The organism is Nocardia sp. NPDC049526 (genome assembly GCF_044465765.1).
Classification (GTDB): Bacteria; Actinomycetota; Actinomycetes; order Mycobacteriales; family Mycobacteriaceae; genus Nocardia.
On sequence record NZ_JBITMA010000005.1, the window covers coordinates 1 to 56,649 of the forward strand.

The window sequence follows — 56,649 nt, forward strand, 5'->3', positions numbered from 1 at the left end:
CGCTCGTACAGATCGATGCTCACCTCGGCATCGGACTTCATCAACGCGTCGGCGGCGTAGATACCGGCCGGTCCCGCGCCCACGATCGCGATGCGCATTGCGTATTTCGGCACACTCATGGCTGATATGCCTCTACGAATGCCGTATCCACCTCGACCGCACCCAATTTCGCCGCACTGCCCGGCGATCCGAGTGCGATATCGCGCCCTGGCAGCGGTTCGGTGAAAAATCGCTCGTTCTCGGCCACGAACTGTTCTTGCCCGGCGGGGATATCGACATCGAGGTAGATAGCCTCGACCGGGCATACCGGTTCGCAGGCACCGCAATCCACACATTCGGTCGGATGGATGTAGGCCATCCGAGCGCCGATGTAGATGCAGTCGACCGGGCACTCCTCCACACAGGCCCGATCCATGACGTCGACGCAGGCGGCGCCGATTACGAAGGTCATGATTTCTCCTCGGCCGATGCGGTCGCGAGTTCGGCGCCTTCGCCGAGTGCGGCCAGGATTTCGTAGCGGCGCCGGGCGAATTCGGGTTCGAATCGAGCGCCGGGCGCGCGGGGATTGTCGATCGTGATGATGCGCTGGATCCGGGCGGGACGTGTGGTCAGCAGGACGATCCGATCCGCGAGCAGCAATGCCTCGTCGACGTCGTGGGTGACGAACAGGACAGTCGTTTTGTGCCGCTGCCACACCGAGATCAGCAACCGTTGCATATCGGCACGGGTCTGCGCATCCAACGCACCGAACGGTTCATCCATGAGCAGTACGCGCGGTTGCGCGGCCAGGGTGCGGGCCAGCTGCACGCGCTGGCGCATACCACCGGACAGGGCGCCCGGCAGATGGTCACCGAAGTCGTTGAGCCCCACCTGATTCAACAATTCCAACGCCTCTGGTCGACGCCGACCGCGCGGCACCCCACGCAGCCGCAACGCGAATTCCACATTCTTACGAGCGGTGCGCCAGGGCAACAGCGCATCTTCCTGAAAAACCATCGCGCATTGTGCACCGGTGCCGACCGCACCGCCGTCCACTTCGGCGGTGCCGCCGACCGGTGTCAGCAATCCGGCCATGGCGCGCAGGATGGTCGATTTACCGCATCCCGACGGACCGAGCAGCACCACGATCTCGCCCGGGTCGACATCGAGATCTACTTCGGCAGCGAGGCTTTCACCGTATGCGATGCGCAGCTGGCGCATCCGCACGGCCGCTCCCGCGCTCATCGCACTGCCCTCGGCAACCAACGGTTGACCCGCCGACCGACCACTTCGACGAGCCAGGCCGTGGCCCAGCCAAGCACTCCGATCGACAGCATTCCGACCACGACACCCGGATAGTCGAGCAGGCCGTAGGACTGCCAGGTGAAATAACCGATACCGAACTGTCCGGAAATCATTTCGGCACTGATCACGCAGATCCATGCGACGCCCATCGCCACCGAAAGCCCGGAGAAGATGCCGGGCAGCGCACCGGGCAAGGCGATCTGGAACAGGATCTCCCACCGTCGCGCGCCGAGTGTGCGGGCGGCTTCTTCCCACACCTTCGGCAGGGCGTGCATGGCATGGATGGTGCTGACCGCCACCGGGAAGAATGCCGCGAAGAAGGTGATGAAGACGATGCCCTGCTCCCCCGTCGGGAACAGCAGAATAGCCAAGGGCACCAACGCGATTGCCGGGATCGGCCGGAATACCTCCAGTATCGGTCGCACCAGCGCGCTGACCAGGTGTGAGCGACCGATCGCCATACCGATGAGCACACCGCCCACCGTCGCCAGTCCGAAGCCGATCAGAATTCGGCGGATGCTGGAGACGATATTGCTGTAGTAGGAATGGGTGCCCAGTTGAGTTCGGAACGAGTCCAGAACCTCCGCGGGCGTGGGGATCTTGTCGAAACGCAGCCAGAACACCACCTGGTTCGCGGTGAGCAGGTACCACAGCAAAACGAGCCCGCCCAGCGGTACCGCGGTGAGCAGTGCCGTGCGCAGTCGGCTCGGCAGCACTATCCGGACGGGCCGTCCGGTCGATCGATGGGTGGTCGCCTCCGTTTCGGCAGACGTTGCCGGGATTGCGGCAACCGGTTCGGCGGATATCGTCATATCGAACCTCCTGATCTCGTGTCGGATATCTAGCGGGCCAGCAACGCCGCTGCGTAGTCGAGTACGGCGGCGCCCGGATGGCCGCCCGCATAGGCCTGGGCGTCGGCCTTGACCGCGAACGGTTTCAGCCGCTCGTCGGGTGCGGCGGCGGGATCACTCACCCACGTGGCGGTGGCCGCGAAGATCCGCATGCCGGACGCGGTATCCGGGACATAGCCGACACGGGCCGCGCCGCCGTGCTGGGCGATCAGGCGAAGCATGCAGGTCGGGGTCTTGGCCACCGAGGTGGTGTCCTCGTCTTTGAACCACACCTCAGAAGCGGTTACCGCGTTGTCGACAGCGCCCCCACAGACCGAGTCGGTACCGGTCGATCTGCTCGGTGGGCTGGTCGAGGCGCGCTGGGTCTCGTAGTCGGATCCGTACAGCGCCCGAACGTATTTGTCGTTGACGAACTCGCCGAGATCCAGATCGGCCAGCGCGCCGAGCCCCTTCAGGAAGGGCAGCAATTTGCCGAGCGCATCGACTTGCTGGGGCTTGATGGTCGGATCGAAACTCACCAGGCCATTGGGGCCGTTGTACAAATACACGACTTCCGCCGGTATTCCGGTGATCTCGGCGACCCGCTTCGCCGCGGCCAGCGGATTCTGGTTCAGATAATCGGTGGTCTCGCGTTGCGCGGCGAGGAATGCCGCGACGATGTCCGGGTTCGCCTCATCGAATCGCTTATTCGCCACGACCGCGTGAAAGGTCGGAATGTTCGCGCTACCACCGTCATAGAGCAGTCTGGCCTTGCCGTCGAAGACGAGCTTCTGTGGCCACGGTACGAACTGTGCCAGCGCCGACACCTGATCGCCCTGCAGTGCCGAGGCCCCGACGGCCGGGTCCTGGCCGAGCAGTTTCACATCCCCCAGGGTGAGTCCGATGCCGGACAGGCCGGTGGCGAGCATGCCGTGTGCGGCGGAGCCGACGCTGGTCGAAACGACCTTGCCGCGCAGATCCGCCAGGGTCGCCGCGGGTGAATCCAACGGAACCACCACCTGATTCAGTGATCCACGCAGGTTGTAGCCGGTGACCGCGATCAGTTCGGACTTCACGTCGGCGTGATCGCGCGTCTTCGACCCGTTGACCAGGATCGGGGCATCGCCCATCGAACCGATATCGACCTGGCCCGCCAGCATCTGCGCGGTCAGCGGTGGCCCGGCGGCGAAGTCCTTCCATTCGACCTTGTACGTCACACCCTTCGACTTGCCGAGTTCGGCCAGCTCGGCCTCGAACGTGCCGCGATCGCGCAGCAGCGTGCCCGCGGTGACGGTATTGATGGTCTTGGACTGATAGCCGATATTCACCGTGATCGTTTTGCCGTCGCCGCCGGAGCCGCAGCCGGCGACTACGGTGGCCGCGGTCGCGATGCCGAGCAGCAGCGCGAGCCTGCGCCGAATGGTCGTGCGTGGTGTCCTCATCGTGGTGTTCCTTCGCCCGTGATCAGCGCAGCAAGTAGGGGATGTTGACGGTCACGGCGCCGACCGGGCAGCGGGCCGCGCACGGGCCGCAGTACCAGCACTCGTCGACGTGCATATAGGCCTTGCCGGAGTCCGGGTGGATCGCGAGCGAATCCAGTGGGCACATATCGACGCACAGGGTGCAGCCGTCGATGCATTTCTGTTCGTCGACGGTGACCGGAACGTCGATTCGGGAGTTGACCAGGGCCATCAGATTTCCTTCCGAGAGTTGGCGATGCCGATGCGAGCGAAGGCGCGGACATCGGCGTCCGGGTCCTCCAGTGCGGATTGCAGGGCGGCGGTGACCTCGGGACGTTCGGCGATCCTTTCGGCGAGTGCACGCACGGCCGCTTTGCGGACATCGAGGTTGTCGTCGGCGACCGCCGAAATCAGGTGGGGTGCGGCGTAATCGGCGTCGGCAACCGCCAGTGCGTTCGCCGCCCCCTGGCGGACCTGCCAGGCCGGATCGATGATCGCGGTGGCGGCGACCGCTGCCGCCTGCGCACTGCATCCGGTTTCGGCCAGCCCGGACAGTGCGGCGGCCCGCACGAGCGGATCGGGGTCAGCGGCCAGTCCGATGAGTGTCCTCGATCCCCGTGGATCGCCCACCGCGGCAATGCCTTTGGCGACCGCGATACGCACGAGCGGATCGGGGTCGGCGGCCGCTGCGTCGAGTTCGGCCAGTGCGTCCACCGAGGTGAGCCCGCTGACCACCGTGCGACGCACCTCGGCATTCGGATCGGCGAGCAAGCCGAACAGTTCGGCAGCGTCGACCCGGCGGTGTCGCCACAGTGCGCCGATCGCCGCGGAGCGTACGGCGGGTTCGGCCGCCGATACGCAACTTCGCAGTGTCGCATCGAATTCCGCGCCGGGAACCAGCACCTCGAGCAGTTCGGTGAGCAGACCGATGGCGGCGTGCCGCACGCTGACATCGACATCGGCCAGACCTGCCGCGATCATCGGTGTGGCCGCCGCCCACTCCTCGGTGGTCTCGCTGAGCACCGACAGCGCCGTGCGGCGGACCTCCGGATCCGGGTCGACCAGAAATGGTCGAAGTTCGGTGAGCTCGGGACATTCATCGGCCAGATCCATCAACTGGAGCAGGCGGGCACTCATCGGGCACCCCATGCGCCGACCAGCTCCGGTGCTGCCGCATCGGGCACGCCGTCGGGCCGGACGAATCCGGGTACCGGCACGATGTAGGGGGCGACCGGCCGTGTGGTGAACTCCATCGCCCCTGATTCGCCTCGGAACAAATTGAGGTGACAGAACCATTCGGCATCATCGCGCTCCGGCCGATCGGAGCGCTGATGGTAGAGCCCCCAGCGGCTCTCGGTGCGCCGCAGTGACGCACGCGCGGCCATCTCGGCGCAATCCCGGATGAATGTCACCTCCGCACAGCGCATCAGCTCGTGCGGGGTGTGCGCGCCCATCCCTTCGATATCGGCGTGCATCCGCTCGAATGCCTCCAGCCCGAGCGTCAGGTAGCGCTGCGTTTTCGGTGGTTGCAGATAGTCGTTCACGAAGCGGCGCAGTTTGTATTCCACCTGCTGCTGCGGCGGACCGTCCGGGTTGGTCAGCGGCCGATAGATCAGTGCGTGCGCCGCCGAGATCTGATCCTCGGGCAGTTCGGGATGTGCCGCGCCGCCGGCGTATTCACTCGCACTGCGACCGGCGATATCGCCGTAGACGAACGCGCCGATCATGTAGTTGTGCGGGACCAGCGCCATATCGCCTGCCGCGTACAGTCCTGGCACGGTGGTCGCTGCATATTCGTCGACCCAGACCCCGGATGCGGAATGCCCACTGCACAAGCCGATTTCGGAGATGTGCATTTCGATATCCCGCGTCCGATAGTCGGTCCCGCGTCCGGCGTGGAAGGTGCCGCGGGTCGGCCGCTCGGTGGTGTGCAGGATCCCCTCGATCTGCTCGATCGTCGCATCCGGCAGATGGCTGAGCTTCAGATAGATCGGCCCTCGGGCGCTGTCGAGTTCCCGCTTGACCTCCGCCATCATCTGCCCGGACCAGTAGTCGCAGTCGACGAACCGGTTGCCCTCGGCGTTGACCTGGTAGCCGCCGAACGGATTGGCGACATAGGCGCAGGCCGGACCGTTGTAATCCTTGATCAGCGGGTTGATCTGGAAACATTCGATGCCCGACAGTTCTGCGCCCGCGTGATAGGCCATCGCATAGCCGTCACCGGCGTTCGTCGGATTTTCGTAGGTGCCGTACAGATAGCCGCTGGCGGGCAGTCCGAGCCGTCCGCACGCCCCGGTGGCCAGGATGACCGCGCCCGCCGAGATCGTCACGAATTCACCGGTGCGCGTATCGAATCCGACCGCGCCGACCGCCCGTCCACCGACGGTCAGCACCCGCACCGGCATGACCCGGTTGTTGATCGTCACTTTGGCTCGGACATCGCGGGCGCGCAGTGTGCGATAGAGCACCTTCTTCACATCTCGCCCCTCCGGCATCGGCAGCACATAACTGCCGGACCGGTGCACCTTGCGCACCGCGTATTCGCCGTGCTCGTCCTTCTCGAACTTGACCCCGTAGCTCTCCAGCCGCCGCACCATGTCGAAGCCGCGCGTCGCGGTCTGATAGACGGTGCGCTGGTTGACAATTCCGTCATTGGCCACCGTGATATCGGCGACGTAGTCCTCGGGGCTCGCCTTGCCGGGAACGACGGCGTTGTTCACCCCGTCCATACCCATGGCGAGCGCGCCGGAATGCCGCACATGCGCCTTCTCCAGCAGCAGGACATTCGCGCCGTGCTCGGCCGCGGTGAGCGCGGCCATCGTTCCCGCGGTGCCACCGCCGACGACGAGTACATCGCAGCTCAGCTCCCTGCGCTGCGCAACCGGTGGGATATCCATTGGCATCGGAGATCAGCCCCTTTCGTTCGGTTCGGCCACACCGCGATTCGGCGTGACCGGTATGCGATGCAGTCGGCCCGACAGCGAGAACCGGTCCCCGCGATAGCGGACGTACTCCAGGTCGATGGGCCGACCGGAGTCGGTGTAGGTGAGCCGTTCCAAGAACAGCAGCGGCGAACCCGCACGGACCTCGAGGAGACCGGCGACCGTCGGATCCGCGGCTACCGCCTCGATCGACACCGCCGCCGAACCCAGCGGTAGGCCGAGTTCGGCCTCCACCAGACCGAATACGTCGGAGCCGGTCAGATCCATCGCCAGCAGCGGCGCGCCGACATCGGCGGTGAGATAGCTGGCATCCAACGACAGCGGTGTGCCGTCGAGGTAGCGGATCCGCTCCAGCGCGACCACCGGTGTCGCCGGTTCGAGCTCGAGCCGCTCGGCCACGATGGGTGTCGCGGGGACAACCTCGGCCAGCAGCACTCGATTGACGACCCGATCCGTGCCGGTCTCGAAGGTCTCGGCCAGACCGCGCAGCCGGTCCAGACCCTGAACCGCCTTATCGGATACGACGAAGGTGCCCGCACCGGGAACCCGGTCGACCAGCCCCTCGTCGCGCAGCAATGCGAGCGCATCACGCACGATATTGCGGCTGGTATCGAAGTCGGCGGCCAATTGCGCCTCCGACGGCAGCGGCGCATTGCCGTAGATACCACTGCGGATACGTGCCCGAAGGATGTCACGGATCCGGCGAGCCGGCGCCGAGCGCCTTCCGGTGCTCGGATCCGGGGCACCCGCCCTTGCCGGATTTCCCGAATGCGTTCTTCCTGTCATGCGGCAAATGCTGCGAACGGTTCGTTACGTGCGACGTTTCGCGCAATTACCGAATGGTTACGCCAGTTATCGGCACCGGCGCAGGGCCGCTACCTGGGCAAATGCCTGCAACGATGGAAGTATCACCAGTTGGCTGCGCGATGCGCTTCGAGCTCGGCCGCATATTTCACCAGAATCTCGGCGGGGCCCGACGGCGGCAGTTGGTGGCGCCAGATGGCCCGAAACTTTCTGGTCAAGGCCACCGGGGTCGACAAACGCACCTCGATGAGGGCGCCAGCCGCCAGGGCCGATGCGGCGATCAGTTTGCTCACCACCGCGGGCGCCACACCGCTGCACGCGGCGGCGATGATCGCCACCGCGGAACCGAGTTCGGCAGCGGGAAGCGCTGGCTGGCATTCGGCGCTCAGGATTTCCCAGACGGCTTCCCTGGTGCCCGATCCCGATTCACGCCACAGCAAGGCAGTTGTCGCGAGTTCCCGTAAGGCGACCGGTTTGCGACGGGTCGCCCACGGATGCGTCGGACCGACGACCACCGCTAATTCATCCGCGCCGAGCACCCGGCTGCCGAGGTCACGCGGTTGGTGCGGACCCTCGACAAACCCCAGATCGGCCTCGGCGCTACGGACCATCGCCTCCACCTGCCGGGTGTTGTCCACCGCGAGGGAGACCGCCACATCCGGGCAGGTAGCCCGTAAGGCGTCGAGCCACTGCGGCATCCGATGGTCGGCAATGGTTTTCGACGCGGCGACACGCAGCCGGGACACGTCGGCGGCATGCAATGCGGTCACACCATCGACGAAAGAACGCGCGGCCTCGAGCACCGGCAGCGCATGTCCGACCACGACCCGCCCCGCATCGGTCAGTTCCGAACCGGTCGGGCCGCGCTCCAGCAGACACAACCGCAGCCTGCGCTCGAGCGCGCTGATCCGCATACTCGCGGCGGGTTGGGTAATGCCGTGCCGGCGTGCGGCCGCGCCGAGGCTGCCGAGTTCCGCGACGGAAACCAGCAGATCGAGTACGTCCAGATCGGGCGTACCGGGCGGCAGGGTCATGAGGACCGATTATGGGCGGGCCGGCCGCATGCGGCACCCGGAGAGATTCGGGGCCGCCAGCACATCCGGCCGCTCATCAGCGCCGCTTATGAGGTTCACCCGCCCCGGCGGCTACCGGCCGAGCAGCCCGCTCACGATCGTGAAAACGTGACGTCGATACGCCGAAATCTTCCCGGGATCCTGCTCGCGGCCGTTGTCGCCACCGCGGCGACCATCCTGGGCAACGCGCTTCCGATGGCGGGCGCGCCAGTCATCGCACTACTCGGTGGCGCGACGATCGGCGTGCTCGCGCGCCGATCGGTCGAGGAGGCAGGGATATTCGCGCCCGGCCTGGAACTCACCCGCAAACGCCTGCTCGGCGCCGCAATCGTGTTGCTCGGTCTCGGGCTGCCCTTCGGCTCGGTGCTGACAGTCGGACGGCAGACGGCGCTGGTGCTGATCGGAACCATCGTCGTCGGCGCGGTGGCCGCGGTCATCATCGGCAGAATGCTTGCGCTGGAACAGGAATCGGCGATCCTGGTCGCGGTCGGGACGACGATCTGCGGTGCTTCCGCCATCGCGGCGGCCACCGCGGTCATCAAGCCGGACAAGGACCGGGTCGCCTACGCCCTCGGCACGATTTTCGTCTTCAATGTCGTTGCCGTACTGGTGTATCCACCACTGGGACACCTGCTCGGTCTATCCCAGGAGGCATTCGGACTCTGGGCCGGTACCGCCATCAACGACACCTCCTCGGTGCTCGCGGCGGGCGTGATATTCGGCCCTGCGGCAGCGCATTTCGCGGTGATCGTCAAACTCGTCCGCAGTCTGATGATCGTTCCGATGTGCCTCGGTCTACAGCTGGCTCGCAGAAAGGCGGGCGAGACCAGGAAAACCCCACTGTGGCGGACCTTCCCGCTGTTCGTCGCCTTGTTCCTGATCGCATCCCTGATTGCCGGGCTCGGTGCGTTGCCCGCTTCCTGGTCGGCACCGCTCGGACACCTCAGCGCCTGGCTCATCGCCGCCGTACTGGCCGCCATCGGAACTGCCCTTACCTGGCAGCAGATCCGCATCGCCGGAGCGCGCCCGCTCCTTTTCGGCGGAGCCCTCGCCCTCATCCTGGCCCTGACCAGCCTGGCACTTCAGACCGCTACCGGCTGGCGCTGATATTCGCCACAATTTCCGAATCAACCGGTCGCGGAACGGAATGCGCCAGTGCGGTCGATACGGTCCCCGGGTCCGGCAGGGATTCGAGACTTCGTCGCCCATCAGGGCGGGCATTTAAGATGCATCGATGACTGATCGGGAGCCGAGCCAAGTCGACGTCCCCGGGAACTCTCCTGCGGGAAATCCGGTCGACATGCCTGTCACTCTGTCGTGGCCACGCGATGTCGCATACGTCGATCCAGGCGTGAACCTGGTGGTGCGGGCTGTCGGGTCGGACGTGGGGCATGCGCTGCTGATAGAAGTCGACTTCGGCGAGTTTCCAGATCTGCGAGAAGTGTCAGAGACACAACATGCGGTCCGGGCGCTACTGCTCGCGCTCGTCGACTTCGAGGTATCGAAACTTCCTGAGCGACGCCCAGATCCGGACTCGGAGACCGCGGAAAAGCTGAGGCAGATCATCAACGAGGCCGCCGAGGATCACAGTGCAGTCGGCGGCTTGGTCCGGGAAATCCTGAAGACTCAAGATGCCGATGCATTGGCCACGGTCGTCTCCGGTCTCGCGGGGCGGCTTCCCGCCCGGATCGAAGCATCGTTGTCGATCTCCAGCAGTGTGACGGTGAACCCGTGGCAAGAGGTCGTTCAAGTTACGGTTCCGGCTGTCACAACAGGTGGATTGATGGCCGCTGCGGCACGCGCGGGGTGGGTCGCACTACGCAACGTACCGGCGATTCTCGATGTCATCGTGCGGGCAACCACAATCAAGGCGGAGCGAGCGGCCCGGATCGCGGCTTTGGAAGCGGAAGCGTCTATCCACCAGAACGACGCTCTGCTGGAGATAATCCGAACCTCGGCAGAGGCCGCAGCTGCGCGCCGCTCGCTCGATGCGATCTTGGATGTATCACCTGATATCGCAAGACGTATTCACGTTCAGTCGATTTCCGATGAAGAGGCGAACGAACGACGGCATCGCCTGCTACGAGCTGTTAGACACGACGCGGAGCCGTCCGACAGTCCATCTTGAGCACCATGGCTGCTAGCGGGCATGTGATCTCGTTCGGTGGGACGCCGACTTGTTGAGCGCCGACCTAGCTGGCATCCAGTACACGCCAGAGGCAAAGTGGCAGAAGGACTCCGACCACTCCCCTGGGTACCTCCAGGCGTCAACAATGCCGGACATCCGCCACTCCGGGTGTCGCCGAGGTGACCGTGCTTCCGACAATCGGGGATCCGGCGGCAGGTGAGGCGTTGGCGGATCGGGAGTCGGTTACTTGTAGCATCAACTGGTGAAAACTGGAATGTGCTCTGTCGCAGGCGCTCTCGTCATCACTGCAGTGTCCGTCGCAGCTCCCACTGTCTCAGCCTTCCCCACCGGCTCAGCCGGGGTTGGGGACGGCCGGGAAGTGGTGATCATCGACGGCCAACTGGAGTTGAGCGACCTGGACTCGTGCTGGGCTAGCGGTTTCGCGCGTGACATCCGCTTCGAGAACCGCAGTAAGCGAAATTTCCTGGTGTACGCATCCAACGATTGCAGCGGTGAACCCACCGCGACCGTGGCTCCAGGTGGATCCGCGACGCATTACGGGTGGTCGGCCGTAGCGGCCGAATAAGAAGCGGTCGGGCGCGCAAGGAGCAAGCTCGGAGCGAAACTGGTTTCGTTCCGAGCTTGCGTTTCGATAAACCGCGCCGCTGAGTCTGGTATGCCGCAACCAGTGCCGGTGGAGCGGACAAGTCGAGACCGGTCGGCCTGGTCGCGAATCCTACGGCCCTGCAGCAGATTGCCGAGCGCGCGGACAGGGTCGGATCGACGAGGCAACCCCGCCGGCGCGTATGCCGGTGAACAGGATGTTCGGAAGATTTCCTTCCGCAATTGCTGAGATGATCGACCGATGTTGGAGACTTCGGCGCGGTTACTGCGATTGTTGTCGCTGCTGCAGATGCATCGGGATTGGTCCGGGCCGGCCTTGGCCGAGCGGCTCGGGGTTTCGACGCGGACCATTCGTACGGATATCGAGCGATTGCGCAGGCTCGGGTATCCGGTGGATGCGACGCCGGGTGTTGCGGGAGGGTATCGGCTGGGGGCCGGATCTTCGCTGCCGCCATTACTTTTGGATGATGAGGAGGCCGTGGCGGTGGCCGTGGGGTTGGCGACGGCCGCGAATGGGGCGGTGACCGGGATCGAGGAGACTTCGGTGCGGGCGCTGGCCAAGTTGGAGCAGGTGCTGCCGTCGCGCCTGCGGCATCGGGTGCGTGCCCTGACCGCCGCCACCGTGCATGTGCCGCATCCGGGTCAGTCGAATGTGGACGCCGGAGTGCTCACCGCCGTCGCGGCGGCGATCCGGGCGAGCGAGCGGCTGCGGTTCGATTACGAAACCCATTCGGACGCAATCGAACAACGACCGCCGCAACGGCGCGAGGTGGAACCGCATCGGCTCGCGCATTGGAACGGCCGCTGGTATCTGGTGGCGTGGGATGTCGGGCGCTCGGACTGGCGCACGTTCCGGGTCGACCGGATGACGCCGCGGACACCGAACGGTGCGCGCTTCACCCCGCGCAGCGTTCCAGAAACCGAAGTGGCCGAACGGATCCAGCGCGGCGTCGGCGCCGCGACGTGGCGCTACCGGGCAAGAGTGCGGGTTGCGGCTCCGGCTAACGCCGTGCGGATGCGGTTGCCCGCCGCTGTGACTATCGAATCCGATGGTCCGAACTACTGTGTGATCCAGGTCGGTTCGGACACGCCACATTCGTTGACGTTGTATCTCGGACTGCTCGATGTAGATTTCGAAGTCCTGGACGCACCGGAGCTCGGCGAGCACCTCCGAGCAACTGCCGAACGGTTTCTGAAAGCGGCGGGCGAGAATTGAAATGCGATGTGTCCTGAATTTCGGTGAGCGGCAACCCCGGTCGGGCGAATTCCACGGAATGCCCGGCCGGGAGTACCCGTTCGAGACTTACGCAAACAGCTCGAATTACCTCATTACTGATTGGCGCCTGCGATACCGCCGATGATTCCGCCGATGACACATCCGGGCAGGAATCCGACGACAAAGAACAGCAGCCCGATCAGCGCGCCGACGGCGCATCCGATCAACACACCCGCGACCGTGGTGCCCGCATCACCGATGAACTGCAGCGGGGCCGATTGCGGTGCCGGCGCGTTGACCGGCGTCAGCGTCAATGTCGTTGCCGTGGCATCGACTTCGGGCGTGACCTGCACCTGCTGGCCCGCCACCGTCTGCAGTGCGGTTGGTACGGTGGCGACCACGGCCCCGTCGGGTGCGAGCACCGTGATGCCCGCATCGGGCGTCAGGACGAACTTACCCGAGGTCAGCGTGATGGTGGCATCGGAGCGGTCCGTCGCCACCGCCGCGGTGTATCGGACGCCGTGATCCACGCCGTTGAGAACTGTTTCCGACGATACTTCGGGTGAGCCGTAGGCGGTGGCCGCGGTGATGCCTGTCGCGGCAACGGTCAAAACTGTTGTCGCTACCAACTTTTTGATCTTCATTATGATTTCCAATCATCCAGCCGATTCGATCGATGTTCCCGAGAAACGGACATCGGACATCAATCATCATGCGCCCTCAACACACTCGGCGTCGCGAAAATCATGAAATCGAATTACGTTGCAAGATCAAATAATTGGAAATACCCAAGGAACTGGGGTATTGCTTTTCCGGCTATTCCAGTTCGCCCTCGGTCTCCAGGTAGATCTGGCGCAATCGGTCCAGTGTTGCCTGCTCCGGATGCTCCCACAACTCCCGTTGCGCCGCCTCCAGCAGACGCTCGGCAATGCCGTGCAGCGCCCACGGGTTGGACTGTTCCATGAACTTGCGGTTCACGTCATCGAAAACGTAACTCTCCGCGAGCTTTTCGTACATCCAGTCGGCCACGACATTGGTGGTGGCGTCGTAGCCGAACAGGTAGTCGACGGTGGCCGCCATTTCGAATGCACCCTTGTAGCCGTGGCGGCGCATCGCCTCGAGCCAGCGCGGATTCACCACTCGGGCACGGAAGACGCGCGAGGTCTCCTCCGAGAGCGTGCGGGTGCGCACAGCGTCGGGGCGGGTGCTGTCGCCGATGTAGGCCTCGGGATTCTTGCCGGTCAGCGCGCGCACGGTGGCGACCATGCCGCCGTGGTACTGGAAGTAGTCGTCGGAGTCGGCGATATCGTGTTCGCGGGTGTCGGTGTTCTTGGCGGCCACCGTGATCCGCCGGTACGCGGTGCGCATATCGTCGGCTGCGGGTGCGCCGTCGAGGTCGCGGCCATAGGCGAAGCCGCCCCATGCGGTGTACACCTGCGCGAGGTCGTCGTCGGTGCGCCAACTCTTCGAGTCGATCAGCTGCAGCAGGCCTGCGCCGTAGGTGCCCGGTTTGGAGCCGAAGATGCGCGTGGTGGCGCGGCGCTTGTCGCCGTGTTCGGCGAGGTCGTTCTGAGCGTGGGTGCGAACGTAATTCGACTCGGCGGGTTCGTCGAGGTCGGCTACCAGACGGACCGCATCATCGAGCAGCGCGAGCACATGCGGGAACGCATCACGGAAGAAGCCGCTGATACGGACCGTGACGTCGATGCGTGGACGGCCCAGTTCCGCGAGCGGTATCACCTCCAAGGTGGTGACCCGGCGGCTCGCCTCGTCCCAGACCGGGCGGACGCCCAGCAGCGCAAGGACTTCCGCGATGTCGTCGCCGGAGGTGCGCATGGCGGAGGTGCCCCACACCGACAGCCCGACCGAGCGCGGGTACTCACCGTGATCGGCCTTGTATCGATCGAGCAGGGAATCCGCCATGGCCTGCCCGGTCTCCCAGGCCAGTCGGGACGGAACCGCCTTCGGGTCGACCGAGTAGAAGTTCCGACCGGTCGGCAGGACATTGATCAGGCCGCGCAATGGGGATCCACTGGGCCCCGCAGGGATGAAACCGCCGTTGAGCGCGTGCAGGATTCGGTCGATTTCGATGCCGGTCTGGCGCAGGCGGGGCACGACCTCGGTCGCAGCGAAGCGCAGCACGGTTCGCACCGCGGCAAACGTCGGGGCGGGTAAGTCCAGTGAGTCGACAATTCGGTCGACGGCGTCGACGGACCACTCGGCAGCTTGCAGTGCGGCGAGCAGCCGACGCGCTCGAGCCTCGACCTCGTCGACGCGTTCGCGCACCTCGGTACCGGATTCGTTCAGCCCCAAGGCTTCCCGCAGACCCGGCACATTCCGTTCGCCACCCCACAGCTGCCGCGCGCGCAGCATGGCGAGGACCAGGTCGAGTTCGGTCTCCCCCGCCGGCGCCTGCCCGAGGACGTGCAGACCGTCACGGATCTGCACATCCTTGATCTCGCACAGCCAGCCGTCGACGTGCAGCAGCATATCGTCGAAGACATCCTCGTCCGGGCGCTCGGCAAGGCCGAGGTCATGGTCCATTTTGGCCGCGCGCATGAGCGTCCATATCTGCTGGCGGATCGCGGGCAGTTTGGCCGGATCGAGGGTGGAGATATTGGCGTGTTCGTCGAGCAGCTGCTCCAAACGCGAGATATCGCCATAGCTTTCGGCGCGGGCCATGGGCGGGATGAGGTGGTCTACGAGGGTGGCGTGGGCACGGCGCTTGGCCTGAGTGCCCTCGCCCGGGTCGTTGACCAGGAACGGGTAGATCAGCGGCAGCTCACCGAGCGCGGCGTCGGTGCCGCAGGAGGCGGACATGCCGAGGGTCTTGCCGGGCAGCCATTCCAGATTGCCGTGCTTGCCGAGGTGCACCATGGCGTCGGCGGCGAAACCTTCCGGCGCGGCGATCCATCGATACGCGGCGAGATAGTGATGACTAGGCGGCAGGTCCGGGTCGTGGTAGATCGCGACCGGGTTCTCGCCGAAGCCGCGCGGCGGCTGCACCATCAATACGATATTGCCGAAACGCAATGCGGCGATGACGATTTCGCCCTTGGGATCGGCGGAGCGGTCGACGTAGAGTCCGCCGGGCGGTGGTCCCCACGCCTCGACCACGGCTTCGCGCAGATCCTCGGGCAGGGTGTCGAACCAACTGGTGTACTGGTCGGCGCTGATGCGGATCGGGTTGCCTTCGAGCTGTTCGGCGGTGAGCCAGTCCGGATCCTGACCGCCCGCAGCGATCAGCGCGTGGATCAGCGCGTCTCCGTCGCGTTCCGCGAGCCCTGGCACCTCGCTCTCGTCGCCGAGATCGTAACCGGCCGCGCGCATCTCGGTGAGGAGCCGGATCGCGCTGGCCGGCGTGTCCAGGCCGACGGCGTTGCCGATGCGCGCATGCTTGGTCGGGTAGGCCGACATCATGATGGCGATGCGTCGCCGTTCGGCCGGGATGTGGCGCAGCCGTGCGTGCCGGACCGCGATACCGGCGACCCGGGCCGCGCGTTCGGGATCCGGCACGTAGGCGGACAGTCCGTCGGCGTCGAATTCCTTGAAGGAGAACGGAACCGTGATGATGCGGCCGTCGAATTCCGGGACGGCCACCTGGGTGGCGACGTCCAGCGGGGAGAGCCCGTCGTCGTTGGCCGCCCATTGGGCTCGGCCGCTGGTGAGACACAGGCCCTGCAGGATGGGCACATCGAGCTCGGCGAGGGCGGCGACATCCCAGGCCTCGTCGTCGCCACCGGCCGATGCGTTGGCGGGCTTGGTGCCGCCCGCCGCGAGCACGGTTACCACCAGTGCGTCTGCGGTGCGCAAGGTGTCGAGGAGTTCCGGCTCGGCGGTGCGCAGGGATGCGCAGTACAGCGGCAGGGCCTTCGCACCCGCGTTTTCGATTGCCGTGCAGAGGGCATCGATGTAGGCGGTGTTTCCGGCGAGATGCTGTGCGCGGTAATAGATTACGGCCACTGTCGGCGAGTGCTCGGCGGTTGCGCCCGGATCAGTGCCCGGCGTGCGATCCAACTCACCCCAACTCGGCAGATGCACCGGCGGTTCGAAGCCGTGGCCGGTGAGCAGCACCGTATCCGACAGGAAGTTGTGCAGCTGACGGAGATTTTCCGCACCGCCGGCGGCAAGGTAGTTGTGCGCGTCGGCGGCCACGCCACCGGGCACCGTCGAGCATTCCATCAGCTCGGCGTCGGGTGCGATCTCACCGCCGAGCGCCACCATCGGCAGCCCACTCGCGCGCACGGCCGCGAGCCCGTCCTCCCAGGCGCGCTTGCCGCCGAGGATCCGCACGATCACCAGATCGACGCCGTCGAGCAGCGCGGGCAGGTCGTCGACCAACAGCCGAGCCGGATTCCCCCAGCGATATTCCGCACCGCTCGCACGCGCGCTCAACAGATCGGTGTCGGACGTCGACAGCAGCAAAATCACAGGTGGCAGCCTTCCTCGGGTGACGCGCCCATCGGTTACGGTGCTCGCCGGAGAGGGTCTGGCTTTCGACAGTGGCGCGACCGCACCGGAGTTCCACCGGTTTCCTCATCGCCCGCCGAGCACCCAGATGCTAGCCCGCCGCCTCGCACCGCTCGCCGACAGGTGAGTGCCCGTGCTCAGGTCAGGTCGGTGTTTCCGTCGATCACCTTCAGGTGGTAGTGGAATTTGTCGACACGCCAGCCCGCGGCGGTGCGTTCGGCGCCGATGCTGTAGCTGCCGACAAAGGTGCGCGTCTTGCCATGGGACGCATCGTTCTTCACGTGCACCGCGATTGCGTCGGCGTGAATTTCGGCGTGGTCACCCTGCAGGGCGACCAGGTAGTTGCCCGCCTGGTGATGGATGCCGTCGAGGTCGGCGAGGCCCGTGCGCCAATCGCCGACGATATCGGCCGCGGGCCGCACCGCCACCTCGCCGCCGAAGCCACCATCGAAGTCGACCTTCGGCGTGAATACCTCCGCGAGAAGGTCATCCCAGCGCTTCTGATCGGTGTAGACGAACATCCTGGTGACAACGTCGATGATTGCGAGTCGGTCGGCAACAGTGGAGATTTCACTCATTCCGCCAACCTTAATGGCGGGCCGGGATCGACGCCGACTGGTCGGTCGCTATTGTCCGGCTGCGTCCGGCCTGCGCGATGCCGTCATGGCTTTCCGGCGAGCGAGAGCAATTGCGCACACTCGGATTCGCGGCTGGGCGGTCACGCGTCGCTCCCGCCCTTGCCCGTCGGCCCATCGACGACATCGTGGTCATGCTCTCGCGGGTTGCGCAGCGATGCAGTCGTAGGCTGGTTGGGTCATGACGCGTACGAATCCCGATTCCTGCCCCGGTGTGCTGCGGCTGCATCAGGCGGCCGATGGGCCGTTGGCTCGGATTCGGCTGCCCGGTGGGCGGCTGGAGCCGGGCCAGTTGCAGGTGCTGGCCGAGGCGGCCGCCCAACTCGGCGATGGGAATATCGAGCTGACCTCGCGGGGCAACGTGCAGTTGCGGCAGGTGCGTGATGCGGCCGCGCTGAGCGAGCGGTTGGCGGGTGCCGGGCTGTTGCCGAGCGATACGCATGAGCGGGTGCGCAATATTGTCTCCTCGCCGCTGTCGGGTCGGATCGGTGGCTGCGCGGATGTACATGCGCTGGTTCCGGCGCTCGACACAGGTTTGCGCGCCGCACCGCGGTTGGCCGAACTGCCCGGCCGCGTGCTGTTCACCCTCGACGACGGTCGCGGCGATATCAGCGGCCTCGGTGGCGATATCGGCGTACACGCAACGGGCACAGCAGAATTCGCGCTCGTCCTGGCCGGTGGTGACTCCGGCATCCGAGTATCGGCGGCCGACGCGGTCCACGTGATGCTCGCCGCCGCGCACGCCTTCCTCGATCTCGGCTCGGGCCAATGGCGGCTGCACGAAGTCGATGACGGTGTGCGGCGAGTGATCGATGTCCTCGGCCTGTCCCCCGGCCCCGAACGCCTGGAATTCGGTGCCGCCCATGACATTCCGATCGGCTGGCTCGACCAGGACAACGGCCTGGTCAGCCTCGGGGCGGCCGTTCGCCTCGGCTCCCTGCCCGCCCGCATCGCCGAATTCATGGCCGCCATCGAACGCCCCATCTTCATCACCCCCTGGCGCAGCCTGGTAATCACCGATCTCGCGGAATGGCCCGCCGAACAGGTCGTCCGCGTACTAGCCCCCATGGGCCTGATCTTCGACGCCAACTCCCCCTGGCTCCAGGTCAGCGCCTGCGCAGGCCAACCCGGCTGCGCAAAGGCGCTCACCGACGTCCGCGCAGACGCCACGGCCGCCGTCGAATCCGGTCGCGTACTCCCCACCAACCGGTCCGCCGCAGAGAGCGATGCCGGCGGCCACACAGCAGAACCCGACCCGACCACCGAAATCCGCAACTCCGAGGACGTCACAGTCGCCGGCCGCCAACACTGGTCCGGCTGCGACCGCCGCTGCGGCCGACCCCGCGGCCAGGTCACCGATATCGTCGCCACCGAACTCGGTTACCGCATCGGCTGACATCCGCCGGGCAAACAACCACAACGAGGGAACCCGATGATCTGGTTCTCGGGTGCGGCGCGTGGCACGGTGAAGGCAGCGGTTGACTCGTGGGAGGAGTGTTCCGATGACGGTCGGGCGGCTCGGTGACGCGGAGATCGATGCGATGTCGGCGCAGGAGCGGCGGGAATTGATTCGGCGGTTGCAGTTACCGCCGGAGCGGGTGTTGCCGCGGCCGGAGGTGGTGCGGATTCATCGGCGGGTGCGGTTGACGCTGATGGTGGGCGGGTCGATCGCGTTGATTCCGTGGATCGTGTATCTCGCGGTGTCGCTGCCGCCCGATTATCAGGCCCGTAATTGGACGCTGGCCTGGGTCGGGTTCGACATACTGCTGGTCATCATGATGGCGACGACCGCCTATCTGGGCTGGCAGCGCAAACAACTGCTCGTGCTGCCCGCATTCGGCACCGGCCTGCTGCTGCTCGTGGACGCCTGGTTCGACATCACGACCGCAAACGCTCGCGACGTCTGGTTCTCCATCGCCGTCGCCTGCGTCGCCGAAATCCCCCTCGCCCTGCTACAGATCAGCGGCGCGCTCCTGCTGTTCAAATTCGTTGCCGAAGTCCATCCGTTGGCCGAACCGGGCGTCAGCGGTTGGCGCACCGAACTCCCGTTCTGACAGCGGTGCTCGCGCCTTACGAAGCAACCGCGGTCGGTGCACTCCGCGGATCCTCGTGAATCTCCAAGGTGCAGCACTTCACGCCACCACCGGCCTTCAACAACTCCGACAGATCGACGCCCACCGGGTTGTACCCCTGCGCACGCAGCTCCGAAGCCAGGTTGTCGGCGCGACTGCTGATGAAGACATTCAGCCCATCGGAGACACCGTTCAGCCCCAGAACCACCGCATCGGCATCGGTGGCGAGGATGGCGTTCGGATAGAGCCCGGCAAGTATCGCCTGACTCGCCGCACTGAAGGCGGGCGCGAAATACGCGACGTTCGTGTCATCGAGGGCCATCAGCGCCGTATCCAGGTGATAGAAACGCGGATCGACCAGTTCGAGCGAAACCACCGGCAGATCGAAATACCGCTCGACCTCACGGTGCGCGGCAATCGAACTCCGGAATCCGGTCGCAGCCAGCATGCGCTCACCGACCAGCAGGAAATCGCCCTCGCCCTCATTGATTTCCTGCGCCGCGATCAACTGCGTCAAGCCCAACTGCGCGAACCATCGGTGATACGCCGGACCTTCATCGGCCCGCTCGGCATGGGTGAACCGCGCCGACATCGCCCGATCACCCATGATCAGCCCACTGTTCGCGGCGAAAACCATATCGGGCAGACCGGGCTCCCCCGGCACCACATCGATGCGATGGCCGTAGTGCTCGAATGTCGCGCGCAGCGTCTCCCATTGCGATAGCGCCAGCGCCCGATCGACGGGTTCGCGCGGATTCATCCACGGATTGATCGAGTAGCAGACGTCGAAGTGATCCGGACGGCACATCACGAACTGACGTGGGGATGGCTGCCGCGCGGGCTCGATACGGAGGGTGGCTACAGAGGTCAACGTGTCTCCCGGAGGTAGGCGCGGTTCATTCCACTGCCACGAAGGTAATTCGCCTAGTATTGCGTCAGAAACAATGATTCATTGCGCATGATCGACCGAATTCGGCGAATCATTGCGCTGATCGGGAATGAGTGTGGCGTGGACGACATCGACCGGCAGATTCTGGCGCATCTGCTCAAATCGGCGCGCGCTTCGTTCCAGGAGATCGGCGCGAAGGTCGGACTGTCCGCACCTGCGGTCAAGCGCCGCGTCGACAAGATGGTCGCCAGCCGCCAGATCACCGGCTTCACCGCACTCGTCAACCCCGCCGCACTCGGCTGGACCACCGAGGCCTACGTCGAGGTCTACTACCGCGACAACATCACCCCCGCCGAACTCCGCCGCAGCCTCGAACCGATCCCCCAGGTAGTCGGAGTCTGGACCATCGCAGGAGAAGCCGACGCTCTGGTCCACGTCATGGCAACCGACATGGCCGAAATCGAGTCCACCGTAGAGCGCATCCGCGAAAACACCCGAGTAGGCCGCACCCGCAGCTCCATAGTCATGTCCCGAATCCTCGAACGCCCCAGAACGTGATCCGCCGAGAACGCATTCATGCGGGCGGCCGCTGAGTTTGCCGCCACCACCGCATTCTCGACCCGCGGCGGGCGTGGGGAGGCAGGGCTCATATGGTGGTGCGCATGTCCGATGTTCGTGCTGGTTACGTCACTGATGGAGCCGAGATTTATCGGCGGTCGTTCGCGATGATTCGGGCGGAGGCGGATCTGAGTGAGTTTCCGCCAGATGTGGCGCAGGTTGTGGTGCGGATGATCCATGGTTGCGGGCAGGTGGATCTGGCCGGGGACGTGGCGTTTTCACCCGGTGTGGTTGCGGCGGCGCGAGGCGCGCTGCGGGCGGGGGCACCTATTCTCTGCGATGCGCAGATGGTTGCGTCCGGCGTGACGCGCAAGCGGTTGCCCGCCGACAATGAGGTGATCTGCACCCTCGCCGATCCACGGGTGCCGGAACTGGCTGCGGCGATGGGCAATACGCGGTCGGCTGCGGCGCTGGAGTTGTGGCGCGATCGTCTCGACGGCGCGGTGGTCGCCATCGGCAACGCTCCGACCGCGCTGTTCCATCTGCTCGACATGATCGAAGCGGGTGCGCCGCGGCCCGCCGCCATCCTCGGCATTCCGGTCGGCTTCATCGGCGCTGCCGAATCCAAGGACGCGCTGATCGAATACAGCGGGGTCGAATATCTGACGGTGCGTGGGCGGCGCGGTGGCAGCGCCATTACCGCGTCGGCACTGAATGCGATTGCGAGCGAGCAGGAATGAGCAACGGCAAGTTGTGGGGCGTCGGACTCGGCCCCGGTGATCCGGAGCTGGTGACGGTGAAGGCGGCGCGGGTGATCGCCGAGGCCGATGTCATCGCCTTCCACAGCGCGCGCCACGGTCGCAGCATCTCGCGTGGCATCGCCGCGCCGTATATGCGCGCGGGCCAACTCGAGGAACACCTGATCTACCCGGTGACCACCGAGACGACCGACCACCCCGGCAGCTATCAGGGCGCCATCGACGAGTTCTACGAACAGGCCGCCGAACGCCTGGCAACCCATCTGGCGGCCGGCCGGTCCGTCGCGCTGCTCGCCGCGGGCGATCCGCTGTTCTACAGCTCGTATATGCATATGCACCGCCGGTTGGCCGACCGGTTCGAGGCCGAGATCATCCCCGGCATCACCTCCGTGAGCGCGGCCTCGGCTGCCCTCGGCACCCCGCTCGTCGAGGGTGAGCAGGTACTGACCGTCCTGCCCGGCACCATGCCCACCGACGAGCTCACCCGCCGCCTCCGCGATACCGACGCCGCCGCCATCATGAAACTCGGCCGCACGTATCCCGGTGTGCGCCAAGCCCTCTCGGACTCCGGCCGCCTCGCCGACGCCTACTACATCGAACGCGCGAGCAGCACCCGCCAACGCGTACTCGCCGCCGACGACGTCGACGATGCGGATGTACCGTACTTCGCCATCACCCTCGTTCCCGGCCCGCAGCCGACAACCTCACTGCCCCTTACGAATTCGGGGCAGGGGCAGTCACAGACGATCGGCGCACATGGCGCTACCGAGCTCTCCCGGACCACGGCTGTCTCACCCGAGGCTGCGGGCGGCGAATCCCGCACTGCGCAGACAGTTCCTTTCGACAGCTCTCGAGTCGAGGCGACCTCGAGCCATTTCAACGGCACCATCGGTGAAGTCGTGGTGGTCGGGCTCGGGCCGGGCGCACCCGACTGGACCACACCCGAAGTCGAACATGCACTCGCCGAGGCCACCGATCTGGTCGGCTACACGACCTACATCAATCGGGTGCCGTCGCGTCCCGGGCAGCGCAGGCATGCCAGCGATAACCGGGTGGAATCCGAACGTGCCACCATGGCATTGGATCTCGCGAAACACGGGGCCAAGGTAGTGGTCGTGTCCTCGGGCGATCCCGGGGTTTTCGCGATGGCGGCTGCGGTACTCGAGGAGTCCGCTGATCCGCAGTGGCAAGGCGTGCCGGTGCGCGTGCTGCCCGGGCTCACGGCGGCCAATGCGGTCGCCAGCCGGGTCGGCGCCCCGCTCGGCCACGACTACGCGATGATTTCGCTCTCGGATCGACTCAAACCGTGGGAGGTTGTCGCGCAACGACTTTCGGCGGTCGCCGCGGCCGATATGGCGATCGCGATCTACAACCCCGCGTCCAGTCAGCGCACCTGGCAGGTGTCGGCGATGCGTGACGTACTGCTCGAGCATCGCAAGCCAGATACCCCGGTGGTGCTCGGTCGCGATGTCGGCGGGCCCACCGAATCCGTCCGGGTGGTCACCCTCGCCGAGCTGGATCCGGCCGAGGTCGATATGCGCACGCTGCTGATCATCGGTGCCTCCACTACGGCGGTAATCGAGTCCGAGCAGGGCACCAAGGTCTACACTTCGCGCCGCTACCAGCGTTGATTTTGGAAAGGCAACCCGATGCGCAAGCTCAAACTGCAGATGCAGACCACCATCGACGGCTACATGTCCGGCCCGAACGGTGAGATGGACTGGATGACATTCCAGTGGTCCGATGACCTCGCCGCCCGCGTCACCGCCATTACCGCCGAATTCGGCACCATCGTGCTCGGCCGCAAACTCGCCGAAGGCTTCATTCCGCACTGGGCCTCGAAGCCGGAACACGAGCCCCAGGCGGCCATCGACAAGATGAACAACACGCCCAAGGTCGTGATCTCCAACAGCCTGGCCGAATCGCCCTGGGAGAACACCGTCGTCGCGGGCGGCGACCTCGCCGAGACCATCAACAACCTCAAGGCCCAGCCAGGGAGTGACATCATCGTCTACGGCGGCGGCACTCTCGTCGCGAATCTGATCGCCGCGGGCCTCATCGACGACCTGCACCTGTTCGTCAACCCGACCGCGATCGGCGCGGGCCTGCCGGTCTTCCGTGGCACCACCCGGCTCGACCTCGTCACCGCCACCGGATTCGAATGCGGGGTGACCGAGTTGCACTACCGGCCGAAGAGCGCCTGACCGCAGCCTCGTCGGGGATGCCGATCGGCATCCCCGACGGCTTTCAGGCGCGGTAATTCCCAACGATGAGCGCCGAGCATCCGGCCGCCCCCACAGCGGCGGCCGCGAACATTTGCGGATATCCCAGGCCGAAAGACTGGTGCAGGAATGCCAGCAGCGCCGGGATACCGAAGCCGAGGTAGCTCACCGAGTAGAACACCGCAGTCAGTCCCGCGAGATCGTCGGGACGAGCAATACGCTCGATCTCCTGTAGTCCGGCGACCAGCCCGATCCCGTATCCGGCACCCAGCACCACGGCCGTGATGACAGTGAGCGCCAAGGCCAATGCGCCGGAAGCCCATGCGGCCGAGGCCATTCCGCACACGACCAGAGCCAGGGCGACAACAGCAGCGCGAGCGGTACCCGGTCGATCGATCCTGCGCGCCAGCGACTGGATCGCGAAACCACAGCCCAGCGTGATCACCGTGATCGACGCCGAGAACGCGATCGGTGCACCGTGCACCTTCGGCGCCATCAGGGTGGGCAGCACCGCATAAGCCGTTGCGGCAGAGGTGAACAACCACAGCGCGATCGGCAGCGCAACACACCGGAACCTGCGATGCGCGGCCGCCGGAACCCTGAGATCATCGATAAACCGCCCCGAATTCCGCTGCGACGACAACGTTTCCGGCGCCCGAGCCACCCACATCGCCGCGATCAGACACAGCATCACATTGATGAGATACGCCAATGTATTCGGCAGCGGAGCCCACTGCGCGAGCGCACCCGCCACACCGGCGCCGACGGCGAACCCACCGGTCAGGCTCATCGCCGAGCGGCGCGCCCCGGTCCCCGCGGTCAGCTCCGGTCCGAACGGCGGCTGCGAAAGTTCCTTCAGCCAACTGCTTCCCACCGCCATCGCCAGCCCGAGCGCGACCCCGCACAGCACCCGTCCTGCCGATAACAACGGCACCGATGCCGACCCGAAGGCAAGCAGCAGCGAACCGGCTGCGCCGATCAACGGCGCCGGTCGCAGCAGCGCGCGACGGCCGTAGCGGTCCGAGAGCGGTCCGCCGATCAGCAATGCGGGCACGATGCCGAGCACATAGTCGAACAGCAACAGGTCCACCGTGGTGACCGGCAGCCCGTTGCCCTTGTACATCACCAGCAGCGGCGTGAATTCGTTTCCGCCCCAGGCGATCGCGAACATCACGGCCGCGACACCCCACCAGTGCCGCGAATGCTGCCGTGGTCGCGCCGACCGGGTGTCGACGGCGAGCAGCGTTGCCATTACAGGCCCCTCATTTCCAACTGGTGCACGCCGGACATGTGGTCCACGAGCGCGGTGGCGAATCCGGCCGAGTCGCCGATTTCGATCAGACGGACCAGTTGCGCGTGCTGCTCGATGATGCGGGCGGTATCGGTCGAACCCCGGTGCAGGGCAGCGCTGTTCATGCGACGCTGCCGCTCCCGCAGCGAGTCGTAGAACCCGGTGAGCAGCGGATTGCCCGCAGCGACCACATAGGTGCGGTGAAAGTCGGTGTCCGCCACCGCGAATCGCTCGAAGTCCGCGGCAGCGGCCAGTTCGCGCTGCCGGTTCAGCGAGGCATGAAGTTCGGCGATCAGCGCGGACCGCTCCTGAGCGACCACCGCGCGCACGGCTCCGGTCTCCACGACATAGCGGGCATGGACGACGTGTTCGCCCTCGGCGGGCGGAATCGGCACCACCAGCGCGCCGCGCTTGGGGTACAGCCGCATCCACCCCTCCACCTCGAGCCGCAGGAATGCCTCCCGCACCGGGGTCCGCGACATACCGAGGTCGGTAGCGATCTCGCCCTCGCTGATCAGCTCGCCACCTGGCAACGCGCCGGTCAGGATGCGTTCCTTGACCTCACGATAGGCGAGTTCGGCTGATGTATACGTCTTAGACACAAGTTGAATCTTAGCGACACGTCCTGGAGCCCGACAGTGGCCGCGGGCGAGAGTCGTATAACATTCCACTATGGAACGTTGAGAGCGAAAGGAGCAGTACATTGGCGAACACCTCGACACAACGCAAATCGCTGAATTCCACGGCGGCGTCGCTGCTCGGATTTCTGCACGACGGTCCGATGTCGGGCTGGGATCTGGTGACCGAGGCCCAGGACCGGATCGGTGATTTCTGGACCATTACCCAAAGCCAGGTCTACCGGGAACTGGCCGCCATGGACGCGGCCGGACTCGTCGAAAAAGGTGAGATCGGGGCGCGCGAGCGCACGCCGTATCAGATCACCGAAGCCGGTCACGAAGCATTCCTCGAATGGATCGCCCGTGACCCCGGCGCGGAGACCATTCGCGTGCCGCTACTACTGACCCTGTCCTTCGGCAGGCACGTCGATTCCGATCGTCTCGATCGAATCATCGCCGCCAACAAGGAAATTCACCAGCAACGCCTGGACCGCTACCTCGCCGACGACCACACCGACATGTCCCCATATCAACGCGCTACCCTCGAATTCGGCATCGGCTACGAGCGTACGGTACTCGCCTGGTTCGACCGCCTGCCGGAAGTGCTCAGCCGCTGAATCAGCGGGATGCGATCTCCCGCAACCATTTCCACGCCGCATCGACCGATTCCACGACCACCGCTCCGGGCGGCAGCTCGGGGCGGTCTACGACGACCACGGGAAGGCCCGCCGAGCGAGCGGCGTCGAGTTTGGCGGCGGTCTGATCGCCGCCACTGTCCTTGGTGACCAGCACGTCGATCCGGTGTTGCGTCAGCAGACGCTGCTCATCCGCGGGCGAGAAGGGCCCACGCGCGAGGAGCAATTCGTGGTGCGGCGGCAGCGCGCCGGTGGGCGGGTCGATGGCACGGATCAGAAACCACTGTTCCGTCAGGCCCGCGAAGGCGGCGACACCTTGTCGGCCGATCGTCAGGAAGACGCGCTCCCCCAGCTCGCAAACCTCGTGCGCGGCCGCGTCGAGATCGGGCACCCGGATCCACCGATCACCGGGCTGTTCGGACCAACCCGGCCGCCGCACATGCAGTAGTGGTAAACCGAGATCCGTTGCGGCACCGGCCGCATTCGCGCTGATCATGCCCGCAAACGGATGTGTGGCATCGATGACGACCGCGATCTCGTTGTCCGCCAACCACTTCCGCAGACCATTCACACCACCGAAGCCGCCGATCCGCACCGGCCCCTCCGGCAGCAGCGGGTCGCGAACACGACCGGCGAGCGAGGAGACGATATCGAATCCTCGCTCGCCGGAAGCGATGTGGGCAATTTCCCTGGCTTCCCGGGTACCGCCCAGAATCAGAATTTTCAGGGCTGCCCGCTGAAGTAGGCGATGCCCGCATTGATCAGGTTCGGACCACCCGCGATGAGCAGACCGATCAACGCACCCACCGGCAGACCGATGCCGAAGAAGAAGAATCCGATGATGCCGCCGATCACCGCACCGAGCGAGGCGCGCTGCAGCTCGCTGAAGAACCACTCCTGCGAGGAGATCGCCTCGGCGCTGACCGCGGCGGTCGGCTTGACCTCGGGAGTCAGCGTCAGCTTCTGGCCCGCGGGGTCGATGGTGGCCGCGATCGGGATCAGCTGGTCGCCGACCTGCGCCTTCAGCGGAATCGAGGTGACGACCGCGCCCTCGGTGTTCTTCACCGTGACGTACTTCTGGTCGGCATCGAGACTGAACGCGCCGCCGGTAACCGCCGCGACAATCGACTTGTCGACCAGCTGCACCGCGTAGTTCACACCGTGGTCCTCGCCCTGTGCGGCGGGCGCGGCCTGGTTCTGGACGGCCGGAGCGGGCACCGCTGGAGCGGCGCCGGACGTACCCGCCGCAATACCGGTGGCCGCAACGGCCATCATTGCGGTGGCGGCAAACTTTTTGTACTTCATAAATCTCCCGATACAGCTGATACGCAGACCCTTTGCGCTGCGGTCGTGGGCCCCGACCATACCTTTTACTCACGGATGTTTCACTACAGGCGGCGCAGTCCGAGCCGGATTCCGGTCCTGGTCCAGCTTTCGTCGGCCTCGGGTCCCGCCCTGTCCGCGACCACATGCACCGCAACCGTCAGGAAGTTGGCGACTCGCTTCGAGCTCCGATGACCCCATACAACAGCAGATCCTCGAGTGAGGCGGCGAAGCTGTCGACATCATCGATGTCACGGATGCACATGGCGAACAATGCCGCGCCCGCAATGGCATCGAGCAGAGTGTTCGCGTCGAGGCCCGGGCGCGCCGACTCACTCTCGACGGACAGGTAGTCGCCGAGTTCGACGCGGGTGGGGGTGTCCAGGCGGGCGGCAAGTTTCTCGTAGAGTCCGGAATCCTCGCGCATCTCGGCCATAAGCCCTGGCATGGCGACGCGGGTTTCGGCTGAGCCGAACAGTTGGACGGTCCCGCGGATGACCTTGCGGATCTCGCTGATCAGGTCCGGCGCCACCTGGTCGGAGCCGACGTCGGGAAAGACCGCCTTGGCGATGAGGTGGGCCTTGGACGGCCAGCGCCGGTAGATGGCCGGGCGGCTGACCCCGGCCCGGGCCGCGACGGCATCGATGGACGTTGCGGCATAACCCTTTTCGACCAGCAGGGCGCGTGCGGCGTCGAGCACCGCGCGGTCGACCGCGGGATCGCGGCGTGGGCCCAGCCGGTGGCGTTCGGTCATGAAATTCGTCCTTGTCCGCGCGAGGTGGAGTCGTTACAGTCTGTCACATCAATAGTCGTTACATTATGTAACCGCTGGGGACTCGAGGAGTAGACCGTGTCAGCTGCCCCGCACATCACCGCACCCGCCGAAACATATCGACCGGTACCGCTGCTCCAGGACAAAGTCCTCGTAATAGCGGGCGTCGGCCCAGGGCTCGGACACTCGCTGAGCATCGAAGCCGCCCGCATGGGCGCGAACCTGGTCCTGGTGAGCCGCACGGAACACAAGCTCGACAAGATCGCCGAACAAGTGCGAGAACAGGGCGGCACGGCCCTGGTCGCACCGGCCGACATCACCGTCGAAGAGCAGCGACAGTCCCTGGCGGATCGCGCACTAGCCGAGTACGGCCGCATCGACTGCCTGATCAACAATGCCTTCGCGATTCCTCCGATGAACCCGATCACCCAGATCGAGATCGACCACCTGCGCACCGTGAACGAGACCAATGTGTTCGCGCCACTGCGCCTTTCGGCCTTGTTCGCCGACGCGCTGGCGGCCTCGCGCGGCTCGATCATCATGCTCAACTCGTGCGTGTCCTACAGCTCGCAACCGGAGTACTCCGGATACAAGCTGTCCAAAGGCGCACTGCAGCATCTGGCATCGTCGCTGGCCACCGAGCTCGGCCCGCGCGGCATCCGCGTGAACAGTGTCGCGCCGTCCTACGTCTACGAGGACATCAACAAGGCCTACTTCGACTGGCTGGCCGGCCAAGCCGGAGTCACACACGCCGACATATACCGCGAGAAGGCCGCACCGACCGATCTACAGCGACTGGCCGGACCCGAAGAAGTCGCCCGCGCCGCGCTGTTCCTGGCCAGCGATCTGGCCACTGCCGTCACCGGGCAGATGCTGACCGTCGACTGCGGCGAGTTCCACCGATGAGCACAGGAGCAACCATCAAGAAGCGAATCGTCCTGTGGGGTACCGGCGTCGTCGGCTCGATGGTGCTGGCGGAAATCCTGCGCCACCCACGTTTCGAACTGGTCGGCGTCGGTGTCAACAACCCCGACAAGGTCGGCAAGGATGCCGGGGATCTCTGCGGAGCGCAGCAAACCGGCGTCCTGGCCACGGATTCGGTCGACGACCTGATCGCATTGCGCCCCGACGCGGTCGTGCACTACGGCCCCACCGCCCAGTTCGCCGACGAGAACATCAAGGTCATCGGCGCATTCCTGCGCGCAGGCGTCGACGTGTGCTCGACGGCCATGACACCGTGGGTGTGGCCCGCCATGGACAAGACCCCTGACCTATGGCGTGATCCCATCACCGACGCGTGCGCCGAGGGCGGGGCATCCTGCTTCACCACCGGCATCGACCCCGGCTTCGCCAATGACCTGTTCCCCATGACCCTCATGGGTCTGTGCGGTGCGGTGGAGTCGGTACGGGCCTCGGAACTGCTCGACTACACCGACTACGAAGGCGACTACGAATTCGAGATGGGCATCGGCCATCCGCCGGAATTCCAAGCGCTGCTGGAATATCCGGACCTGCTGATCATGGCTTGGGGCCCGACGGTGCCCATGATCGCCAGCGCCGCGGGCATAGAACTCGACGCCATCACCACCACCTGGGACAAATGGGTGACCCCCGAGGATCGGCCGTCGGCCAAGGGCATCGTGAAAGCGGGCACGGTCGCCGCCATCCGATTCACCATCAACGGCGTCTACCAGGGCCGCGAGGTCATCACCCTCGAACACGTCAACCGCATCGGCCGAGACGCCGCACCGCACTGGCCCGTCGGCACCCGCGACGACGTCTACCGTGTCGATATCGTCGGCTCGCCCTCCATATCCCAAGAGACCCAATTCCGGTTCACCGACGGTTCCGGCCGCACACCGGCGGTGGCGGGCTGTCTTGCGACGGGCATGCGCGCGCTGAACGCCGTACCCGCGGTCAACGAGCTGCCGCCCGGCTGGGTAACCGCACTCGACCTGCCACTGATTCCGGGGGCGGGCACGATCCGCTGAGGGCAGCGCTCTCGCCGCCGAAACCCCAACCCGCCACGGTGGCAGGAGAATTCATCCGCCCCTCCCCGATGGGACACGAATCCGGCGATAACGTCCAGATCGTGGGCACCGAGCCCACCGCCGGATCGAGTCCGTTTCACCCCGCATCGAGGTCTTCAGACCGAGTCACCTTTCACAACCGTCCACTGGGTGACCGGCAATTGCGGCCGCCAAGTCGTAAAGTTGCCGAGGGCTTCGGCCCGGTAGATTTGAAACTTCCGCAGTTCACCGCCGTGCGCGGCGGCCCAATTCAGTAGCAGTGCTTCGGATTCCGCCGTCACCGCATTCGCCACCAAGCGGCCGCCCTGGCGTAGATGCGACCAGCATGTCTCGAGTACGCCATCCTGAGTGAGCCCGCCACCGATAAATATTGCGTCCGGAGGCACTAATTCGGTAGATTTTCCGATGTCGGTGAGTATCTCTCCACGCACACCGACGTGTGGAACACCAAGGGCGGCGGCGTTGTCGGCGATCTGCCGCCGCCGGTGTTCGACTCGCTCGAAGCTGACCGCCCGACAGCTCGAATGCGTGCGACACCATTCGATCGCGATACTGCCCGAACCCCCGCCGACATCCCACAGCAATTCCCCGGGCGCGGGCGCCAGCGCGGCCAGTGTCATTGCCCTGACTTCGGATTTGGTGAGTTGACCGTCACCGCCGAAGAGCTCATCCACCAGTCCGGGCACCCGCGTCGCCCGCAGGTGCTTCGGGTCGGCGACGCAGTCGATCGCGACGATATTGAGCGGGTCCCCCGCCGCGAGTTCCCACCCCGCCGCACAATCGCGCACGACCCGTTCGCGCGGGCCGCCCAACTGCTCGAGCACGGTCAGTGTCGACTCACCGAAACCATTGTCCCGCAACAGCTCCGCGAGCTGCCCCGGCGTGTGCTCGTCCGCGCTCAGCACCAGCACCCGCCGCCGGTCCGCCAACTCGGGCAACACCGTCTGCACCGGCCGCCCCACCGCGCTCACCACCGGAGTTTCCGCCAACGCCCAACCCAACCGTGCGCATGCCAGCGATGCCGATGATGCCTGCGGAATTACCCGCAGGCGATCCGCACCGAACAGCCGTGCCAACGTCACCCCGATGCCGTAGAACATCGGATCCCCACTGGCCAGCACGCATATCTGCCGACCGGTGTGGTCGGCGAACAAACCGGGCAGTGCAGGGACCAACGGCGAAGGCCACTCCCGCTGCGCCACCGCAATGTCCTGCGGAATCAGCTCGAGTTGCCGCGCCGATCCGAATACCACTTCGGCATCCGAGACTGCTTCGCGCGCAGCCTCGCCGAGCCCGCTCCACCCGTCGGCACCGATACCGACGACAGCGATCGGCGGCCCACTCCACCCCGCACCGCCGTTCACCATGGCATCCGACGCCAGATGGGTTGGGGCAGTAGGCGAATCGTGAAGATGACCGGACGCAGAATGCCGGGGACCCACACCCGACCGGCACGACGACGCAGGCCGCGCACGACCGCATCCGCTACCTGGTCGGGGGTGCTGGACATCGGTGCCGGGTCCATGCCCTCGGTCATCCGGCCGATGACGAACCCGCAACGCAGCAGCAGCAGATGAACACCGCTGCCGTGCAACGCATCCGTGAGACCGCTGGCGAATCCGTCGAGACCCGCCTTCGCCGAGCCGTAGACGTAGTTGGCTCGCCGCACCCGCGCGCCCGCGAACGAGCTGAAGACGACGAGATGCCCACTGCCCTGCGCACGCAGCATATTCGCGAGGATGGTGAGCACGCTGATCTGCGCGACGTAATCGGTGTGCACGACCGCGATCGCATGTGCCGGATCACGTTCGGCCCGCGCCTGATCCCCGAGCACTCCGAATGCCACCACCGCGACCCCTATCCCCCCGTACTCGGCCGCGATCTTCTCCAGCAGCGCGGGATGACTCGCCGTATCATCCGCATCGAATTCGACGGTATGCACTGCCGTCGCCCCGGCTGCCGCAACCGCCGCACTCTCCTGCGTCAACTCTGCACTGCGCCGCGCCGCGAGTATCACCACACGCCCCGGCGCCAGCCGCCGCGCCACCTCGAGCCCGATCTCACTGCGGCCCCCGAGCACCAGCACCGGCCCCTCGGCAATTCCACGCGATCCCATGCCGCCAGTCTTTCACCCCACCCCGCTATGCCGATCCGCCAGGTCAGACGATCTCGAGCTGATAGGAGGCCTCGACCCAGAAGCCTCCCGGCTCGTACTCACCGCCGAAGGTGAGGATGTAGTCGCCGCGGAGCAGGTCGTCCAGCCTGCACCAGAGCCCCCAGGCCGTCGCCTTGAAACGGCCGGCCACCTGGAACGGGCCGCCGGCTGCCGCGTTGATGGGAAATGCCGCGCGGTTGGTCACTTCCAGCAGCGGTAACGCGATGCCGTTCAGCTCGGCGTGGCCGCTCGCCGTCGGTACCACCGGAGGTCGGCTGCCGAATTGGAAAAACGACCTTTCGACCTTCTGGAAGATATTGAAGGTGGGAAAGAAAATCGGGCGACCGTAGGGCACGGTGCAGCTTCGGCTGACCTTGCCGCCGAACGTTCCGGCGAGGAACCACACATCGTCGGGCTGGGCTTCGGCTGCGCAGGCTCCGGTCTCGTCGCAAACCGGATTCTTGGCGATCGGAATCGACAGGGCCCACTGCCACCATCGGGCGGCCAACTGGACATCCGTGCTCTGCATCCCTGACCCCCTCGATTGTCGATCTCGGCGCTCAGAATATCCGAGCATGCACAGAACACCGAACTGACCAGTCCGTACCGGAAGTGTGGACTGGGTATGTGTCGGTGCCGGGCGGCCCGCATACCGCTACGGTCAGGGGATGCCGACCAGCACAGCACAGCTGTCCACCGCCGCACTCGAATTCGTCGCCGAACGACACCTCGCGACCCTGACCACCCTGCGCGCCGACGGCACGCCGCATGTGGTCGCGGTGGGTTTCACCTGGGATCCGGAAGCCGGGATCGCGCGAGTGATCACCAACGACGGCTCGGTGAAGGTGCGCAATGTGCGGCGATCCGGCTACGCGGCAGTGAGCCAGGTGGACGGAATCCGCTGGATCACTCTGGAAGGCCCGGCCACGGTGCTCGACGATCCGGACAATGTCGCGGAAGCGGTCGACCGATACGCGGGCCGCTACCGAGTCCCCCGCGAGAACCCGACCCGCGTGGTCATCGCCATCCGAGTCCAGCGCGTACTCTCCAGCAGCACCCTCGCACACACCCCAGCCTGAACCGCACGCCGACCTCGGAAGTCATTGCACTCCAGGGCATTTCGCCGGGTCTCAGAGCACCGTCAACCCGTGCGGACGCTGGTTCATCGACTCGCAGCCGTCCTCGGTGACCACGACGATGTCCTCGATGCGTGCGCCCCAATCGCCCCGGAAGTAGATGCCGGGTTCGATGCTGAAGGCCATGCCGGGTTCCAGGACCAGGCTGTTGCCTTCGACGATGTAGGGCTCCTCGTGGACCGAGAGGCCGATGCCGTGGCCGGTGCGGTGGACGAAGGCGGGGCCGAAACCGGCTTCGGTCAACAGGTTTCGCGCTGCGGCGTCGACCGATTCGGCGGTGACACCGGGGCGGACGGCGGCGACGGCGGCAGCTTGGGCGCGCTCGAGTTCCCCGAATTGTGTGGCCACGGTGGACTTGGGCGCACCGAGGACGTAGGTGCGGGTCGAATCCGAGTAGTAGCCGGGGTCGACCGGGCCGCCGATATCGATCACCACCACATCGCCGGCTTCGATGCGACGATCGGAGACGCCGTGGTGCGGGTCGGCGCCGTGCGGTCCGCTGCCGACGATGACGAATGCCGCGTCGGTGTGCCCCTCCTCGACGATCGCCGCCGAAATATCAGCGCCGACCTCGGCCTCGGTGCGCCCGACGCGCAGGAATTCACCCATCCGCGCATGTACCCGGTCGATGGCTGCGCCCGCACGCCGCAGCGCCTCGATTTCGGCCTGGTCCTTGATCATTCGCAGTTCCCGCAGCACCGGCGTGGCCGAAGTGGGCAGTCCACTGACGGATTCGGCCAGCGGCAGCAGATGCAATGCGGGCATGACATCGGTGACCGCGACCCGGGAGCCCACGTGCAGCGACGACTTCACGAGCTGATACGGATCCACGCCGTCGACCCAATCCAGCACCTGCAGACCGAGTTCACCCGCAGCCGAACCCTCCAGCGAGGCCAGTTCGAGCTTCGGGATCACCACCGAGGGGGTGGCGCCATCGGCCGTGATCACCAGACAAGTCAGTCGCTCGAAGGACTCCGCCGCCGAGCCGATGAGATAGCGCAGATCTGGCCCCGGCGTGATCAATAGTGCGTCCAGATGAGCGGCGCGCATCAACTGCACCGCCCGCTCGAGTCGATCACCGTAGACATCCGCCGCGAATCGGGACTCCGTGTGCGAGCTCATACCGTGCGACGTTACCCGCCCCCGACATCAACCAGAATACGAATACCGATCACCCGAGGTTGTCGTTGCGGACAGGTAGCCTCAGCGGCGTGAACACTGCGACTTCCGGTGGGCCCCTGCTGTTGCTCGATGGCGCGAGCCTGTGGTTCCGCGCGTTCCACGCGATTCCGGAGAAGATCACCGCACCCGACGGCCGATCGGTGAACGCCCTGCGCGGCTTCACCGATATGGTCGCCTCGCTCATCACCAAACACAAGCCGAGCCGGTTGGTTGTCTGCCTGGACCTGGATTGGCGCCCCGCATTCCGGGTGGCGCTGGTGCCGACCTACAAGACCCACCGTCTCGACACCACCGCCGATTCGGCACCCGGCGCCGAGGACGTGCCGGACACCTTGACTCCACAGGTCGAGATGATCCTCGAGGTGCTCGCTGCGGCGGGCATCGCCACCGGCGGCGCGATCGGACTCGAGGCCGACGACGTGCTCGGCACCCTGGCCACCCGCGAGCACACCGATCCGGTGGTGGTCGTCAGCGGCGACCGCGACCTGCTCCAACTCGTCCGCGACGATCCGGCACCGCCGGTGCGCGTGCTCTACGCCGGTCGCGGATTGGCCAAGGCCGAATTGTTCGGCCCCGCCGAGGTATCCGCGAAATACGGTGTGCCACTGGAGAATGCGGGCCCGGCCTATGCGGATATGGCGACCCTGCGCGGCGACTCCTCCGACGGCTTGCCCGGCGTCGCAGGTATCGGCGAGAAATCCGCCGCGATGCTCATCTCCCGCTTCAGCTCCCTCGACGCGCTCACCGCGGCCGTGGACGACCCCGCAGCCGATATGGCCCAGGGCATCCGCGCCAAACTCCGCGCCGCCGAGACCTACCTGAAGGCCGCCGCCCCGGTCACCCGCGTGGTCTGTGACGCCGATGTGGAGCTGTCCTGCCCCGACACCCTGCCGACAACCCCCGCCGACCCGGACCACCTCCGCGAACTGGCCACCGCCTACAACGCGGAAAGCCCCATCACCCGCCTGATCGCGGCACTGACCGCAGCACACTCGGCGTGACCGCACCGATCGTCACGCACAAGCACGAGGCCTCGCATACCCAGTAGCGACCTCGCATTCGCATAGGTTGCTGCAGGTTGTGCGAGGCCGTCAATACCTCTGCGCCACCACGCGAACAGCTCGGCGGCGCGCCGCCACGAATCCTGAGCGGCGGCTTCGTCGTACGGCTCCCGGCCGGGGAAGTAGAAAGCGTGCTTCGCGCCCACCCGACCGCTCGATCGACAAGAGCCGGGAACAAGGGCCCGGCACCGCCGTATTCGACTCAGCAGTTGGACCTACCCGGGCAGAAGCTGATCGCCGCGCAACGTACCCCCGCTCGCCCGCAATGCCCGCGCAGCGGGGCCGCCCCACCGACGCCCGCTCGCCGACCTGCCGACCGAAGAACCCGTCAGTTCGGGCGGCCGACCTCGTAGGTTCCGTCGTCCTTGGTGATCTTGACGGTGACCTTCTTCTGCTCACCGCTGACCTTCAGATCACAGGTGAAGGTCGCGTCGACCTTGACCTGCTGGCCCGAGGGGCAGGAGACATCGGCGACGTCCTGGATTCCGTAGGAATCCGAGAGCACCTTCTTGACGCCGTCCTGAACGGCGGCCTGATCGAGCTCGTCCTTGCTGGTCAGCACGAGCACCAGCGCCACGATGGCACCGACGACGGCGAGCGCGAGCACACCTAGGCCGATGAACAGGCCCTTGCTCTTGCCGCCGCTGCTCGGCTGCGGGGTCTGCTGCTGCCACGGCTGCTGCTGGCCCTGCTGCCAGGGCTGTTGTCCCTGCTGCGCCGACCAGTCCTGCTGGGTCGGCTGCTGCCCCCACTGCGGCTGACTCGGCTGGCTGGGCTGGGGCTGGCCCCACTGCGGCTGGCTGGGCTGGCTCTGCGGATTCGGCTGACCCCACTGCGGCTGACTGGGCTGGCTCTGCGGATTCGGCTGACCCCACTGCGGCTGCTGCTGCGCGCTCGGATCGCCCCACTGCTGGGTCGGCTGCGCCTGCGGGGTGCCACCCCACTGCTGGGTCGGCCCGGCTGCACCGGGTGCCTGCTGTCCGCCCCACTGCTGGGTGGGATCATTGCGTCCCTCCCCGGGACCAGGGGCGTCGTTCGGTCCGTACGGGCCGCTCATCTGGTTGCCTCCACTCGCATCGTTATACACACGGTAGCCCCCCGCGTGAGACTCGTCGCACAACAGGACCGATCCGGTATGAGGTGCGATCCTGTCCGACTCCTCCGCCACGGTCGGTACGCGAAAGAAATCAAATCACAATCGAATCGGCTACGCGGCGTCCACGGCTACGACACCCCGTCGGATCGCGCGTACGGCCTTGGCCGCGGTCCCGGCGACCTCCACATCGTCGGCGGTTCCGTGGATCTGGTCGAGCAGATCGATCACCTGTCGGCACCACCGCACGAAATCGCCCGCGGACAGCGGCGCGTTCTGATCACCGCTGGCCAGCAACGACTCGGCCAACCCATCGCCGCGCGCCCATTTGTAAACACCTGTCACGAAACCGAGATCCGGTTCACGGGTGGGCGGCAGCTTGTGCCGTGCCTCATCGGAGCGCAACTCACCCCACACCCCGACGGTCGTGCCGACGGCACGGCGAATCGGTTCGGTCGGCCCGCTGGCGCCGAGATAGCCGCCCTCCTGGCGGGATTCGTACACCAGAATCGAAACCACCGCCGCCAATTCGGCCGGACCGAGCCCGCGCCACAGTCCCTGCCGCAGACATTCGGCGACCAGCAGATCACTTTCGGCGTAGATCCTGGCCAGCCGCCGTCCATCGGCGGTCACTTCGCCCGCGTCCACGAACCCGCGCTCCTCGAGCAGGCCGAGGATCCGGTCGAAGGTGCGCGCCAGCGAATTGGTGGTCGCGGCAACCTTCTGGCGCATCGTTTCGGTCTCGCGAAGCAGCCGGTTATAGCGCTCGCCCACCCGGCTCATCTGCTCGCGATCGGGCCGGGTGTGCGCCGGATGCGAACGCAGACTGCGCCGCAATGTCGACAGCTCGCGGTCCTCGCCCCCCTGCGAACGGTCACCGCGCCGCGGCCGGCCCGGCGCCGAGATCCCGGTGCTGCGCAACGCCGACGCCAGATCGCGCCGAGTCCGTGCTGTGCGGTGATCGATCTTGCGTGGCAGCCGCATATGCCCCAGCGTCTTGGCAGGGACCGGGAAATCGGCGACCGATACCCGACCCGCCCACTTGTCCTCGGTCAGTACCAGCGGACGCGGATCCCCCGGCGTGGCATCCGGCTCCAGAATCACCGCGAGCCCGGCCCGCCGCCCGGATGGAATGGCCACCACGTCGCCGCGCCGCAGGGAGACCAGCGCGTCGACCGCGGCACCGCGCCGATCGGCCCGACCCTGCTGCGCGATCTGACGTTCCCGCTGCTTGATCCGCTCGCGCAGGGAGATATATTCCAGGAACCCGCCGTCCTCGCCACCGAGTTGATCGCGCAACTTACGCAACTGCCCCTCGTTGCGCTCGATCCCGCGCACCAGCCCCACCACCGATCGGTCGGCCTGGAACTGCGCGAAAGACCGCTCCAGTAGTGCCCGCGACTCGTCCGCGCCCATCCGATCGATCAGATTGATCGACATGTTGTACCCCGGCCGGAACGAACTGCGCAGCGGATAGGTACGGGTGGATGCAAGACCGGCGACCGCACTGGTGTCGACCTCGGGCTGCCACAGCACCACCGCATGGCCCTCGACATCGATCCCGCGCCGCCCGGCCCGACCCGTGAGCTGCGTGTACTCCCCAGGCGTCAGCTCGGCGTGCGACTCGCCGTTGTACTTGACAAGCCGCTCGAGCACCACCGTCCGCGCGGGCATATTGATGCCCAAAGCCAGTGTCTCCGTGGCGAATACGGCCCGCACCAGACCGCGCACGAACAATTCCTCGACGGTATGCCGGAAGGCGGGCAGCATGCCCGCGTGATGTGCAGCCAGGCCGCGATGCAGCGCCTCGCGCCACTCCCAGTAGCCGAGCACCTCCAGATCGCCCTTGGGCAGATCCCCGGTGTGCTTCTCGATGATCGCGTCGATCTCTTCGGTCTCGTCGTCCCGGCGGTATTTACCGACCCCGTCGGCTCCGCCGACTACCGTCCCCCTGAGATCCAGTCGCGAACGCAGACACTGAGCAAGCGCCGCATCGCATCCGGCCCGGCTGAAGATGAAGGTGATCGCGGGCAGCAGGCCTTCGTCATCGAGCTTGGCCAGCACCTCCGGCCGCGGCAACGGCCGGAAGTTGCGGTTGCCACCCCGACCGCGCGGTCCACCCCAGCCGTTCATCCGGTCCGCCGCCTCGCGGTGGCGGATATAGCGCACCAGATCCTCGTCGACGAGCACCTTCTGCTCGCTGGAGTTGGTATCGAACAGATCGAACATCCGCCGCCCGACCATGACGTGCTGCCACAGCGGCACCGGGCGAGTCTCGTCGACGACCACCGCGGTATCGCCGCGCACGGTTTCCATCCACGCGCCGAATTCCTCGGCATTGCTGACCGTCGCGGACAGGCTGACCAGCCGCACATCCGGCGGCAGATGCAGGATGACCTCCTCCCAGACCGCGCCGCGGAAGCGGTCGGCGAGGTAGTGCACCTCGTCCATCACCACATACGACAGTCCGCGCAGCGCGTCCGAGGAGGCGTAGAGCATATTGCGCAGCACCTCGGTGGTCATCACGACCACGGGTGCGTCCGGGTTGATCGACTGGTCACCGGTGAGCAGTCCGACCTGGTCGCGCCCGTACCGCTCGGTCAGGTCGGCGAACTTCTGGTTCGACAGCGCTTTGATCGGTGTGGTGTAGAAACACTTTCCGCCCGCTGCCAACGCGAGATGCACCGCGAACTCGCCGACAACGGTCTTACCGGCGCCGGTCGGGGCACAGACCAGCACGCTGTGCCCGCCCTCGAGGGCTTTGCAGGCATTGCGCTGGAAGGGATCCAACCCGAAAGTCAGCTCGGCGGAGAACTTTGCCAGCTCGCCCGCCTGCGACTGGTGATACGTCACGGTCAGAGGGTATCGGAGTAGTCCGACACGGGTCGCGCCGATTTCTCCGGGGGCTCCATGATCGAATCGGCGGGGTTGATCGGCTCGGGACCGGAGATCGTGGAGGCTTCCTCATCCGCAAGCGCCGCCAATTCCTCGGCCTCCCGACGTGCGCGCCGCTTGTCGTTGATCCGGGAGAACTGGATTGCGACCTCGAACAGCACCGTCAGAGCCAGCGCCAAGGCCAGCATGGAGAACGGATCCTGCGGGGTCACGATCGCGGCGAAGACGAAGAGCCCGAAGACGATTCCGCGCCGCCACTTGGCGAGCTTGTCGTAGTGCAGCACCCCGACCAGATTCAATCCGACTACCAGCAGCGGGATTTCGAAGCTGACACCGAAAATGACGAGCAGCTGGATGATGAAGCTGAAGTATTGCGTACCGCTCAGCGCGGTGATCTGCGCGTTGTTGCCGATGTTCAGCAGGAAGCTCAACGCGTGTGCGACAACCCAATACGCGAGTACGGCGCCGGTCACGAACAGCGCGCTACCGGAGGTGACGAAGCCGACCGCGTACTTGCGTTCCTTCGCGTACAGACCGGGCGTGATGAAGGCCCAGATCTGATACAGCCACACCGGCGCGGCCAGCACCACGCCCGCCGTCATACCGACCTTCAACCGCAGCATGAACTGCTCGAAGGGCGCGGTCGCCAGCAGGCGGCAGGCGCCGTCGGTGGTGAGCACAGCTCGCGAGGAGGCGGGCAGGGAACAGTAGGGTCCGGTCAGCAGCGAACCCAGGCTTTCGATGCCGAAGATCGTGTGCGCATACCAGAAGAAGCCGAACAGCGTGGTGACGACGACCGCGGCGATCGAGATCAGCAGCCGACGGCGCAGCTCTTGCAGATGCTCGACCAACGACATGGTGCCGTCGGGATTCGTCCTGCGCTTACTGCGCCGGGGATCGAACGGGATTCGCATGGTGGTGTGTTGGCCCCTGGGGTCGACGGTGCCCGCAGCGGTCGGCGGGCAACAGCACTAGGCCCGGAGCGAGTTCGCTACTCACCCCGGCGGCAAGGCTGGGCTCAGAGCGACTTCGGCTGGGCCTGGGGCTCGGCCTGCGGCTGCGCGACCGTCGGCTGGACCGCCGAGGCCTGTGGCAGTTCGGCGGCCGGTTGCTGTACCGGTGCTGCACTTGCCTGTGCGCTGCTGCTCTCGTTCTGCATCTGGCTGACTTCGCTCTTGAAGATGCGCAGCGAGCGGCCCAGGCTGCGGGCGGCATCGGGCATACGCTTCGCGCCGAAGAACATCACGAAGACCGCGGCGATGATCAGCCAGTGCCAGATGCTCAGACTGCCCATAATTAAACCTCCAAAGAATGTGGTAGCTCCGATGCTACCGGACTATGACATGCGAGAACCCCCGCGTCGGTGCGCGTTCGCTGTGCGTTCAACTGCACCCGTACGACACGAAGTTCGCGGCCCGCGGCGCTCGAGGACGTCCCACCGCTAGCGACTGCCTGCAGGTCGCTCGAAACGGTCGGCCGATCGCAGTTGCTCCAACAGTTCCGGTCCGGTCCAGTCGCGACGATCGCCGTGTTCGGCGGCGACGATCAGTTCGATGAGTCGCTGATTGACCGGTGTCGGCAGCCCCACCATCGCGCCGAGGCTCACGATCTCCCCGCACAACCAGGAGATTTCGGTCTTGCGACCGAGTTCGAGGTCATCGGCCATGGACGAGCGCGCCTCCGGATCGATGGCCAGCACACTCGCGGCCACCCGGCGGAAAATCCCGTCCGGAACGGTCAGTAGCCGGGCCATCCATTCCGGCGGCAGCGGCGTCAGCCGGGCGGGGCGAATTCGCGCCCTGTGCATCGCGGCCAGCGCTTCGCGCTGGGTGAGGGCCAGGCACCGTCGGAAGTCGCGATCGGACAGTTCCTCGCGCAGCGGCCTGCCGGACAGCGCATTGATCGGGTTGTTGAGGTTCAGCAGCAGCTTCGCCCATTGCACCGGCAGCAGGTCCGGGTACCGCCGCAGTGCTAGACCAGCCCGCGCGAATACGTCGGTGAACTGTGCGAGCGCCGGATCGTCCTGCACCGCCAGCCCACCCTCGGTGCCGCGATGGAACCGGCCGTCGGGCTGGTGCACGACGTTGAACATCACCATGCCGGCCAGCACCACGCAGGTGGGCAGGATCTCGCGGATCACCGCGTCATTGCCGATCCCGTTCTGCAGGCTCAGCACCAGGGTGCCGGGGCGGATCTTGCCGTCGAGATCGCGCACGGCCGCCGCGGTCGCCGCCGACTTCACCGTGACCAGCACCAGATCGGCGGACCCGACATCCTCCGGCGTGGTCGACACCCGCACCGCATCCCCCGCCACCGTGACGTCACCGCCGTCGAGGTCGGTGAGCCGCAGCCCGGATGCGCTGATCTCGTCCAGTACCCGCTGCCGGCCGACGAATGTGACATCGGCGCCGGCCGCCGCCAGCTTTCCACCGACAAAGGACCCGATACTTCCGGCGCCCAAGACCAGCACCCGAGCAGGTGCCACCACCTCACTCACGCCGTTCCAGCCTCTGTGCGATTCATCTGGTCTCCAGGAAACCGGCCGCTTCGTATGCGGCCAGCGCGGCGTTCGAGCGTTCACGCACCGCGGTGATCAATTCGGGTGGGCCGAGCACCGTGACACCGGAACCGAAGCCGAGCAGCAGCCGCGCCATCCAGTCCATGGTGGCGAAGCGCATGGTCGTCTCGATGCTGCCGTCCGGGTGCACCGCCATCCGATGCATCGGGTATTGATCGAGCACCCAACCGTAATCGCCGCGAATGCGCAAGCGCGCCAACGGAACCGCGGGATCGTCCTGGAACAGGTCGAGCGCGGCCGCCTCCTCGGTCGCATGGCTCGGCGGCCGGGCGGGCTCGTCGAGTTCGGTGGCCGCCTCGATCCGATCGAAGCGGAACAGTCGCACGCCCTCGGCCTCGCGACACCAGGCCTGCAGGTAACTGTTGTTGTCCACCAGGACAATACGAATGGGATCGACGACACGCTCGGATACGACATCGCGACTCGCCGAGTAATAGACCAGGCGCAGCGCGCGCTGGCGGGCCAGCGCGGAACGCACTGTCGAGACCGCCGGCGCCTCGGTCGGCAGGTGTGCGCGGGCCTCGTCGACGGTCTTGCCGCCGACAATGGCCGATTCCAGTTTGGCGATCGCCGCATGCGCCGCGGTCGGATCGACCATGCCCGGCATATCCACGATCGAGCGCAGCGCCACCAGCAATGCGGTCGCCTCGGTGGAGGTCAACCGCAGCGGCCGGTCGATGCCCGCCGAGAAGGTGACTTCGATGCTCTCCTCGGAGAACGACAGGTCGATCAGGTCGCCCGGCCCGTAACCGGGTAGGCCGCACATCCACAGCTGGTTGAGATCGCTCATCAACTGCTTGGTGGTCACGCCGAGATCGGCGGCGGCTTCGGCGGCACTGATCCCCGGATTCGCGATGAAGTACGGAATCATGTTCAGCAGCCGTGAGAGCCGAACCGAAAGTCGACTGCGCTCGGCCGTGCCTGTCGTTCGCTCGCGATGCTCGGCTGTGCCCACTTTTCGCTCGCTGCGCTCGCTCATGCGGTGACCTCCGTGTGGTCGAAGACCGAACGCAATCGCGCCACCACATCCGCACGCAGTTCCTCCGGTGCGAGCACCACGGCATCCGGACCGAGTCCGGTGATCAAGCGCGCCAACCAATCTCGGGATCGGATGGGCAATTCGACGACTACGCCGTGGCGTTCGCCGATGGTGCGCTCTTCCAGCACGGGTCCGAGTCGGCGGATCTCGCGGCCGTGACCGTCGGCCACCCACACCGTCGCGGTGCCGGTCACCGGGGCGCTGCCGGTGACGGTCCCGACGATCTCCCGCAGATCCACGCCCTCGGGCTTGCCGACCGCATTGGGCGGGCCATAGGCGGTCACATCGTCGCCGATGCGCGACAGCCGGAAGCTGCGGACCGCATCCCGGTTCCGATCGTGCCCGACCAGATACCAGCGACCGTTGTGGGTGACTACACCCCACGGCTCCACATCACGCATGACATACGGCTCGTTGATCGCACCCCGATGTTCGAACCGCACCGCCTGACCGGCATCGATCGCGGCCAGCAGCTTGCCGAGCACCGCATCCGAGCCACGGGTGCGCGCGGGGACCGCGGGCACCGAGGCCACCGCGGCATCGGTCTCGACGTGGATCCCCGCCGCACGCAACTTCAACAGCGCGCCCTCGGCCGCGGCCGCCAGCTCCGGCGACTCCCACATCTGCACCGCGACCGCGACCGCCGCCGCTTCCTCGCTGGTCAGATCGATATCGGGTAGTTCGTAGGCGTCACGGTTGATCCGATAGCCCTCCACCGTCGAATATCGGCTGACCTGCCCGACCTCCAAGGGAATCCCCAGGTCACGCAGCTCGTTCTTATCGCGCTCGAACATTCGACTGAACGCCTCGTCGCTGGCCGAATCCTCGTACCCCGCGACGCTGTCCCGAATCCGCTCCGCGGTCAGGAATTGCCGGGTCGACAGCAGCGCGATGACCAGATTCATCAGCCGCTCGACCTTGGATATCGCCACTCGACACAGGGTAATCGGCCGCCCGCCGCGACCGCGCGTCGGCGCGCGATTCACCGCATTCCGCTTCGCGCGCGGCCATCATGGAACCATGATCATCGCGTTCTCAGTCACTCCGCTCGGCGAGGGCGTCGACGTCGGCCGAGCCGTCGCCGAGGCCGTCCGCATCGTGCGAGCCAGTGGTCTGCCCAATCGCACCGACGCCATGTTCACCACGATCGAAGGCGAATGGGACGAGGTCATGGCCGTGGTCAAAGCCGCGACCGACGCCATCCTCGCCACAGCTCCCCGCTGCAGCCTCGTCCTCAAAGCCGATATCCGTCCAGGCGTCACCGATGCCATGACCTCGAAGGTCGAGACCGTCGAGCGCTACCTCGCCGAGGAGTAGCGCTTACATCGAGGCGATCAGCCGATCCACTCGTTCGTCGACAGAGCGGAACGGGTCCTTGCACAAGACCGTGCGCTGGGCTTGGTCGTTCAGCTTGAGGTGCACCCAGTCGACGGTGAAGTCACGGCCCGCTTCCTGGGCGGCGGTGATGAAATCGCCGCGCAGTTTGGCGCGAGTGGTCTGCGGTGGGGTGTCCACGGCGGCGTCGACGGCCTCGTCCTCGGTGACGCGCTTGGCCAGACCCTTGCGCTGCAGCAGGTCGAAGACGCCGCGGCCGCGCTTGATGTCGTGGTAGGCCAAATCGAGTTGGGCGATCTTGGGATCGGACAGCTCCATGCCGTAGCGGTCCTGGTAGCGCTGGAAGAGCTTGCGCTTGATCACCCAGTCGACCTCGGTGTCGACCTTGGCGAAGTCCTGCGCCTCTACCGCGTCCAGGGTGCGGCCCCACAGATCGACGACCTGGTCGATATTGGGGTCGCGGTCACGGTTGCGCAGGTGCTCGACGGCGCGGGCGTAGTACTCCCGCTGGATGTCGAGCGCACTCGCCTGGCGGCCGCCTGCGAGCCGGACCGGACGACGACCGGTCAGGTCGTGGCTGACCTCGCGAATGGCGCGGATCGGGTTGTCCAGGGCGAAATCGCGGAACGAGACGCCCGCCTCGATCATCTCCAGCACCAGCGCCGCCGTGCCGACCTTCAGCATGGTGGTGGTCTCGGACATATTCGAGTCGCCGACGATCACATGCAGACGCCGGTACTTCTCCGCATCGGCATGCGGCTCGTCGCGGGTGTTGATGATCGGGCGCGAGCGGGTGGTCGCCGAGGAGACGCCCTCCCAGATGTGCTCGGCACGCTGGGACAGGCAGAACGTGGCCGCCTTCGGCGTCTGCAGCACCTTGCCCGCACCGCAGATCAGCTGACGCGTGACCAGGAACGGCAGCAGCACATCCGAAATCCGGGAGAACTCGCCCGCCCGCACGACGAGGAAGTTCTCGTGGCAGCCGTAGGAGTTGCCCGCGGAGTCGGTGTTGTTCTTGAACAGGTAGATGTCGCCGCCGATGCCTTCCTCCGCGAGGCGCTGTTCGGCGTCGATCAGCAACTCCTCCAGCACGCGCTCACCAGCCCGGTCGTGAGTGACCAGCTGCGCCAAGTTGTCGCACTCTGCGGTGGCGTACTCCGGATGCGACCCGACATCGAGGTAGAGCCGAGCACCGTTGCGGAGGAACACGTTAGAGCTACGGCCCCAGGAAACTACCCGGCGGAACAAATACCGGGCCACCTCGTCGGGGCTGAGCCGACGGTGTCCGTGGAAGGTGCACGTCACACCGAATTCGGTCTCGATCCCCATGATTCGTCGCTGCACACTATCGACATTACAGCCATGTCATGTACTCGCGTGGGGCTGCGGACAACCCCGGTGCATACGTCTTCACAACGATTTCGCACGTGAGCGAAATGTTCGGCGGAAAACCACCGGCCGAAACGAAGGCCCTTCCGATGCATCGGAAGGGCCTTCGCAGTCGAACGATCGTGGTGGACTACTCCGATTCGGGAGCGTCCTCGGACTTCGCCTCGGCGGGCGCCGCCTCGGCCTTGCTCGCCGACTTACCGCCGTTCAGCAGCTGGTCCAGGGCCACGCCCTCGACCCGGCGGAATGCCCGCCGCGGTCGCGCCTGCTCGAGGGTGGCGACCTCGAGCGAACCCACCCCGAGCACCCGCTTGTCCTTATCCGCGGCGCCCTCTGGCACCCCGGCCTTCAGGGCCTTCACGGCTATGCCGACGGCACCGGCCAGATCGAGTCCGGGCTGGTAGGAGGTCTTCAACGCGGTCATGATGGGCTCGGTCGTGCCGCCCATCACCACGTATTCGCGCTCATCCACGATCGAGCCGTCGAAGGTGATCCGGTACAGCACCGATTCCGGTGACTGTTCCGGGTAGCCGACCTCGGCCACGCAGATCTCCACTTCGTAGGGCTTGAGCTGATCGGTGAAGATCGTGCCCAGGGTCTGCGCGTAGGCATTGGCCAGGCCACGACCGGTGACATCGCGCCGGTCGTACTGGTAGCCCTTGAGGTCGGCCTGCAGGATGCCGCCGCGGCGCAGGGCCTCGAATTCGTTGTACTTGCCGACGGCCGCGAACCCGACGCGGTCGTACAGCTCGCTCACCTTGTGCAATGTCGCGGAGGGATTCTCCGCGACGAACAGCACACCCTTGTCGTAGGTCAGCACGATCACACTGCGACCGCGAGCGATGCCCTTGCGCGCGAGCTCGGTCTTGTCGCGCATGATCTGTTCGGCCGACGCGTAATACGGCAGTGTCATGCTGAGGCACTCCCTTCTTCCGCGGCCTCGCGATCGGCGACGATCGCCCGCGTGATCTCCTCCAACCGCGATTCGGTCACCTCGTCGGCGCCCTCGTCGTTGATGACGATCGCCGTCGGGTAGATGCCGCGCACCAGATCCGGTCCGCCGGTGGCGGTGTCGTCGTCGGCCGCGTCGAACAGCGATTCGACGGCGATCCGCAATGCGCGATCCTCACCGATTCCCTTGGCGTACAGCTTTTTCAACGACGACTTCGCGAACATCGAACCCGAACCGACCGCGGTGTAACCGAACCGCTCCTCACTGCGCCCGCCGACCACGTCGTAGGACACGATGCGACCGGCCTTGTCCGGATCGGTGGCGTGCTGGTCGTAGCCGACCAGCACCGGAACCACCGCAAGACCCTGCAGCGCGGCAGGGAGGTTGTCGCGCACCATCTTCGACAGCTTGTTGGCCTTGCCGTCGAACGTCAGCGAGACACCCTCGATCTTCTCGTAGTACTCCAACTCGACAGCGAACAATCGCACCATCTCGATGGCCATGCCCGCGGTGCCCGCGATACCGGCCGCCGAATAGGTGTCGGTGATGTACACCTTCTCGATATCCCTGCTGGCCAACAGGTTTCCCTGGGTGGCCCGCCGGTCACCGGCGATCAGCACACCACCGCGGAACGAGACCGCCACGATGGTGGTTCCGTGTGGAGCCAGCTCCTTCGCGGCGGTGCCACCGGAGATTCCGGTGGCACCTTCGATCGCGCCGAATCGATTGCCAGGCAACAGTTCCGGTGCGTGCATGCGCAGGTGCTCGGTGAATGACGAGAGGGCGTGCCCCGGGTGGAGACGCAAGGGGTCACCTGCTGTCACTGGCCGCCCTTCTGCACATACGCGCGAACGAAGTCTTCCGCGTTCTCCTCGAGCACATCATCGATCTCGTCGAGCAGGTCGTCGGTATCCTCCGCCAGCTTTTCGCGGCGCTCCTGACCGGCGGCGTCAACGCCCTCCGGGCCCTCGTCCTCGTCGCCGCCCCCGGCGCGCTTGGTCTGCTCTTGTGCCATGGCAGCCGACCTCCTCTGTCCTCATCATGACCAGGGCTCCATTCTGAGCACGACCCTGATCATGAGCAATGTCCGTGCCCGTACATCAACACTACCCAGCCGCCCTGACAACGTGCTGAGTTATTGGCCGCGCGGGCGCGGCGTGTTCGCGGCCCCTGCTGTCTCGCGTCCGAGCCGTCGAGACTCGCGACTACGTCGCATGCGCTTCGACGACTCGGACGCGAGACGGGCCGCGAACGGTCGCTCGTACGACTCGCTCCGTCGTCGATAATCGTTGCTACCTGGGCTTATTCGCGCGGTTTGCTAAGTGGTCAGCTGTTCGACCAACTCGGCGGCGGTATTGACACCATCGAGCAGCTTGCCGACGTGGGCCCTGGTGCCGCGGCGCGGTTCCAGGGTCGGGATGCGCACGAGCGAGTCGCCGCCGAGGTCGAAGATCACAGAATCCCAGCTGGCCGCCGCGATATCGGCACCGAATCGACGCAGACATTCGCCGCGGAAGTAGGCGCGGGTGTCGGTCGGCGGCTTGGTCATCGCGTCGAGCACCTGCTGCTCGTTGATCAGGCGTTTCATCGAGCCGCGGGCGACCAGGCGGTTGTAGAGGCCCTTGTCCAGGCGGACGTCGGAGTACTGCAGGTCCATCAGGTGCAGTTTGGGCGCGGCCCAGCTCAGGCCCTCGCGCTTGCGCATCCCCTCGAGCAGACGCAGTTTGGCGGGCCAGTCGAGCAGGTTGGCGCATTCCATCGGATCGCGTTCCAGCAGGTCGAGCACGTTGGCCCAGTTCTCCAGGATGTCCTTGACGCGCTCGTCGTCGTTGCCGCTGCGGGCCACGAACTTCTCCACCCGGTCCAGGTAGATGCGCTGCAGCGCCAGCCCGGTGAGTTCGCGACCGTCGGTGAGCGCGACGGTGGCGCGCAGGGTCGGATCGTGGCTGATCTGGTGGACGGCGGTGACCGGGCGGGCCAGCTGCAGATCCGACAGATCCTCGCCCGCCTCGATCAGATCCAGCACCAGCGCGGTGGTGCCGACCTTGAGGTAGGTGGACATTTCGGCGAGGTTGGCATCGCCGATGATGACGTGCAGGCGGCGGTATTTGTCCGCATCGGCGTGCGGTTCGTCGCGGGTGTTGATGATGCCGCGCTTGAGCGTGGTCTCCAGGCCGACCTCGACCTCGATGTAGTCGGCGCGCTGGGACAGCTGGAATCCGGCGTGGTCACCGGACTGGCCGACGCCGACCCGGCCGGAACCGCAGATCACCTGGCGCGAGACGAAGAACGGGGTGAGCCCGACGATGATCTGGTTGAACGGGGTGTCGCGGCTCATCAGGTAGTTCTCATGGGTGCCGTAGGAGGCGCCCTTGCCGTCGACATTGTTCTTGTAGAGCTGCAGCCGCGGCGCACCCGGCACGCTCGACGCGTGCCGCGCGGCCGCCTCCATGACCCGTTCGCCGGCTTTGTCCCAGATGACCGCATCCAGCGGATCGGTGACCTCGGGCGCGGAGTACTCCGGATGGGCGTGGTCGACGTAGAGCCGGGCGCCGTTGGTGAGGATCATGTTGGCCGCGCCGACCTCGTCGGCGTCGATCACAGGGGCCGGACCGTTCATCCGGCTCAGGTCGAAGCCGCGGGCGTCGCGCAGCGGCGATTCCACCTCGTAATCCCAGCGCGTGCGCTTCGCGCGCGGCACCCCCTCCGCGGCGGCATACGCGAGAACCGCTTGAGTGGAGGTGAGAATCGGGTTGGCCGACGGCTCGGTGGGTGTGGAGATGCCGTATTCGACCTCGATACCGATGATGCGCTGCATACCGTCGAGCCTAGGCGACGCGTGCCCGCCGCCGGTCGCGACCGGCGGCATCGGCGATCTCGGGTGATCTCGATGTCATACCGATGGTGGTACTTCCGGAGGATACGGGCAGGCCGCGGCGGCCGGGATATTCGGAATATGACCGATTCGATCGCCGAAATCACGGGGCGCCACCGCAAGTCGGATGAACCGCGCGTCACCCAGCCGAAGAATCCCGCGCGGTTGGTCGCCCTGGACGTATTACGCGGCATCGCGATCCTCGGCACGCTCGGCACCAATATCTGGATCCTCACCCATCCCGAGGGCATCGTCGGGTACATCGACGAATTGGGCAGCCCGGCGACCGGCTGGATGTGGGCGGAGCGAGTGCTGCAGCAGCTCGCCCAGGGCAAGTTCCTGGGCCTGTTGACCGTCATGTTCGGCATCGGCCTGGCCATTCAGCAGGGCTCGGCGGTGCGGGCCGGTCGACGGTGGCCGGGCAGCTATCCGTGGCGGGCCGGGCTGCTGTTCCTCGACGGTGTGCTGAACTTCGTGTTCGTCGCGGAATTCGATGTGCTGACGGGTTATGCGGTGACCGGATTGGTCGTCGCCTGCATTCTCGCGGCAAGTGAACGCGCGCAACGTCGTTGGCTGACAATCGCGGCCGGATTCCATATTGCCGTGCTGACACTCATCGGCATCGCGATGGCGTTTGCGAACCAACCCGATTCGACGCCACGCGAGCCGCTGGACCCGAATCCGTATGCGGACGGATCGTTCTGGGATCTGGTGCTGTTCCGACTCGAGAACGCGGGCATGTTCCGGTTCGAGCCGATCTTCGTCTTCCCGATGTCGATCGCGCTGTTCCTCGCGGGTGCGCAGTTGTTCCGGGCGGGAGTGTTCCGACCGGAGGGTGCGCGGATACGTAGGCGGCTCATGATCATCGGATTCGCTGTTGCCGCGCCGATCGATCTGGCGGTCGGCGTGCTCGGCGGCGATCTGGTCTTGCTGACCAGGTACGGCACCGCCCCGTTCGTCGCCTTCGGCCTGCTCGCGTTGGTCGCCGAGTTCTACCTGCGTCGTCCGCGGGTCGGCTTCGTCGGCAGGCGGCTCACCGAGGTCGGGCGGATGGCCCTGAGCTGCTACATCCTGCAGAATCTGGTCGCTTCCGTGTTGTGCTACGGATGGGGTTTCGGGCTTGCCGCGCGCGTCTCCCCTGACGCTCGGGTGCCGTTCACCGTGGGTATCTACCTGCTGGTCGCGCTGATCATCGTGACTGTCGCGCACCTGTGGTTGCGCCGGTTCGAGCGCGGTCCGGTCGAGTGGGTGTGGAATCTCAGCTACCGCGCGCTGGCCCGCGAACACTGAGCCACCGCCCGTTTGCGCACATCGCCGCAGTTCAACACCCGAAACCGGGGCGAATGCGACCGGATGCGGCCGAGGAGAACACGAGTAGCGGACTACTCGTGTTCTTTCCGCGTCGGTGCCGGAAGCTGACCCGACGTCACCGAACTGCGTCGACGTACCGATCTCAGATGCACAGGAGGTGCGCAGTGTCGGAACCGGCCCGAGCAATGAGTAAGGACCGCGCGTTCGCCGAACTCGAACGTCTCGCGAACGATGACCTGATCCGCTTCGACGGGCCCGCGTCACCGGCTCTGGTCGGATTCGCAGGTTTCGACCCACAGTCCGGCCGGCCGCTACCGGGCAGTCTCGCCGGGGTGGTCATCCGCCACGGCTTCACCCCGGTGACACCGCAACGCCTCGATTCGCGAAATGCGTTGGCACTGGTACGATTCTGCCGATTCCTCTCCGCGAATTTCGGCGTCACCGAGTTGCACACCCTCGGAGCAGACGGCCGCGGAACGCATTCCGACGACTGCCACGGCCAGGGCCGCGCCGTGGATTTCGCCGGTGTCACCATGCCGGTCGGGGACGTATCGCGCAGAATCACCGTGGCAGCGCATTGGGGCACCGTCGAGACCGCCGTGACACCTGGCGGAACATGGCCGCGCGGCACCGGATCCCGGGTGCACTACCGACTCGACGAACCCGATGCGAGTCCGCTCGGCGATCCGGACGGCGATCTGTTCGTCGCCGACTTCTTCCGCAGCGTCTACGATTTCGCGGCGGGTGAGTGGCAGGACTGCTCGGACAGTCCCGATCCCGCGACTGCCATCTCCGGCATCGGCGATCCGAGTTTCATCCTGCATCCCGACCATCCGGACGACCATCCGCTCCCGGCCACATCCGGTCGCGCGGCCCATATCGATCACATCCACTTCCAGATCGGCAAGTCCGGGACCGAGTAGGCCGACTAGCGTCGTCGGTGTGACGCTCGCCGACCGATATCCGTTGCTGCACACCCCAACCCGCTGGGATTGGGGCGGTCTGGATGTGCGGTTCTCCACCGAGTTGCCATCCGACGAACTGGTCACCAATATCCATGTCGTCTGCTTCGTCGGCGCCGATATCGTGCTCTGTCGCGACGATCGCGATATCTGGATCGTGCCCGGCGGCACCAGGGAGGCGGGCGAAACTGTCGACGCCTGCGTGCGACGCGCACCACACGACCACCGATCGCCCTGCACCGCACTATCCTTGGCAGCCGCACCCGCACAAGGCGTGGCTGTGGTGCACGGCGGATGTGGTGCTCGAATCCGCGCCGACCAATCCAGAGGATGCGGAGAATATTCTCGAGGTCCGCGCCTTCGCACCCGAGGAGGCAATGCGCCTGTCACGCACCGACGGCGATTACATGGCCGAATTACTAGCCCTCGCAATCGAATTGCACCGGCGCTGATCAGCCGAGGGGCGTACGGAATCCGATGAGCAGTCGCGCGATATCGATCGGCGCCTGCTCCGGTCGCAGCGGTGCGTGTTCGACGAGCAGGCGATACCAGAACGGTCCGAAGATCAGATCGGTCGCGTACTCGATATCCAGGTCCGCGGCGAGTTCACCGCGCGCCACACCGCGGGCCACTATGCGCGCCACCACATCTCGCCGAGTCTGCACCCAGTCCCGGAACGGTCCGGCGAAGTCCGGGTCCAGCTGAGCCTCGGCCATCAGCCCGCGTAATGCCTTGACCCGCAACGGATATTCCACGACACCGTAGAGCGCCTCGAGGAAGACGGCCAGGTCCTGCTCGACCGATCCGGTGTCCGGATCCGGCATGCGCTGGGTGACCACCACGCCTTGGGCGTCCATGACCAGGACCGCCTTCGATTTCCACCAGCGATAGATCGTGCTCTTGGCGACGCGGGAGCGCGCCGCGACGCCTTCGATCGTCACCTTGCCGAAGCCCTGCTCCTCCAGCAGTTCGGCCGTCGCACGCAGTACCGCATCGCGTGCGGATTCGCTGCGGATTCGACCGCCGGACCGCGGTGTCGCGGCACTTCCCGTCGCCATGGCGGTCAGTGTATTCGTCTGCTATCGTTTTGCGAAACGCTACGGAGCGTTTCGATTCAGGAGATGAGTGACAGTGAGTGCGATCGTGGTGAACCACGGCCTCGGAGCCCGCGCCGACAGCGTATGGTTTCCCTATTTCACGGCGGAGTTGACCGCGCTCGGCCATTCCGTGACGATCCCGAACCTGCCCGATCCGGACGAACCCCGGCTGGAGCCGTGGCGCAAAGCCTTCGCCGCATCGGTGGCCGCGGCGGGTCCGGCCGGCGATACCGTTCTGGTCGGCCACAGCATCGGCGGGGTCAATGTGCTGCGCATGCTCGAGCAGCACGATGTCGCCGCGGCCGGGCAATTCGCCGGAGTGCTTCTGGTGTCCACCGCAGCACATGAGGTGGGTTATGACCTCTTGGCCGAGTTCTTCGCCGAACCGTTCGACTGGGCACGGATTCGTGGCGCTGCGCGCGAGTTCCGGGTGTTGGCGGCTGCCGACGATCCGGTCAACGTGCCCGATCCGGTCGTGCACGTCGGACTGCTGGTGCGCGGCCTGGAGGCCACCGCGGTGCTCACTGCGACCGGGAGCCATCTGGGCAACTTCCCCGATGATCACATCGAACTGCCCGAGGCCGTTCGGTTGGTCGATGAAATCCGGTCGGCCACACGATGACTCAGCGACAGACAGACGAAAACCGCAGACCTGCCGCGCAACCCTCGGGTCCGGTCAAATGGAAGCTGTGGCTGTTGACGGTCATCGGCATCTATCCGCTGCTCACGGTTCTGGTGACGATCTCAGGGCCGCTACTCGAACCGCTGGCACCGCCGCTGCGACTGGCGGTTATCGTGCCGATCGCCGTCGCGGCCATGGTGTGGGTCGTCATGCCATTCCTCACCCGCCGATGTGCGGGGTGGCTGATGCGGTAACAGATTCTATTGGGACCGTACGGGTTCCGCGCGGCTCAGCAGGTCTTTGACGATAGTGTCGCGTTCCAGCGGAACTCCGAGGCTGCGCGCATTGCCCTCGAACAGCGCCAGCACCGATTCGGTCAGGATGCCTTCGACCTGATCGCAGGACAGTGTGGTCCCGGCATCGGAGCGCCAGTTGTTCACGAAACCGTCGACGAAGCCGATGATGCCGAAGGCCATCGGGCGGGCGCGATTCGGATCGATTCCGAAGCGCGCCAACGATATTGCGAACATATCGGCGAGCCGACCACCGATGCGATTGCGCGCGCCGGTCAGCGCCTGTGACGAATCCCCGAGCGGTGTGGCATCGCCCAGGAATCGGTGCAGATTCGGATGACGCTCGACCCAGCCGACGTAGGTGCCGATCGCGCCGCGTACGGCATCGCGCAGGGTGCCGTCGGGCTGCAGGGTCGGCATCAGTGCGGTCAGCAGTGAATTCAGGATCTCCTGACGAATCTGCTCATCGAGATCGGCGCGTCCGTCGAAATGCCGGTACACCACCGGACGCGGCAGATGCAGCCGGTCCGCGATCGCCTGTACGGACACTTCGACACCCTGCGCTTCGATCACCGTGATCGCCGCATCGATGACGTCTGCGCGACGGCGGGCCTTGTGGCCGTGCCATCGGGTGCTGCGACCGTCCGACGCGGCGGGATCGCGCTTTCCCGCGGTACTGCTCACCAGCTCACGATACCTGGAACACCTATTGACCGTGACAGTCTGTCTCACTAATCTGAGTGTTACAGCTTGTATCAGGTATTCGAGAGTTGGAGCCGACATGGGCAACGAGGCCGCAGTCATCCCACAGGAATCCTTCGCACAGCGCCTGCTGACCGGTTCGGTGAAGAAGTCGTACGAACCTGCCATCGATATGGACTGGGACGCACCGCTCGATCCCGACAAACTGTTCTTGCCGCCGGAGGTGGTTTCGCTCTACGGCACCGCGCTGTGGGAATCGATGACCCCGCAGCAGCGCCGGGAACTGTCGCGCCAAGAGCTGGCCAACGTACTCTCCGTCGGCATTTGGTTCGAGAATCTGCTCAACCGCCTGCTGCTGCGGGAATTGTTGCGCGATGATCCGACCACCCGGCATTCGCACTACACCCTGACCGAAATGGGTGACGAGTGCCGGCACATGATGATGTTCGGCAAGCTCATCGACCGGATCGAGGCGCGTCCGTACTGGCCGCGACTGCCCGGCCGACTCGCCATCGGAGCCCTGCCGCTGTTCCTGCGCGGGTCGATGACCTGGGTGGGCGCACTCGTCGGCGAGGAGATCTTCGACGCACTGCAGCGGCGCACCCTCGACGATCCGGAGTTGCAGCCCTTGGTTTCTCGGGCGATGCGGATCCATGTCACCGAGGAGGCGCGCCATATCGGATTCGCACGCGATGCATTGGCGCGTCGGGTGCCGACCATGTCGCATGCCGAATTGGCCTACACCCGTTTATGTGTCGCGGTGGCCGCACCGCTGTTCGTCTACCTGATGACCAATCGGCACATGTACGACCGGGCCGGGCTGGACGGTCGAGCGGCGCGCCGGATCGCGACGAACAACCCGTATGCGAAGAAGGCGCTCGGTACCGGCGCCGGGAATCTCGGTGCGTTCCTGGACAAGCAGGGCTTGATCGGTCCGTTGGGCAAGCGAATCTGGCGTTGGCGGGGGCTCTACGCATGACCGAACCCGAAATCGTCATTGTCGGGGCCGGTTCCGGTGGTATCGGGATGGCCATCGAGCTGCGCAAGTCCGGTTTCGACGACTTCGTCGTGCTGGAGAAGGCCGAGGAGATCGGCGGAACCTCCTATTCGTTCGCGCCGAATCAGCGGTGGACCCGCATGTTCGCCAGCCAGCCGGAGATACTGGAGTATCTGCGCCGCAGCGTGGACAAGTTCGACATTCGCAGGCATATTCGGCTGCGTTCCGAAGTCGTCGCACTCGACTTCGATGACGAGACGGACCGCTGGCACGTGCGGACCGCGGACGGGCGGCATTTCCAGCCGCGCGCGGTGGTGATGGCGCCGGGACCGCTGCACGAAC

The 56,649-nt window shown here is 65.9% G+C and carries 58 protein-coding genes and 1 pseudogene (1 of these 59 only partly in view); 22 read left to right on the forward strand and 37 right to left on the reverse strand.

Translation table 11 applies throughout. The features are described from left to right. The 9 genes and pseudogenes from ACIBW7_RS16515 to ACIBW7_RS16555 all read right to left on the reverse strand — a co-directional run. Positions 1-119, reverse strand: a 119-nt coding sequence (locus ACIBW7_RS16515; protein ID WP_397048122.1) for an FAD/NAD(P)-binding protein, incomplete at its 3' end; no start/stop codon positions are given. Further along, a complete protein-coding gene (fdxA, locus tag ACIBW7_RS16520; RefSeq protein ID WP_397047095.1) occupies positions 116-451 on the reverse strand; it encodes a ferredoxin in 336 nt (111 codons plus the stop codon). The genes fdxA and ACIBW7_RS16515, both read right to left, overlap by 4 nt. Beyond that, positions 448-1,224: an ABC transporter ATP-binding protein gene (locus tag ACIBW7_RS16525; protein WP_397047096.1), complete on the reverse strand. Its 777-nt coding sequence runs from the start codon at positions 1,222-1,224 to the stop codon at positions 448-450. The genes fdxA and ACIBW7_RS16525 overlap by 4 nt, the downstream gene beginning before the upstream one ends. Next, positions 1,221-2,096 carry an ABC transporter permease gene (locus tag ACIBW7_RS16530; protein WP_397047097.1) on the reverse strand — a complete coding sequence of 292 codons (876 nt, stop codon included), beginning with the start codon at positions 2,094-2,096 and terminating at the stop codon, positions 1,221-1,223. The genes ACIBW7_RS16525 and ACIBW7_RS16530 overlap by 4 nt, the downstream gene beginning before the upstream one ends. Before the next feature lie 29 nt (positions 2,097-2,125). After that, positions 2,126-3,556 carry an ABC transporter substrate-binding protein gene (locus ACIBW7_RS16535; RefSeq protein ID WP_397047098.1) on the reverse strand — a complete coding sequence of 477 codons (1,431 nt, stop codon included), beginning with the start codon at positions 3,554-3,556 and terminating at the stop codon, positions 2,126-2,128. 22 nt (positions 3,557-3,578) lie between these two features. Further along, positions 3,579-3,806, reverse strand: coding sequence for a ferredoxin family protein (locus tag ACIBW7_RS16540; RefSeq protein ID WP_327098653.1), 228 nt, complete (start codon positions 3,804-3,806; stop codon positions 3,579-3,581). Then, positions 3,806-6,471 (reverse strand): annotated as a pseudogene (locus ACIBW7_RS16545) (fumarate reductase/succinate dehydrogenase flavoprotein subunit). Before ACIBW7_RS16545 ends, ACIBW7_RS16540 begins: the two are co-directional and overlap by 1 nt. A gap of 12 nt (positions 6,472-6,483) precedes the next feature. After that, entirely contained in the window at positions 6,484-7,302 is an 819-nt protein-coding gene (locus ACIBW7_RS16550; protein WP_397047099.1) for a GntR family transcriptional regulator, read from the reverse strand. A gap of 122 nt (positions 7,303-7,424) precedes the next feature. Continuing rightward, positions 7,425-8,354: a LysR family transcriptional regulator gene (locus ACIBW7_RS16555; RefSeq protein WP_397047100.1), complete on the reverse strand. Its 930-nt coding sequence runs from the start codon at positions 8,352-8,354 to the stop codon at positions 7,425-7,427. A 147-nt stretch (positions 8,355-8,501) separates the two neighbouring features. Here ACIBW7_RS16555 and ACIBW7_RS16560 point away from each other — a divergent pair, with 147 nt between their 5' ends. From ACIBW7_RS16560 to ACIBW7_RS16570, 3 genes are all read left to right on the forward strand, one after another. Next, positions 8,502-9,500, forward strand: a complete 999-nt coding sequence (locus ACIBW7_RS16560; RefSeq protein WP_397047101.1) for a YeiH family protein — start codon at positions 8,502-8,504, stop codon at positions 9,498-9,500. Positions 9,501-9,627: 127 nt separating this feature from the next. Next, positions 9,628-10,521 (forward strand): hypothetical protein, encoded by an 894-nt coding sequence (locus ACIBW7_RS16565; protein ID WP_397047102.1) that lies wholly within the window; start codon positions 9,628-9,630, stop codon positions 10,519-10,521. An 865-nt stretch (positions 10,522-11,386) separates the two neighbouring features. Next, positions 11,387-12,361 carry a helix-turn-helix transcriptional regulator gene (locus ACIBW7_RS16570; protein WP_397047103.1) on the forward strand — a complete coding sequence of 325 codons (975 nt, stop codon included), beginning with the start codon at positions 11,387-11,389 and terminating at the stop codon, positions 12,359-12,361. A 113-nt stretch (positions 12,362-12,474) separates the two neighbouring features. On the opposite strand, the gene ACIBW7_RS16575 is transcribed toward ACIBW7_RS16570, so the two are convergent. From ACIBW7_RS16575 to ACIBW7_RS16585, 3 genes are all read right to left on the reverse strand, one after another. Beyond that, positions 12,475-13,005, reverse strand: coding sequence for a hypothetical protein (locus ACIBW7_RS16575; protein WP_397047104.1), 531 nt, complete (start codon positions 13,003-13,005; stop codon positions 12,475-12,477). Positions 13,006-13,177: 172 nt separating this feature from the next. Then, positions 13,178-16,792, reverse strand: coding sequence for a cobaltochelatase subunit CobN (gene cobN / locus ACIBW7_RS16580; RefSeq protein WP_397047105.1), 3,615 nt, complete (start codon positions 16,790-16,792; stop codon positions 13,178-13,180). Positions 16,793-16,968: 176 nt separating this feature from the next. Then, the gene (locus ACIBW7_RS16585) at positions 16,969-17,409 is read right to left on the reverse strand and encodes a nuclear transport factor 2 family protein (RefSeq protein WP_397047106.1); all 441 of its coding nucleotides are present in this window, start codon (positions 17,407-17,409) and stop codon (positions 16,969-16,971) included. A 238-nt stretch (positions 17,410-17,647) separates the two neighbouring features. On the opposite strand from ACIBW7_RS16585, the gene cobG reads away from it, so the two are divergent. Together cobG and ACIBW7_RS16595 are read left to right on the forward strand one after the other, a co-directional pair. Further along, complete coding sequence (cobG, locus tag ACIBW7_RS16590; protein WP_397047107.1) at positions 17,648-18,862, forward strand: precorrin-3B synthase; 1,215 nt, start codon at positions 17,648-17,650, stop codon at positions 18,860-18,862. Between the two features lie 106 nt (positions 18,863-18,968). Then, positions 18,969-19,520 carry a hypothetical protein gene (locus ACIBW7_RS16595; protein WP_397047108.1) on the forward strand — a complete coding sequence of 184 codons (552 nt, stop codon included), beginning with the start codon at positions 18,969-18,971 and terminating at the stop codon, positions 19,518-19,520. Positions 19,521-19,536: 16 nt separating this feature from the next. Here ACIBW7_RS16595 and ddaH read toward each other — a convergent pair whose 3' ends face one another. After that, positions 19,537-20,409, reverse strand: coding sequence for a dimethylargininase (gene ddaH, locus ACIBW7_RS16600; protein WP_397047109.1), 873 nt, complete (start codon positions 20,407-20,409; stop codon positions 19,537-19,539). A gap of 138 nt (positions 20,410-20,547) precedes the next feature. Between ddaH and ACIBW7_RS16605 the strand changes: the two genes are divergently transcribed. The 4 genes from ACIBW7_RS16605 to ACIBW7_RS16620 all read left to right on the forward strand — a co-directional run bounded on the left by ACIBW7_RS16605 (position 20,548) and on the right by ACIBW7_RS16620 (position 23,947). Further along, positions 20,548-20,985: an Lrp/AsnC family transcriptional regulator gene (locus ACIBW7_RS16605; protein ID WP_040691444.1), complete on the forward strand. Its 438-nt coding sequence runs from the start codon at positions 20,548-20,550 to the stop codon at positions 20,983-20,985. Positions 20,986-21,089: 104 nt separating this feature from the next. Continuing rightward, complete coding sequence (locus ACIBW7_RS16610) at positions 21,090-21,725, forward strand: precorrin-8X methylmutase (protein WP_397047110.1); 636 nt, start codon at positions 21,090-21,092, stop codon at positions 21,723-21,725. Then, positions 21,722-23,374, forward strand: a complete 1,653-nt coding sequence (cobJ, locus tag ACIBW7_RS16615) for a precorrin-3B C(17)-methyltransferase (protein ID WP_397047111.1) — start codon at positions 21,722-21,724, stop codon at positions 23,372-23,374. Before ACIBW7_RS16610 ends, cobJ begins: the two co-directional genes overlap by 4 nt. An 18-nt stretch (positions 23,375-23,392) precedes the next feature. Then, the gene (locus tag ACIBW7_RS16620) at positions 23,393-23,947 is read left to right on the forward strand and encodes a dihydrofolate reductase family protein (protein ID WP_397047112.1); all 555 of its coding nucleotides are present in this window, start codon (positions 23,393-23,395) and stop codon (positions 23,945-23,947) included. Positions 23,948-23,990: 43 nt separating this feature from the next. On the opposite strand, the gene ACIBW7_RS16625 is transcribed toward ACIBW7_RS16620, so the two are convergent. After that, positions 23,991-25,217, reverse strand: a complete 1,227-nt coding sequence (locus ACIBW7_RS16625; protein WP_397047113.1) for an MFS transporter — start codon at positions 25,215-25,217, stop codon at positions 23,991-23,993. Further along, positions 25,217-25,858, reverse strand: a complete 642-nt coding sequence (locus ACIBW7_RS16630; RefSeq protein WP_397047114.1) for a GntR family transcriptional regulator — start codon at positions 25,856-25,858, stop codon at positions 25,217-25,219. The genes ACIBW7_RS16625 and ACIBW7_RS16630 overlap by 1 nt, the downstream gene beginning before the upstream one ends. A 101-nt stretch (positions 25,859-25,959) precedes the next feature. On the opposite strand from ACIBW7_RS16630, the gene ACIBW7_RS16635 reads away from it, so the two are divergent. After that, the gene (locus ACIBW7_RS16635) at positions 25,960-26,490 is read left to right on the forward strand and encodes a PadR family transcriptional regulator (protein WP_397047115.1); all 531 of its coding nucleotides are present in this window, start codon (positions 25,960-25,962) and stop codon (positions 26,488-26,490) included. Between the two features lies 1 nt (position 26,491). On the opposite strand, the gene ACIBW7_RS16640 is transcribed toward ACIBW7_RS16635, so the two are convergent. The 3 genes from ACIBW7_RS16640 to ACIBW7_RS16650 all read right to left on the reverse strand — a co-directional run bounded on the left by ACIBW7_RS16640 (position 26,492) and on the right by ACIBW7_RS16650 (position 28,585). After that, positions 26,492-27,235, reverse strand: coding sequence for a cobalt-precorrin-6A reductase (locus ACIBW7_RS16640; protein WP_397048124.1), 744 nt, complete (start codon positions 27,233-27,235; stop codon positions 26,492-26,494). After that, on the reverse strand, positions 27,232-27,813 hold the full coding sequence (locus ACIBW7_RS16645) for a hypothetical protein (protein ID WP_397047116.1): 582 nt from the start codon (positions 27,811-27,813) through the stop codon (positions 27,232-27,234). The genes ACIBW7_RS16640 and ACIBW7_RS16645 overlap by 4 nt, the downstream gene beginning before the upstream one ends. A 178-nt stretch (positions 27,814-27,991) precedes the next feature. Next, positions 27,992-28,585 carry a helix-turn-helix domain-containing protein gene (locus tag ACIBW7_RS16650; protein WP_397047117.1) on the reverse strand — a complete coding sequence of 198 codons (594 nt, stop codon included), beginning with the start codon at positions 28,583-28,585 and terminating at the stop codon, positions 27,992-27,994. A gap of 96 nt (positions 28,586-28,681) precedes the next feature. Between ACIBW7_RS16650 and ACIBW7_RS16655 the strand changes: the two genes are divergently transcribed. Both ACIBW7_RS16655 and ACIBW7_RS16660 read left to right on the forward strand, forming a co-directional pair. Beyond that, positions 28,682-29,509: an SDR family oxidoreductase gene (locus ACIBW7_RS16655; protein WP_397047118.1), complete on the forward strand. Its 828-nt coding sequence runs from the start codon at positions 28,682-28,684 to the stop codon at positions 29,507-29,509. Then, entirely contained in the window at positions 29,506-30,594 is a 1,089-nt protein-coding gene (locus tag ACIBW7_RS16660; protein WP_397047119.1) for a dihydrodipicolinate reductase, read from the forward strand. Before ACIBW7_RS16655 ends, ACIBW7_RS16660 begins: the two co-directional genes overlap by 4 nt. Before the next feature lie 155 nt (positions 30,595-30,749). Here the strand turns inward: ACIBW7_RS16660 and cbiE are convergent, their stop codons facing one another. From cbiE to ACIBW7_RS16675, 3 genes are read right to left on the reverse strand one after another with little or no spacing between them, the layout of a single operon-like run. Beyond that, the gene (gene cbiE / locus ACIBW7_RS16665; protein WP_397047120.1) at positions 30,750-32,000 is read right to left on the reverse strand and encodes a precorrin-6y C5,15-methyltransferase (decarboxylating) subunit CbiE; all 1,251 of its coding nucleotides are present in this window, start codon (positions 31,998-32,000) and stop codon (positions 30,750-30,752) included. Next, a complete protein-coding gene (locus tag ACIBW7_RS16670) occupies positions 31,994-32,749 on the reverse strand; it encodes an SDR family NAD(P)-dependent oxidoreductase (RefSeq protein ID WP_397047121.1) in 756 nt (251 codons plus the stop codon). The genes cbiE and ACIBW7_RS16670 overlap by 7 nt, the downstream gene beginning before the upstream one ends. 43 nt (positions 32,750-32,792) lie before the next feature. Then, on the reverse strand, positions 32,793-33,317 hold the full coding sequence (locus ACIBW7_RS16675; protein WP_397047122.1) for a hypothetical protein: 525 nt from the start codon (positions 33,315-33,317) through the stop codon (positions 32,793-32,795). A gap of 139 nt (positions 33,318-33,456) precedes the next feature. Between ACIBW7_RS16675 and ACIBW7_RS16680 the strand changes: the two genes are divergently transcribed. Next, on the forward strand, positions 33,457-33,867 hold the full coding sequence (locus tag ACIBW7_RS16680) for a PPOX class F420-dependent oxidoreductase (protein ID WP_364480916.1): 411 nt from the start codon (positions 33,457-33,459) through the stop codon (positions 33,865-33,867). 51 nt (positions 33,868-33,918) lie between these two features. On the opposite strand, the gene ACIBW7_RS16685 is transcribed toward ACIBW7_RS16680, so the two are convergent. Further along, positions 33,919-35,046, reverse strand: a complete 1,128-nt coding sequence (locus tag ACIBW7_RS16685; RefSeq protein ID WP_397047123.1) for a M24 family metallopeptidase — start codon at positions 35,044-35,046, stop codon at positions 33,919-33,921. An 89-nt stretch (positions 35,047-35,135) separates the two neighbouring features. Between ACIBW7_RS16685 and ACIBW7_RS16690 the strand changes: the two genes are divergently transcribed. Then, entirely contained in the window at positions 35,136-36,107 is a 972-nt protein-coding gene (locus ACIBW7_RS16690) for a 5'-3' exonuclease H3TH domain-containing protein (protein ID WP_397047124.1), read from the forward strand. Here ACIBW7_RS16690 and ACIBW7_RS16695 read toward each other — a convergent pair. From ACIBW7_RS16695 to ACIBW7_RS16730, 8 genes are all read right to left on the reverse strand, one after another. Beyond that, the gene (locus ACIBW7_RS16695) at positions 36,044-36,313 is read right to left on the reverse strand and encodes a dienelactone hydrolase family protein (protein ID WP_397047125.1); all 270 of its coding nucleotides are present in this window, start codon (positions 36,311-36,313) and stop codon (positions 36,044-36,046) included. The two genes, ACIBW7_RS16690 and ACIBW7_RS16695, sit on opposite strands and share 64 nt — an antisense overlap. Before the next feature lie 182 nt (positions 36,314-36,495). Next, the gene (locus ACIBW7_RS16700) at positions 36,496-37,224 is read right to left on the reverse strand and encodes a DUF4333 domain-containing protein (protein WP_397047126.1); all 729 of its coding nucleotides are present in this window, start codon (positions 37,222-37,224) and stop codon (positions 36,496-36,498) included. A gap of 150 nt (positions 37,225-37,374) precedes the next feature. Further along, positions 37,375-40,119 carry a DEAD/DEAH box helicase gene (locus ACIBW7_RS16705; RefSeq protein WP_397048126.1) on the reverse strand — a complete coding sequence of 915 codons (2,745 nt, stop codon included), beginning with the start codon at positions 40,117-40,119 and terminating at the stop codon, positions 37,375-37,377. Further along, the gene (tatC, locus tag ACIBW7_RS16710) at positions 40,116-41,069 is read right to left on the reverse strand and encodes a twin-arginine translocase subunit TatC (RefSeq protein ID WP_397047127.1); all 954 of its coding nucleotides are present in this window, start codon (positions 41,067-41,069) and stop codon (positions 40,116-40,118) included. Before tatC ends, ACIBW7_RS16705 begins: the two co-directional genes overlap by 4 nt. A gap of 104 nt (positions 41,070-41,173) precedes the next feature. Further along, complete coding sequence (gene tatA / locus ACIBW7_RS16715; RefSeq protein ID WP_040691476.1) at positions 41,174-41,449, reverse strand: Sec-independent protein translocase subunit TatA; 276 nt, start codon at positions 41,447-41,449, stop codon at positions 41,174-41,176. Positions 41,450-41,596: 147 nt separating this feature from the next. Further along, a complete protein-coding gene (locus ACIBW7_RS16720; RefSeq protein ID WP_397047128.1) occupies positions 41,597-42,652 on the reverse strand; it encodes a 2-dehydropantoate 2-reductase in 1,056 nt (351 codons plus the stop codon). A gap of 22 nt (positions 42,653-42,674) precedes the next feature. Then, positions 42,675-43,604, reverse strand: a complete 930-nt coding sequence (locus ACIBW7_RS16725; RefSeq protein WP_397048128.1) for a helix-turn-helix transcriptional regulator — start codon at positions 43,602-43,604, stop codon at positions 42,675-42,677. A 104-nt stretch (positions 43,605-43,708) separates the two neighbouring features. Further along, the gene (locus tag ACIBW7_RS16730) at positions 43,709-44,704 is read right to left on the reverse strand and encodes a helix-turn-helix transcriptional regulator (RefSeq protein WP_397047129.1); all 996 of its coding nucleotides are present in this window, start codon (positions 44,702-44,704) and stop codon (positions 43,709-43,711) included. Between the two features lie 88 nt (positions 44,705-44,792). On the opposite strand from ACIBW7_RS16730, the gene ACIBW7_RS16735 reads away from it, so the two are divergent. Then, complete coding sequence (locus ACIBW7_RS16735) at positions 44,793-45,089, forward strand: MTH1187 family thiamine-binding protein (protein WP_357477863.1); 297 nt, start codon at positions 44,793-44,795, stop codon at positions 45,087-45,089. A gap of 3 nt (positions 45,090-45,092) precedes the next feature. Here ACIBW7_RS16735 and pafA read toward each other — a convergent pair whose 3' ends face one another. The 5 genes from pafA to dop form a co-directional block, all read right to left on the reverse strand. Further along, positions 45,093-46,451, reverse strand: a complete 1,359-nt coding sequence (gene pafA, locus ACIBW7_RS16740; RefSeq protein ID WP_218007602.1) for a Pup--protein ligase — start codon at positions 46,449-46,451, stop codon at positions 45,093-45,095. Between the two features lie 175 nt (positions 46,452-46,626). Next, on the reverse strand, positions 46,627-47,409 hold the full coding sequence (prcA, locus tag ACIBW7_RS16745; RefSeq protein ID WP_397047130.1) for a proteasome subunit alpha: 783 nt from the start codon (positions 47,407-47,409) through the stop codon (positions 46,627-46,629). Further along, entirely contained in the window at positions 47,406-48,272 is an 867-nt protein-coding gene (gene prcB / locus ACIBW7_RS16750; RefSeq protein ID WP_357477869.1) for a proteasome subunit beta, read from the reverse strand. The genes prcA and prcB overlap by 4 nt, the downstream gene beginning before the upstream one ends. Then, on the reverse strand, positions 48,269-48,463 hold the full coding sequence (locus tag ACIBW7_RS16755; protein WP_014351559.1) for a ubiquitin-like protein Pup: 195 nt from the start codon (positions 48,461-48,463) through the stop codon (positions 48,269-48,271). The genes prcB and ACIBW7_RS16755 overlap by 4 nt, the downstream gene beginning before the upstream one ends. Before the next feature lie 303 nt (positions 48,464-48,766). Beyond that, entirely contained in the window at positions 48,767-50,266 is a 1,500-nt protein-coding gene (dop, locus tag ACIBW7_RS16760) for a depupylase/deamidase Dop (RefSeq protein ID WP_397047131.1), read from the reverse strand. 138 nt (positions 50,267-50,404) lie between these two features. On the opposite strand from dop, the gene ACIBW7_RS16765 reads away from it, so the two are divergent. The 3 genes from ACIBW7_RS16765 to ACIBW7_RS16775 all read left to right on the forward strand — a co-directional run bounded on the left by ACIBW7_RS16765 (position 50,405) and on the right by ACIBW7_RS16775 (position 53,048). After that, positions 50,405-51,613, forward strand: a complete 1,209-nt coding sequence (locus tag ACIBW7_RS16765) for a DUF418 domain-containing protein (protein ID WP_397047132.1) — start codon at positions 50,405-50,407, stop codon at positions 51,611-51,613. Between the two features lie 185 nt (positions 51,614-51,798). After that, complete coding sequence (locus ACIBW7_RS16770) at positions 51,799-52,557, forward strand: hypothetical protein (protein ID WP_397047133.1); 759 nt, start codon at positions 51,799-51,801, stop codon at positions 52,555-52,557. A 335-nt stretch (positions 52,558-52,892) separates the two neighbouring features. Then, on the forward strand, positions 52,893-53,048 hold the full coding sequence (locus ACIBW7_RS16775; protein ID WP_397047134.1) for a hypothetical protein: 156 nt from the start codon (positions 52,893-52,895) through the stop codon (positions 53,046-53,048). Here the strand turns inward: ACIBW7_RS16775 and ACIBW7_RS16780 are convergent, their stop codons facing one another. Next, on the reverse strand, positions 53,049-53,654 hold the full coding sequence (locus ACIBW7_RS16780; RefSeq protein ID WP_397047135.1) for a TetR/AcrR family transcriptional regulator: 606 nt from the start codon (positions 53,652-53,654) through the stop codon (positions 53,049-53,051). Between the two features lie 67 nt (positions 53,655-53,721). Here ACIBW7_RS16780 and ACIBW7_RS16785 point away from each other — a divergent pair, with 67 nt between their 5' ends. Continuing rightward, positions 53,722-54,315, forward strand: a complete 594-nt coding sequence (locus ACIBW7_RS16785) for an alpha/beta fold hydrolase (RefSeq protein WP_397047136.1) — start codon at positions 53,722-53,724, stop codon at positions 54,313-54,315. After that, positions 54,312-54,569, forward strand: coding sequence for a hypothetical protein (locus ACIBW7_RS16790; RefSeq protein ID WP_397047137.1), 258 nt, complete (start codon positions 54,312-54,314; stop codon positions 54,567-54,569). Before ACIBW7_RS16785 ends, ACIBW7_RS16790 begins: the two co-directional genes overlap by 4 nt. A 6-nt stretch (positions 54,570-54,575) precedes the next feature. On the opposite strand, the gene ACIBW7_RS16795 is transcribed toward ACIBW7_RS16790, so the two are convergent. Continuing rightward, on the reverse strand, positions 54,576-55,292 hold the full coding sequence (locus ACIBW7_RS16795; protein ID WP_397047138.1) for a TetR/AcrR family transcriptional regulator: 717 nt from the start codon (positions 55,290-55,292) through the stop codon (positions 54,576-54,578). A gap of 97 nt (positions 55,293-55,389) precedes the next feature. On the opposite strand from ACIBW7_RS16795, the gene ACIBW7_RS16800 reads away from it, so the two are divergent. Both ACIBW7_RS16800 and ACIBW7_RS16805 read left to right on the forward strand, forming a co-directional pair. Continuing rightward, on the forward strand, positions 55,390-56,289 hold the full coding sequence (locus tag ACIBW7_RS16800; RefSeq protein ID WP_397047139.1) for a diiron oxygenase: 900 nt from the start codon (positions 55,390-55,392) through the stop codon (positions 56,287-56,289). Then, positions 56,286-56,649, forward strand: partial view of a DUF4873 domain-containing protein gene (locus ACIBW7_RS16805; RefSeq protein ID WP_397047140.1) — the start only. Its footprint extends 1,337 nt past the window's final position; only the first 364 of its 1,701 coding nucleotides appear in the window; its start codon is at positions 56,286-56,288; the stop codon falls past the right edge of the window. The genes ACIBW7_RS16800 and ACIBW7_RS16805 overlap by 4 nt, the downstream gene beginning before the upstream one ends.

Coding starts and splice junctions, on each gene's coding strand:
- fdxA (WP_397047095.1), bottom strand. CDS start 451: ATGACCTTCGTAATCGGCGCCGCCTGCGTCGACGTCATGGATCGGGCC.
- ACIBW7_RS16525 (WP_397047096.1), bottom strand. CDS start 1,224: ATGAGCGCGGGAGCGGCCGTGCGGATGCGCCAGCTGCGCATCGCATAC.
- ACIBW7_RS16530 (WP_397047097.1), bottom strand. CDS start 2,096: ATGACGATATCCGCCGAACCGGTTGCCGCAATCCCGGCAACGTCTGCC.
- ACIBW7_RS16535 (WP_397047098.1), bottom strand. CDS start 3,556: ATGAGGACACCACGCACGACCATTCGGCGCAGGCTCGCGCTGCTGCTC.
- ACIBW7_RS16540 (WP_327098653.1), bottom strand. CDS start 3,806: ATGGCCCTGGTCAACTCCCGAATCGACGTTCCGGTCACCGTCGACGAA.
- ACIBW7_RS16550 (WP_397047099.1), bottom strand. CDS start 7,302: ATGACAGGAAGAACGCATTCGGGAAATCCGGCAAGGGCGGGTGCCCCG.
- ACIBW7_RS16555 (WP_397047100.1), bottom strand. CDS start 8,354: ATGACCCTGCCGCCCGGTACGCCCGATCTGGACGTACTCGATCTGCTG.
- ACIBW7_RS16565 (WP_397047102.1), top strand. CDS start 9,628: ATGACTGATCGGGAGCCGAGCCAAGTCGACGTCCCCGGGAACTCTCCT.
- ACIBW7_RS16570 (WP_397047103.1), top strand. CDS start 11,387: ATGTTGGAGACTTCGGCGCGGTTACTGCGATTGTTGTCGCTGCTGCAG.
- ACIBW7_RS16575 (WP_397047104.1), bottom strand. CDS start 13,005: ATGAAGATCAAAAAGTTGGTAGCGACAACAGTTTTGACCGTTGCCGCG.
- ACIBW7_RS16585 (WP_397047106.1), bottom strand. CDS start 17,409: ATGAGTGAAATCTCCACTGTTGCCGACCGACTCGCAATCATCGACGTT.
- cobG (WP_397047107.1), top strand. CDS start 17,648: ATGACGCGTACGAATCCCGATTCCTGCCCCGGTGTGCTGCGGCTGCAT.
- ACIBW7_RS16595 (WP_397047108.1), top strand. CDS start 18,969: ATGACGGTCGGGCGGCTCGGTGACGCGGAGATCGATGCGATGTCGGCG.
- ACIBW7_RS16610 (WP_397047110.1), top strand. CDS start 21,090: ATGTCCGATGTTCGTGCTGGTTACGTCACTGATGGAGCCGAGATTTAT.
- cobJ (WP_397047111.1), top strand. CDS start 21,722: ATGAGCAACGGCAAGTTGTGGGGCGTCGGACTCGGCCCCGGTGATCCG.
- ACIBW7_RS16620 (WP_397047112.1), top strand. CDS start 23,393: ATGCGCAAGCTCAAACTGCAGATGCAGACCACCATCGACGGCTACATG.
- ACIBW7_RS16625 (WP_397047113.1), bottom strand. CDS start 25,217: ATGGCAACGCTGCTCGCCGTCGACACCCGGTCGGCGCGACCACGGCAG.
- ACIBW7_RS16645 (WP_397047116.1), bottom strand. CDS start 27,813: ATGAAGTACAAAAAGTTTGCCGCCACCGCAATGATGGCCGTTGCGGCC.
- ACIBW7_RS16650 (WP_397047117.1), bottom strand. CDS start 28,585: ATGACCGAACGCCACCGGCTGGGCCCACGCCGCGATCCCGCGGTCGAC.
- ACIBW7_RS16660 (WP_397047119.1), top strand. CDS start 29,506: ATGAGCACAGGAGCAACCATCAAGAAGCGAATCGTCCTGTGGGGTACC.
- cbiE (WP_397047120.1), bottom strand. CDS start 32,000: ATGGTGAACGGCGGTGCGGGGTGGAGTGGGCCGCCGATCGCTGTCGTC.
- ACIBW7_RS16670 (WP_397047121.1), bottom strand. CDS start 32,749: ATGGGATCGCGTGGAATTGCCGAGGGGCCGGTGCTGGTGCTCGGGGGC.
- ACIBW7_RS16675 (WP_397047122.1), bottom strand. CDS start 33,317: ATGCAGAGCACGGATGTCCAGTTGGCCGCCCGATGGTGGCAGTGGGCC.
- ACIBW7_RS16680 (WP_364480916.1), top strand. CDS start 33,457: ATGCCGACCAGCACAGCACAGCTGTCCACCGCCGCACTCGAATTCGTC.
- ACIBW7_RS16685 (WP_397047123.1), bottom strand. CDS start 35,046: ATGAGCTCGCACACGGAGTCCCGATTCGCGGCGGATGTCTACGGTGAT.
- ACIBW7_RS16700 (WP_397047126.1), bottom strand. CDS start 37,224: ATGAGCGGCCCGTACGGACCGAACGACGCCCCTGGTCCCGGGGAGGGA.
- tatC (WP_397047127.1), bottom strand. CDS start 41,069: ATGCGAATCCCGTTCGATCCCCGGCGCAGTAAGCGCAGGACGAATCCC.
- tatA (WP_040691476.1), bottom strand. CDS start 41,449: ATGGGCAGTCTGAGCATCTGGCACTGGCTGATCATCGCCGCGGTCTTC.
- ACIBW7_RS16725 (WP_397048128.1), bottom strand. CDS start 43,604: ATGATTCCGTACTTCATCGCGAATCCGGGGATCAGTGCCGCCGAAGCC.
- ACIBW7_RS16735 (WP_357477863.1), top strand. CDS start 44,793: ATGATCATCGCGTTCTCAGTCACTCCGCTCGGCGAGGGCGTCGACGTC.
- prcA (WP_397047130.1), bottom strand. CDS start 47,409: ATGACACTGCCGTATTACGCGTCGGCCGAACAGATCATGCGCGACAAG.
- ACIBW7_RS16755 (WP_014351559.1), bottom strand. CDS start 48,463: ATGGCACAAGAGCAGACCAAGCGCGCCGGGGGCGGCGACGAGGACGAG.
- dop (WP_397047131.1), bottom strand. CDS start 50,266: ATGCAGCGCATCATCGGTATCGAGGTCGAATACGGCATCTCCACACCC.
- ACIBW7_RS16765 (WP_397047132.1), top strand. CDS start 50,405: ATGACCGATTCGATCGCCGAAATCACGGGGCGCCACCGCAAGTCGGAT.
- ACIBW7_RS16780 (WP_397047135.1), bottom strand. CDS start 53,654: ATGGCGACGGGAAGTGCCGCGACACCGCGGTCCGGCGGTCGAATCCGC.
- ACIBW7_RS16790 (WP_397047137.1), top strand. CDS start 54,312: ATGACTCAGCGACAGACAGACGAAAACCGCAGACCTGCCGCGCAACCC.
- ACIBW7_RS16800 (WP_397047139.1), top strand. CDS start 55,390: ATGGGCAACGAGGCCGCAGTCATCCCACAGGAATCCTTCGCACAGCGC.